Raw genomic sequence first — 56,741 nt, 5'->3', positions numbered from 1 at the left:
GGTGGAACTCCAGTCATCCTGGGCGGACGTGACGCTCGACTTGACCGAAGCGGTGATCACCCAAGACACCCTGCACATCGCCATGGCCATGTGCGGCGGAACCCTGCGCCTGGTGACGGGGCCGGGCGTCGTCGTGAACACCGATGCCCCCTCGGTGAGTTACGGCAAGGTCAAGGTCGCCCCGGCGGCCGAAGTCGGGGTGCCGATCACCCTTCAAGTGGAGCTGGTCGGCAGCATCGCCCATGGCCGGGTCGTGGCCCAGCTCCCGCGGCGGACGTTCCGACAGTGGCTGCACCGCGGGCCCGCTTGAGTGGGGCCTCTTCGATCGGGCGGGGCGTTGCGCCGTCGTGCTGAGGGGGGATCAGATCGGACCGCCGGCGAGCGGGCGGTGTCGGGGCCCCGCTGCCGGTGAGCAACAACCGACGGTCCCTGCGGGGCCGTTCCCTCGGCTCAGGGGTCGAGAAATCTTGCCGATCTGGAAATCTTGCCGCGGCGGCAAGATTTGCCCTACGCTGCTCATATGGCACCTTCAGATGACGGCCCCACGACCAGACAGCCCGGACTCCGCGAGCGCAAGAAGAGGGAGACCCGGGTCGCGCTGAGCCAGGCGGCGATCCGGCTCTGCGTCCTCCATGGTTGGGACGAGGTGACGATCGAGCAGATCGCCGCCGAAGCCAACGTCTCCGTCCGCACCTTCCGCAACTACTTCGCGGGCAAAGCCGAGGCGATCGCAGCCAGTCACCTGGAGCGGATGCACCGGGTCGCCGACGACCTCCTCGCCCGCCCCGCCGGCGAACCACTCTGGGACTCGCTGCTCCACGCCGTCCTGGGTCAGTTCGCACCCACCGACAACTCCCCGCCGCACCATGCGCGTTGGCGCGAGGGGGTGCGGCTGATGCTGGCCGAACCGGCACTGGCCGGTGAGATCGTCAAGGCCAACGCCGCCGCCCAACAGGAGTTGGCCAAGGCCGTCGCGCAGCGCACCGGCACCGACGCCGAACGCGACGTCTACCCGAAGCTGGTCGCGGCCGTGGTCGCGGCCGGCAGCGGAGTGGCCGTCGAGCACAGCCTGCGCGCCGACGAACCCGAACCGCTCGGCGCGGTCCTGGCCCGGGTCTTCGAGCAGCTCGCCGCCGGCCTGCCCGTCCCGTAGCGAAGAGCGGCGATCAACTCGCCGCCGGTGCCGCCCCTTTCCCGTTCGCACCAAGGAGACGTGACTGTGATATCCGACGTGATCATCGTGGGCGGCGGTCCGAACGGGCTGATGCTGGCCTGCGAACTCAGCCTGGCCGGCATCCGCCCGACCGTACTGGAGCAGCTCCCGCAGCCCAGTACCGAACCCAAGGCCAACGGCCTGCTCGGCCAGGTGGTACGCCTGGCCGACCACCGCGGCCTGCACGAACCGCTCAGCGGCAGCCCGGAGCCCCCGCAGCCCAACTCCGCCTACTTCATGTTCGCCGCGATGGGCCTCAACCTCGGCCTACTGGACGCCAGTCCGATCTTCGCCCTGGCCGCCCCGCAGCACCGCATCGTCGAGGTCCTGGAGGAGCGCGCCCGCGCACTCGGCGTCGACCTGCGGCGCGGACACCGGGTCAGCGCCGTCGCCCAGGACGCGGACGCCGTCACCCTCGACGTCACCAGTCCCGACGGCGACCAGCAACTCCGCGCCCGCTACGTGGTCGGCGCGGACGGCGCGCGCAGCGTGATCCGCAAGCTCTCCGGGATCGGGTTCCCCGGCGTCAGCTACGACCGCCGCACCAACCGCACCGCCCACGCCACCGTCCCGGCCGACTGGGTCGACCCGGTCAACGGCGCCCTCACCATTCCCGGCCACGGTCCGGTCCTGCCCTTCCTGCCCCACCGCACCGACCAAGGCGGCTTCTCCTACGCACCGTTCCCCGGCCAGCCGCCGCTGGTCAGCACCACCGAGTGGGACCAGCCCGCGACGGACGAGCCGATGAGCCTGGCCGAGATGGAGTCGAGCATTCGTCGGGTCCTCGGCGTCGACCTGCCGCTCGGCCCACCGGACGGCACGGGCCCGCACGTACTGCGGCGGCTGAACGGAGGCAACACCCGGGTCGCCGACCGGTTCCGCGACCGCCGGGTCTTTCTGGTCGGCGACGCCGCCCACGTCTATGCCTCCGGTGGCGGCCCCGGACTGAACCTCGGCCTCCAGGACGCCGCCAACCTCGGCTGGAAGCTCGCCGCCGCGCTGCGCGACACGGCCCCGCCCGGACTGCTCGACAGCTACGGCGCCGAGCGACGCCAGGCCGCCCGCCGCATGGTGCTCAACGCCGAGGCGCAGTCGGCGCTCACCGCACCGGGGAGCGACACCACCGCCCTGCGCGAACTCTTCACCGAACTGCTCACCCGCAAGGAGGTCGTCCAGCGCCTCGCCGACCTCACCGCGGGCACCGACGTGCGCTACGAGATGGGCCTCACCGACCCGCACCCCGCAGTCGGCTACTTCGCTCCGGAGCTGGAGCTGATCACGGGGGAGGGGAAGGTGCGGATCGCCGAACTTGCCAGAACCGCCCGGCCGTTGCTGATCGACCTGACCGAAGACCGGTCGCTGGCAGCGGCACTCGCGGAAGAACAGAACGCCATCGACGTCGTCATCGCGCGGGGCGACGCGGCCGACCTCACCGGCCTGCTGATCCGTCCCGACGGCTACGTGGCCTGGGCCTGCGGCTCAACCCACCCGGACCCGGGCGAGCTGACCGCCCTGCGGGCCGCCGCGGAGCGCTGGTTCGGAGCCTGAGCGGCCGTCGCGCTATACGGCGATCTCCCCGCGACACAGTCGTCACATAACGGGCATGAGTCGGTGGCGGCGACCGTTGCACGTACACCACGGTTACCCTCCGGCCTCACGACACCGCCCAGCGCCTCCCCGCACCGGCCCCCCTCTGTGACTGGCATCACAGTCATCGGCTGTCACGATTGCTGTACCTGCGTTGTCCTCAAGGCGTGAGAACGATCCGATCGGAGGTGGTGGCGTTGGCGCGGGTGGTGGTTGTCGGCGCGGGCTACGCAGGCGTGATGGCCGCGAATCGACTGGCGGCCGCGGGACGGTCGGAGGTGAGCGTGACGGTGGTCAACCCTCGGCCGGAGTTCGTGGAACGTGTCCGGTTGCACGAGCACGCAGCGGGGGCGTCGAACGCGGTGCGGCCGCTGAGCGGTCTGCTGCACCGCGACGTGCGAGCGCGAATAGCCACGGTGGACGCGATTGCCGAGCGATCGGTGCAGCTCGATGACGGTGGCGCAGTCGACTTCGACTATCTGCTGTACGCGGTGGGGAGCACGTCGGCCCGAGGCTTGGCCGGATCCGAGAACGCGTGGAGTATCGCCGACCTCGATGGTGCCGAGGCGTTGCGCACGCGTCTGCGGCAACTGCCTGCGGGGGCACGCGTCGTGGTGATCGGCGGCGGCCTGACCGGGGTCGAGAGTGCCGCCGAAATCGCGTACCGGTACCCGTCGTTGAAGGTCGAGTTGGTCGCGCAGACGGTCGCCGCGCGGCTGCCCGAGTCGAGCCGAGCGAACATGGCAGGCAAGCTCGCCAACGCTGGTGTCGTACTGCGTATCGGACTGCGGGTCACCGGAATCCGCCCGGACGGCGTCGAGACCGACGCCGGATGGCTGCCCAGCGACTGTACGGTGTGGGCGGGCTCGTTCGACGTGCCGGACCTGGCACTGCGCAGCGGTCTGCCGGTGACCTCCGACGGCCGACTCCGCACCGACGATGCCTTGGTGTGCGTGCACCATCGAAGGATCGTCGGGGCCGGCGACGCTGTCGCACCACCTGGGCATGTCGGGGCCCACCTGCGGATGAGCTGTCAAGCAGCGATGCCCATGGGTGCCCACGGCGCCGACACGGTACTCGCGTTGATACGGGGTGAACGACCGGCGCCAGCGTCGATCGGCATGGCCGGACAGGCAATCAGCCTCGGTCGACGCGACGGGTTCATCCAGGCCACACACAGGGACGACACCCCGCGGGGATTCGCGGTGTCCGGGCGGGTGGCAGCGTTGGTCAAAGAGCGAGTGTGCCGCTACACCGTCACCTCGATGCGCTTCCCGCGCGCCTACCGGTGGCTTCCTGGCCCGACCTCGACCACGACCGCGACCCCGCCCCCGACCCCGCCCCTGACATCGACATCGACATCGACAACGCCCTCGACCTCGACAACGCCCGCGCCGCCCCGGGCCGCGGCCCGATGAGCGAGATGCGTTCCGGTGGGAAGGCGGGCCCGTGGCCCGACCTGACCGGCACCACACCCCCCCCATCATGGAAGTGAAAGGAGCATCATCATGAAGGCCATCATCGTGTGCACCTCGGTGTCTCACGGCAACACCAAGAGGATCGCCGACGTCATGGGCCAGGCGCTGGACGCCCCCGTCGTCGCCCCTGAACAGGTCGACATCGCAGAGCTCTCCACCTGCGACCTGGTGGGATTCGGCTCGGGGATCTTCACAGGGAACTTCCATCCACGGCTGCGCCAATTCGTCCAGTCGCTCCCGAACGGGGAGCAACAAGGGAGGCAACGAAGGGCGTTCGTCTTCGCCACCAGCGGTCTGCCCGAAGTGCGGTTCCGGCCGTTCACCCGCCCCCTTGTGCGGCTCCTCGGCCAGAAGGGCTTCCAGACGGCCGACACCTTCTCGTGCCGTGGGTTCGACACCTGGCTGCCGTTCAAGCTCGTCGGCGGCATCAACAGGGCACGGCCCAACGCCACCGACCTGGAGGCGGCGCGCACGTTCGCCGAAGGGCTACGCGCTCGGCTTGGTGCGGTGTCCTGACCGGACACTGGTTGTCTCGCCTGGTGACACCGCGACACCGCGACGCGTACGGCCCCGATCACGCCCCTCGCAGGCAGCGCCGTGGTGGCCGAGGCGGCCGGCCGGCTTCGAACCGGTGCGACCTCAGAGATCGGCGCGTGCCTCGAAGAGGCGGCGCAGGTGGGCCAGGCTCTGCTCGGCCAACGGGCGAAGTGTCGGGGCAGCGGCGTGGGCAGCGGCTCGAAGTGCGTCCACCGCGTCGGGGCCGAGAGCATCTGCGGCCTCGGTGGCGAAAGCGGGTTCGGCTAGCCAGGCGTCCTGGAGGTCAGGCGTGACTTCCAGGTGGAACTGGAGCCCCCAGGCGGCGGGGCCGGCCCGGAACGCCTGGCACTCGGTCGTCTCGGTACGTGCCAGCACGCGGGTACCCGGGGCGGGGACGATGCGATCGCCGTGCCAGTGGAGCACGGCGGGCGCGTCGGCCAGCGGGCCGACGACCGGATCGTCACGGTCCACGTCGCGCAAGGGAGCCCAACCGATCTCGCTCGTCCGCCCGAGCTCGGCACCGGTCCGTACGGTCAAGCCCTGGGCGCGGGCGAGAAGTTGCGCACCCAGGCACACACCCAACGTCGGAACCCCGTACCGCAACGCGTCGGCCAGGAGGTCACGCTCCACCTTGAGCGCCGGATGGTCCGCCAGGGCGTCGGCATTCATGGGGCCGCCCATCACGACCAGCCCAGCCAAGTCCGAAACCGGCGGCAGATCGTCCGTCGTGGCCCCCGGCGTGGCGATGAGGTTGCGGATCTCCACATCCAGGCCGCTGCCCTGCAGAGCGTCGAGGATCAGGCCAGGCTTTTCCACCTCGACATGCTGAAGGAACAGGACGGTGCGCGCGGACATGACGAGCTCTCCTGGGAGGAAGTGAGGAGTGAGGTGTGAGGAGTGAGGAGTGAGGAGGGGAAGAAGAGTCATTCCACCCTAACGTGCCTGATCAGAGCGGGGCCGGACAGGCAAGGGTCAGCGCAGGACCACACCTGATCCGCCGCCAGGCACCCGGCGCGCCCGGTGGATCAGGGGCGAACGCGACCTAGGGACGCATCACTCCCCACCACAGTGCCCACGGAACGAACCCGACCGTCGCGAGCGCGGCCGGTGCCAGTCGGAGCCACACCGCCTGGCCCCAGTCACGGTGCCGTCGCCGAACGGTGACCACCGTGCCGCCTGCTGACACGAGAACGGCGATCGCGAGCATCTGTACCACCAGCCAGGCCACCGGGCGCCCCCATACGACGGGCGCCGCGGCTGCGTCCCCTGCCGCGAAGACCGCGAGTGGGTACAGTACTGCGCTCGCCACGGTGAGCAGGCCCAGTCCGGATAGCCAGCGAACGGCGGGCACGGCGGGGCCCCGGCGCAGGACGGCACTCAGGGGGTAGGCGGCGAAGCCGGCGAGAAGCAGGGCGGGGGCGAGCCATGCGCCCCAGGCACGGCCCGGGACCGGGACGCTGGATGTGGCTTGCGGTGGGGCGGGGGCGGTGCTGGACGTGGGCGGGTGGCCGGCCCCGACGGCCCGGACCCAGGAGGACACGGTCTGGACGTAGTCGGGTGCCAGCTCTCCCAGTGGTTTGCCGTGGAAGAGGGGGCCGCCGATGCGGTCGAAGCCGTCCGTCGTCAGGTGCCCGTTGTGCGCAGCGTCGGGCAAGAAGCGGATGACGGTGTGCTTGTTGCCTGCCTGATCGAGGGCTTGCCGGAAGATCCGCGCGCTTTCCTGGGGCGGTACCTGGGTGTCGCGTTCGCCCCACAGTGCCAGTACCGGGATGCGGTGCAGGCGGCTCAGTGCCTGCGAGGGGTCGTAGTCCGCCGTAGGGAACAGGCCGGTGGAGTCGACGAGTTGCGCCGCCGGTCCGGAGATGACGCCGGCAAAGGACCCGCCGATGCCCCGGTGCTTCAGATGGGTGGTGAGATCCCATGTCTGGGTGCGCAGCGGGGGATGGCCGGAGGCGGCCATGGTGATCAAGAAGGCGACGTCGGAGGAGCGTGCCGCGGCCAGGGGCGCCACCCAGCCGCCCTCGCTGAATCCCCACAGCCCAACCTGGTGCGGATCGACGCCCTTGTGTCCGCGCAACAGGCGTAACCCGGCGAGTGCATCGTCGGCCAACAACCCGAAGTCGCGGTGGGTCCGGGAGTACTCCACCGTCCGCTTGTCGTAGACGAGGGTGGTGATCCCGGCGCGGGCGAATGCCTCGGCCTCCTGCCGGTACTCCTCCCGGGGGCCGGGTCCCGAGCCGCCGATGAGCACGATGCCTGGGCGAGTGCCCGGCGCGCCTGGGGCGGCCAGAACGGTGCCGTGCAGGATGAGGCCGCCACCGCCACGGAAGGAAACGTCCTGGCGGACCAAGCCCGCGCTCGACGGCTCGGCGCGGGCCCCGGGCGCGGCGAACAGCACGGCAATCGCCATGCAGACGAGAACCAGGCAGAGGCGTATGAGCGGTTTGCCGGAGAGTTGCACGGCGTGCGGTTCCTTCCCTGGAGAGGCGCGCTGAAGCGGTCAGTTGACTTCGGGGATGCCGAGCAGGCGGACGAGTACGGCGCGTGCTTCAGGTGCATCGGGTGCGGTCTCGCCCTCAGGCGGGGAGTAGCGGTAGACGAGCGCGATGTACTCCTCGAAGAACGCCCGGAGTTGGGCGGGGCTGAGCCGCAGCGTGGCCCGCGAGAACAGTGCCGCGTCGGCCCATGGCCCGAGCGTGTCGCGCGCGTCCTCGAACCGGCGGGCCTGCTCGACGAGTTCCGCGAGATTGAGCCGGTGCATCTCCGTCAAGGCTTCCCGCATCTCGGGTGTCTGGCGGCTGTACGGTGGATACCGCCGGTCACCCGGCACCGCCCGCCACCACCGCTCCCGCCCCTTGGCCAGCTCCGGAACCTCTTCCACGAAGCCGTGCTTGGCCATCTGCCTGAGGTGATAACTGACGAGACCGGTGCTCTCGCCGAGCTGGCGCGCGAGCCCGGCCGAGTTGCCCGGCCCCTTGCGCAGACACTGCTCGATCTTCTGCCGCATCGGATGCGCCAGGACGCGCAGCGCCTCGACATCAGTGATCTCCTGCGCGGGCGGTTGTTCAACTGCGGGCGGTTGGTCGGCCATGGGAGGAGGTTAGAAGTTACAAAGGGTCTTTGCAAGGGGATTTTGCAACTCGCCGCCACCAGGGCGGGGCGGGGGAGTCACACTTCCAAGGCCACCAGCCCGAACGCGTCGACCAACCCGAGGCCGACTCCTTACGATTCCCATGAGCCGGGCTACGAACGCACAACGGCCGAATGGGCCGCACGAGACCCCCTCGCGCAGCCCATTGCCTTGGCTACGTCGCCTTGGCTACGGCCTCTTGATCGCCAATCAATGGTGACGTGCCGTCATCTGCGAAAGAACGTCGGCCACTTGGGAATGGCCATGGTGCCGAGCCCACCGTTCCCGTTCGGCAACCACGTCCACGTACTGTTGTCGCAGTGCGCTCAGCGGCACCTTGCCGCGTGCTTCGACGGTGCCTTCCCCCGTATCGGAGAGCTGTTGGGCGCGGTCACAGATCGCCAGGACCTCGACCTCGTCCCGATCGTTCGCGGGGTGGGGAGTCAGCTTCACGTAGTAGGGCCCGTCGAAGAAGTAGACCTCTCCGACCTCGCCCGATGCGGCACTGTCGAGGGCCTCGCGCATCGACCCGAGAACCGATACCGGCGAGTCGGTCCAGTGGGCCCCTGGGAAATCCACTCCCGCGAGCGTGAACCAGATCTCCCCTGAGACCGCCTGCGGCGCTTCCCGCGACACCTCCCATTCCGCTACGGAGATCGTCAGACCGCCCACCTCAATCACTCCAGGGTTGCAGCGGGTAGATGGACCTCATGACGCCGCCGCCTCGGGGGATCTGGAACTGAACCAACTTGCCCTCCACCGTGGCCACCGCCTGGATCATCCCGGTCTGGCGGTCGTATCCGATCACCCTCGGATTGTTCCGCAGCGCCTGCTGGGCGATCTGCTCAAGCCGGGTGTCCGTCACCTTCGCCGGCCACAGGTCCTTCTGGGGCGTCACGCCCTTCCCGCCGGGAACGTGGTTGTTCCGCACGTGAGCGGTGTCCAGGCCCTCGTACTGCCTGGGAATGTTGACTCCCTTCAGGCTCTTGGCGTCGCGCTTCATCGCGCAGTTGTGCACCAAGACCGGAATGTCGCCGGCCAGAACATAGTAGGTGTGGACGCCGTCGACGCTGAGGTTGTACGTGCGGACGGCGGCGCGGTACGCGTGTACCGCCCGAACGGTCGCCACCGCCTGGCCCGTGGTCTGGACGCGGTCGCCGGGCTTGAGGTCGGCCGCCTTGGTCCAGTTCGAGGTGGTGACGTCGTAGAACAGGTGGTGCGCAGTCGAGTGGACCGTTCCGAGGCCCCGTGGGCCGGCGACGGTGAGCTTGACGAAGTCGCGGTCGTCGTCGGTGACCACGACCGCGGTGACGGTGTGCTGCTGAACGGCACTGCTGCCCGGGGTGGAATTGCCGATCCGGTCTCCGACCCGGAGGTTCTGGATGGGCTCCGTGCCGGCGCCGGCCATCAGGACCGGGGTGCCCGCCACGAAGCTGTCCTGTGCGCAGTCCGGGTTGGGACCCGCGTTCTCCTTGGCGGCCTCGACTGCCTTGTTCCGCTGGGCCTGTTGGGCCTTGACCTTCTGGGCGATCTCGGCCTGGGCGATGGCCTGGGCCGTGATCTGGACCTGTGCCTGGAAGTTGAGCGTGTAGGGGATACGGACGGGCCGTCGTGTCGCCCGGGCCTGGGCATCCGCCTCCCGCTGCTTCTCTGCCTTGATCTGCTGGACGACGGGGGCGGTCCCCGCGGCCACGCAACTCATCGTCCCGCTGCCGTTGATGGGCAGCGAGGCGCTCTGTGTGCAACCCCCGCCGGACTGGCCGTTGACGCTCACCTGGGCCGTCATGGAGGCGTTGACCGTCCCGGACAGCTTGGCGCCTGGGGCGGCCGTCGTCGCGGTGACGACGTTCTCCGTGACGGTGCAGGACTCCGAGCAGTTCAGATTGCCGGTCTGGTTGAAGTTGAACCTGATACCGAGGTCAACGGCATTGCCGAGGGTCTTGGTCTGGTCGATGAGATCGTCGTACGCCTTGCCGACGTCCTCGGGAGACATTGGCGTGAAGTCGACGTTGCCCAGGTCGGCCTGTGGGGAGGAAACGGCGTGGGTGAAACCGGCCGGGCGCACGGCGGCGGAAGCCAGAGCCGTACGCGTCGGGCCACCGGACGACGAGCCCCTGGCTCTGGCGTTACCGGACGCCAACCGCACCACCTGGTAGGGCGGGGCGGCCGAGACGGACAGCACGCCTTGCGGTGTCGTGACGGACAACGCCTTCTTCCCGCCACCTCCGGCAGCGTCGGCTTTCGGGAAGTCCGTGGCCTGGTCCAGCCCGGCCCACAACTGTGCCGCGAAGGCTGCGGGCGAGCGCGGTACGCTCGACAACGCGGAGGTCAGGTGCTTCTCACCGGTGACCCACTTGCCCTCCAACGTGGCGGCCGAGACCCCGCTCGGCAGGTCGGTCAACATGTCCTTCGGAGGCTTGACGTACGTCTTGCCGTCGACCGTCAGGACGGCGATGCGGCGTCCGGCGACCGTGATCGTGCCGCGCGCCTCGTTTCCGTCGGTGACGGTCAGATCCCACGTCGTGCCGTCGGGGGCGGAGCCGGTGTAGTGCGCCGCGGGCTCACGGGCCAGGTTGTACACCGCGAGGTAGAACGGGGTGCGGTTCCCATCCGTGTCCTCAGGGTTGGCCGGCCGTATCGAGCGCCACAGCAACGTGCCGGCGACGATCGCGAGCACCAGCCCGCACACCCCGACGGCCAGCACCCAAGGCCGCCTCCACCAGCTCTTCCTCGGCGGCGGGGGCGGTGGACCCACCGCTGCCTGACCCCATCCGAGATATCCCGCCGACGTCATCGGGTCGTGCGGATGCCCTCCGCCTAGCGCCTCACTCATGCCTGGACTCCCCCGTAAATGTCCGACCTGTGGTCGTGAGCGATAGGACGTCAGTTTCATTACGCAATTCCGCCTGTCAACCACCCGAGTTCGGCATGGGCGAGTATCGGACAGCGGCCCGCGCACACGATCGCCCATCGCCCATCGCCCATTGCCCATTGCCCATTGCCCATTGCCCTCGCCTCTCGCTGCGGAGGCATGCCTGGCGCAGCCTGCCGCCGAGGGCCGAAGCGAGGCCGAGGCGGTCAAGGCGCTGCTCGCCCACCGCTGCGAGGCGCTCATCCTGCTCGGCCCCGACGCGGAGCCCACCTACCTCGACGCACTCGGACAGCGCACCGTCCCCGCGTCGGTCGGCCACCGGGTGCCGCAGGCCCGGGTGGACTGCCCGCAGGGTGCCGAGGGCAAGGGCATGCGCCAGGCGATGGACCACCTGGTGGAACTGGGGCACCGTCGGATCGTGCACATCGAAGGCGGCCAGGGCCCCGGGGCATCCGAACGCAGGCGTTCCCACCGGGCAGCGATGCGCCGGTACGGCCTGGAGGCGGAGCTCCGGGTGATCCCCGGCACGCACACCGAGCACTCGGGCATCGAGACCGGCCGGCTGCTCCTGGCCGGGCGGGACCGGGGCCCGCCTCCACCGACGGCCGTCCTCGCCGGCAACAACCGTTGCGCCAGGGGCCTGTTGACGGCCCTCGCGCGAGGGGGCATCGAGGTCCCGCGGGACCGGTACATCATCGGCTACGACGACAGCCGCCTCTCCCCTCTGATGCCAATCGGCCTCACCACGGTGCGCCAGGACGCACTGGCTTCGTGTGCCGTGGACCATCCTGCCGACCCCGACAGTTCGCACGCGCTCGCGACAGCCGCCACTCGCCGCACCGAATGGCTGCACGTCTACCGCGACACCTGGGGCTTCGTCTCCCTGATCCTGGCTCAGACCCCCGACCACGCGTGAACCGACCCCGACCCAGACCCCGACGCCCACCTCCGGCCGACCAGTCGACCGGCCCACACCCGCCGCGCAGCCTGGGCACACGGTCTCATGGGACCGGGCTTCCCAGGCTGCGTGCGCGGCTGGGTCTGCGGCGAGGCGGCCGTGTTCACGCGACAGTGGACGTCGTTGGACGTCGTTGGTGTGGGGGAGGCGTCCTGGGCTACCGGCGTTCAGCGATCAAGTGGAGCAGGGCCGCCACCCGCCGGTAGGGGTCGGTGCGGCCGGCGCGTTCCTCGCAGCGAAGAACGGCGTCGAGCGTCGCTGCGTCCGGCAGCGCCGCATCCGACGCGGCCGTGTCGGTGAACACCCGCACCCCGTACCACTGGCGCACGCTCATCTCACGCCGGGCCAACGCCGTGGTGAGGTCTTCCAGGCGATCGGCACGGGCCTGCACGCCGATCCGATTGAGGTAGGAGTGCCCCTCGAACGCCTTCTCGGCCTTGTCCCAGTCGGCCAGCAGCCCCGGGCGCATGGCCAGGGCATCGCCGTTGCGTACCAACAGGGAGACGATTCCGCGCGGCGCCAGGACCTGCCCGACGGCGTCCAACAGGGGGCCGGGATCCGGGAAATACATCAACACGCCCTGGCACAGCACCACGCCAAAACTCGACGGCGCGAACGTGTCGGCCAACTGCTCGGCGTCGCCTCGGACCAGCCGCACCCGTGTGCCGACCTCCGCCGGTTCCGCGGCCAGCGAGGCGCGAAAGTCGTCAAGAAGCCGGGCCGAGGCGTCCAGCCCGGTGACCATGTGCCCTCGCCGGGCCAAGCGCAGGGCCTGTGTGCCCTGACCGCAACCGACGTCGAGCACCCGTCGGGGCGGCAAGTCCGGCAGGTGGGCCGCGAGTTGGCGCGAGACCACCTCCTGGCGTACGACCTGCCGCAGTGTCCCCAAACGGGCCCGCCACTGCTCCTGCCCTGCCGAGAAGCCCATCTCCACGTTGCCTCCTCCATCGCCCGGTCGATGCGGAGCTTAGAGCTCGCGCGGACAGGCGTGGAAGAACAGGCACAGGTCTCCCGGTGATCGCAGAGCGTCGCGTTGGGCTGGCGGCAGTGGTCGTCTCGACTGGCTGTGTCCGACTGGAGGCTCTTCCCGAACGTCGCCGCATCGTGGTCGTACTCCAGAGAGTTGACCATCCCGCCGCAGCATTGTCATCATTGATGACAGTGCTGATGAATTCGAGGGTGGGGCGGATATGGCTATGGGCAAGACCCGGGCGGTGCGGTTGTCACCGGAGCTGATCGTGGAGGCGGCCGTGCGGATCGCGGCGCGGGCGGAGCCGGACGGGCTGACCGGACGGGCTCTGGGAGAGGAACTGGGCGTGGATCGGTCGGCGGTGTGGCGGCATTTCGCGGACCGGGACGCGCTGCTACTGGCTGTGGGTGACCGGCTGTTGGCCATGGCCGTGGAGCGGGTGCCCGACGATCTGGGGCCACGGGAGACGCTGCAGGAGCTGGCCCGCTCCCTGGTGGAGGTCTTCGAGGCGCACCCGTACGTCGGTGCGGCCGTCGCGTGCCGGACCACCCGCGGCCCGGGGGAGTTCGCCGCGATCGAGTCGATGCTCGCGGCGCTGGGGAAGATCGGTCTGGACCAGGGCAGTGCGGCCCGGTACCAACGGATGCTTGCCGACACCGTGCTGGCATACGCCGGCATGCGTGCCGGGTATGCGGCGCTCCCGCAGGAGGTTCGGGCCGCTGACGAGCGTGCCTGGGCCGGGGCGTACGCCACCATCTCCCCCGAGCGCTATCCGGCCATCACCACGCACCTGCCGCAACTGGCCGCGCAGGACGACGAGGCCGTCTTCCAGACACTGATGGAGGCGTTCTGGCTGGCCGTCGACGCAACCGCCCGCACTCCCAAGGGCGACGCCGATGCCTGACCAACTCCCTGCCGAGGAGGCCGCCGACGAGGCTGTCGATGCGGACCGGTCCGCCCCGCAGGGCGGCGGCCCCGAGCCAGTCACTCATCCCCGGCCTGCTTCCTCCGCCGATCCCGCCACCCGGGCAGCCGCGCCGACCGACCGCACCCCTGCCACCTCGCGGTCCGGGAGACCGCGGGCACGGCGCGCACTACGACGCACCCTGATCGCGCTGCCGGTGGTGCTGGGCGTGCTGGTGGCCGGCTCCTACACGGCCACCGAGCTGCTCGACATTCCCTCCCCGCCCACGCTGGCCAAACTGCTGACCACCGAGCCCTCGCAGCAGGGCAACCTGTTCGCCACCCGCACCATCCCCGCCGCGTCCACACCGGCGCCCCTGGCCGTCCACGACGAGCCGCTTCCCGCCACCGTGCCGTGGAAGGGTGAGCGGGTGCCGACCGGGCAGTTCCTGGCCACCACACACACCAACGCCTTCCTCGTCCTCAAGAACGGCCGACTGACCCACCAGTGGTACCGCGACGGGGTGGGCCCCACCACCCGCCTGTCCTCCTGGTCGGCCGCCAAGTCGGTGGTGTCCCTGCTCGCCGGCCAGGCCATCGAGCAGGGCAGACTCCGGGAGGACGACCGACTGATCGACATCCTGCCCCAGCTCAGGAACGGCGGAGCCTACGACACCATCACGGTGCGCGACCTTCTGGACATGACCTCGGGTGTGGACGTCCCGGAGAACTACAACGAGTACTACCCGTTGACAGGCACCGCCCGGATGTACCTCACCCGCGACCTGCCCGCCTTCGCACACGACCATCGCGACCTGCAGTTCCCGCCGGGCAGCCAAGGCGCCTACCGCAGCATCGACACCGAACTCCTCGGACAGGTCCTGGCCAAGGTCCAAGGCCGACCGCTGGCCGACCTCCTGGCGGACAACATCTGGGCACCGATGGGAGCCCAGGACAGCGCCACCTGGAACCTCGACCACGACAACGGCAGCGAGAAAGCGTTCTGCTGCATCAACGCCAGTCCCCGCGACTACGCCAAGCTCGGCCAGCTCGTCCTGAACAACGGCCATGCCCAGGGCAAACAGATCGTCCCCCTGGCATGGATCAAACGCATCGCCACCCCGGCACCCCACAAAGTCGACGGCTGGGGCTACTCCGCGCAGTGGTGGCATCCCCCCGGCGGCAACGGCAAGGACTACTCCGCCCTCGGCGTATACGGGCAGTACATCTACATCGACCCCGTAAGCCGGACCGTCGTGGTGAAACTCAGCGACTACGGGGACCAGCAAGACGAACAGGAGACCTTCGACGCCCTACGCGCCATCGCCCAAACCAGCTGACCTGCGCCTGCCTTGCCACCACGGGCACCCCCGCACCCCTCTGCGCGAGTTCTTGGACGAACGGCCCCTCCCGGCCGGTTGGCCCGGCCCTGTTGCGGGCTGACGCACCTGGCCGTGCGCCGGGGGCAGCGATCGCTCGTCCGCATGACCGATCCGGCCCTCGAAGCGTCCCTGACCTGCCCGCCAGGAGTCTTCAGCAGCCCGCTCTAACTGATCGTTTCAGAATGAGGTTCGCAGACGGCGGAGGCAGATGAGGCCGCAGGCCGGCTCGGCGTCGAGGCTTACGAGCCTGCTGCCTCGCATCCCGGCGCTTCGCCGGGCTCACGTTCCAGGTGTTCCGAGCGACCCCGCAGGACGCGCCGCATCTGCCCGTGGCGCGGCTGGTCGGTTCCGATCGCGCATCCGAAGGCTGATCAGCGCGGTGACGGTGAAGACGGCGGCCTCGTAGATCATGGCGTGCCGAAACGCGGCGCCCGGGCCGGCGGCGGGTGCGAAGTAGACGAGCCCCGCCGCAGCCACTCCGATCGACCCGCCCAGCTGCTGAGCCGTGGGCAACAGCCCGGACACAGAACCGGCCGCGGAGCCGTCCACCCTCGCCAGCACCAGAGCGAACACCGAGGCGGTGAACGAGCCGAACGCGGCGCCGCCGAGAGCCAGGACCGGCAACGCCGCCCAGCGTCCGGCCGCCGTGCCGATGAGCGGCGCGAGAGCCAGGGCCGTCCCCGCCAATACCAGCGCCGAGACCGTGAGCACGGCCGACTCGTGTCGGCGGGCCAGCGCGGGTGCGCTACGGCTGCCCAACACGGCCGCGGCCGCGAAGGGAGCCGACGTCAGCGCGGCCGTGAGGGCGGGATACCCGATGGCCGACTGCAGATGCAGGAACAGCAGATACGTGAAGGACGGCACCCCGGAGTTGAACACAAACACCAGCAGCACCCCCGCACGCGCCCTCCGGTCGCGGAACAGCGACGGATGCACCAAGGGATCCGGCCGGTGCGGGAGAGTCAGGGCGAAGCAGCCGAGAACGGCCGCGGAAACGGCCAGAGTGGCCCATGTCCACCAGGGCCAGCCGGCTTCCCCGCCCAGCGCGAGCGGCAGCACCAGCGCACCGAAGCCCACGGTGGTCAGTAACACGCCCACCCCGTCCACGCGCTGTCCGGCCGCGCCTCGCGTGCGAGGCAGTACGGTCGCGCCCGCGAGCGAGACGAGTGCCACCGGCACCGTGACCAGGAACACCGAGCGCCAGCCGAGACCGAAGAGGTCGGCGCCGACGAGGAGTCCGCCGATCAGCGGCCCGGCCAGCGACGCCACTCCCATCGTGGCACCGAACAGGCCGAGAGCCCGTGGGCGCCGGGCAGCGGGGACGGCGACCTGGATGATCGACAGAACCTGCGGGGCGACCAAGCCGCTGCCCGCGCCCTGGACCAGCCGGGCCGCGATGAGGAACGTGGCATCGGGAGCACACGCGGCGGCTACTGAACCGGCCATGAAGACGACGGTGCCCAGCACGAACAGCCGGTGGTAGCCGTACCGGTCGCCGAGGCGCGCGGCCGTGATGAGCAAGCAGGCGTAGGTCAGGGTGTACCCGGCCAGTATCAGCTGCACGGCACCTGAGCCGGCACCCAGGTCGGCCCGGATCGCCGGGGCGGCGATCTGCGCGACGGTGACGTTGAGCAACTGCACGAATGTCGCGCACAGCACGACCGGCAGTACGAGCCGCCCGCCGCCACCGGCCGCGAGCCGTCCCGCGCTCAGGAACGGGGAACCCCTCACGGGCCGATGCCGGCTCACGAGGCGAGGACCGCGGCGAGCTCGCCCGGCCGGGCTGCGAACGGGCTGTGGCTGCCGGGCAGGGTATGCACAGTGAACGGGTTACCGGGGAAGGCCCGGTCGGCTTCCGCGATCATCAGGTCCTGCGCGGCCGGTGCCAGCGCCCGGTCCTCGGCGCAGCGCAGGAAAGTTCGTGGGATTCGTCCCCACCGTGCCGCGGTCAGGGTGACCGGAGCCGTAGGGATCGCCAGGGGCAGATCAGGGCTCAGCGCGGACCGCCACCGGTCAAAGCGGTCCAGCGGGGTGTCGTGGTAGTGGGTTTCCCGCAGTTCGTCGAGGTAGGCGGGATCCGGTGAGAGCGGATTGATCCGTACGGCGCCCAGGGCCTCGGGGTCGCCGAGGTTCAGGTTCTGGCCCAGCGCGGTGGCGTTCTCGGGTGAGCCCAGGTAGTCGAAGAACCGCGGCCGCCCGCCCGGGACGAACGCGGACAGGTAGACGATCCGGTCCACCAGCTCGGGCGCCCGCTCCGCGGCCAGGGACGCGGGACCGCCGCCCGCGCTGTGCGCGACGAGCACGACAGTGCGATGGTGACGCACCTGGCGCAGGACGCTCAGTACTGCCTCGGCGCAGTCGTCCATCGTCAGGGGGGCGAGCCGTGACTTCTCGGTCAGCAGGCCCGGCTGGCCGGGCAGCAGGTATCCGGTGGGCAGGGGTGCGTCGAAGCCGTGCCCCGGCATGTCGACGGCCACGCTCGCAGCGCCCAGTCCGGCCAGCGCGCGCTGCGTCGCTGCCCACTGTCCGGAGCTGTGCCAGGCGCCGTGCACGAAAACGAAGACGGTGTCGGTCAGAGATACGTTCTTCATAGCTCCATTCCAGACAGGAACCACAGCGCCATCCATTCATAGATCTGGTAAGTGGCATGGCAATATCTTTGAGGTCTTGTCGGCAGCCGATGGGATCGATGGGATGGAGGGCGAGCCATGGAAGCGCGACACCTGCGGTACGCGGTTGCTCTCGCCGAGCACGAACACTTCGGCCGGGCGGCCGGCGAGCTGGGCATCGCGCAGCCGCCGCTGTCCAAGCAGATCGCCGACCTGGAGCGCGAGGTCGGGGCCCGGCTGTTCGACCGCACACGTCAGGGGGTGTTCCCGACCGCCGCCGGTGAGGCGTTCCTCGCGCGGGCACGCCGGGCGCTCGACGAGATCGCGGCGGCCACGGTCGATGCGGGCCGGGCCGCGCGCGGCGAGACGGGACGTCTGCGCCTCGGCTTCATCGCCTCGGCACTGCTCGACCCGCTGCCGGGCGTCCTGAGCCGGTTCGGCCGTGAACGGCCCGACGTGAGACTGGAACTGCACGAGATGGCGACCAGCCGCAGCAGCTCAGCTCTCGTCGCCGGGGAGCTGGACGTGGCCCTCACCCTCGGTCCGCCACGGGGTGGCGGAGCCGAGCATCTCGTGTCCGTCCCGATCGGACGCGACCACGTGATTGCTGTGGTAAGTACGGCGCACCCGTACGCGGGTCAACAGTCGGTAAGTGCCGACCAGTTGCGGCGACAGTCACTTATCGTGTCGGCCGGCGAGGACGAGCCCGCTGTAGTCGCCGGACTGCGCACCCTGCTGGGCACGGACTCATCGGCTCTCGGCGGCGCGACCGTCGCGAGGGACGTGCACACGATCATCGGCCTCGCCGCCTCGGGCGTGGGCGTCGGCCTGGGGCCGTCCCGCATGAGGGCGGTCCCGCGTCCGGGAGTGCGGTTCTGTGAAGTGACCCCGCGCACGCCCCTGCCCGATCTCGTCCTGTCCTTCGCGGGCCGCGACCACTCCCCGGTGCTGCGCGCCTTCCTCGACACCATCCGGAAGAACTGCCCCGACGTCGGTGCCGCACTCAACGGCCGGCTCCGGCACCACACTTGATTCGGGCCGGTCATCCCTTCGCATGCGCGTGTCCGGCCTTCCGGCACGGGTCGGCCTCGGCGTGAGGCGCACGGCGTACACGAGCGAGTCTCAGAACGTTGCGTCGCCCCGCAGGCCCAGGACCTGTCACCGCTCGCCGCAGTCACCGAAGAGGCTGAGCGCAGACCTGACGGGGCATCCAGGCGTCGGGGCTTGCGCCGGGGGCGTCCGCGAAGTCCCCGGATCGGTGCGACCGCGTCCAGCAGTGCCAGGAGTTGGGTGCTGTCGTCGCGGTTTCCGCCGGTGAGCGTGACGGCGAGCGGTGTTCCCTGGCGGTCGGCGGCGTAGTTCGCCCAGCATGCGTCACCGGTCCGCAGCACGCGGCCCTTTACTGATCAGTACAGAATGAAGTTCGTAGGCGGCGGAGGCATATGAGGCTGCAGGCCAGTTCGAGCAGGCCCTGATGGAGATCCGCGCGTCGCTCGTAGCGGATGCGGAGCCGCTTGAACTGGTGCAGCCAGGCGAAGGCGCGCTCGACCACCCAGCGGACCTTGCCCAGTCCGGAACCGTGGGCGACGCCGCGTCGATCAGTAAGGCAATTCTCACCAGTTCCTCATTCGGTGAATATGGTGGGCGCTCCTCAACCACAGGCACCCTGGCTGCTTGTGTACCTCTCTGCCCCCTCGCACGGAAACGCGCCCGCACCTGTCTGGCACGCCGGCATCTCGCTGCTGGACGGCTGGTTGCCGCTGACGATCCAGATCGTCGTTGGAGTACTGCTCGTCGTGGTCGTCGGTTGGCGAACCCGGCGCTGGAGATTGCTGTGGTTGCCCGTCGCCGCCGGTGTCGGGCTGCTCGTGGCGCTGCTGGCGATGTGGTACGTGGACGCCAACGCGCTCGCCACCGACCCGGCGCCGACGTCGCTGTGGTTGTGGATCGGGATCACCGCGGCGGCGCTGGCCGTCGCCGTGTTGGGCTGGCGGGGCGCACGCTGGTGGCGGCGGGTGTTGTCGGTGCCGGTGATCCCACTGGGCCTGTTGTGCACGGGACTGGTGCTGAACCAGTGGGTGGGCTACTTCCCGACCGTGCAGGAAGCCTGGGCGCAGATCACCGCCGGTCCACTGCCCGACCAGGTCGACGCCGCGCAACTGAGTGCGTTGCAGGGCAAGGGGAGCACGATGACCACCGGCCGCCTGGTGGGGGTGAACATCCCCGACACGGCCAGTCACTTCGTCCACCGCGAGGAGTACGTGTACCTCCCGCCCGCCTGGTTCACCGGGGCTCACCATCCGCAACTGCCCGTGCTGATGATGATCGGGGGCGAGTTCAACACGCCCGCCGACTGGATCCGCACCGGTGGTGCGCTCACCACCGTCGACTCCTACGCCAAGTCCCACCACGGCCAGGCACCGATCCTGGTGTTCGCGGACTCGGGGGGAAGTTTCAACAACGACACCGAGTGCGTCAACGGCCCGCGGGGCAACGCCGCCGACCACCTCACCAAAGACCTTCGGCCCTACGTCATTTCACACTTCGGTGCCTCGTCCGCCGCGGCTGACTGGGGGGTCGTCGGATTTTCCATGGGCGGTACCTGTGCGGTCGATCTCGCCGTCATGCATCCGGAGCTGTTCAGTAGCTTCGAGGACATCGCAGGGGACGAAGGACCGATCGTCGGCACCAAGCAACTGACCATCAAGGAGCTCTACGGGGGCAGCGCGGCAGCGTGGGCGAAGTTCGACCCGATGACCGTGATGGCGGAGCACGCCCGTTACACCGGCACCGCGGGCTGGTTCGTCAACAGCAGCCCCGGCAGCGGGCCCGGCGGACCCGGCACATGGGGCGGCCCGCACACCAACGGCCAGGGGGGAACCGGCGGTCGGCCGGGCGGGCACCGGGGCCAGCACCGGCACGGCGGCACCATGACCCGCCCGGGCCCCACGGGTTTCGGCGGACGTGACATCCCCGGCGACGGAATGGGCGGCCAGGCGGCCGACGCACAGAAGCTCTGCGCCGCCGGCGGCAAGAAGGGAATCTCCTGCACCCTGCACTACCAACCCGACGGCCACACCTGGCAGTTGGCTGCCGCCGCCTTCTCTGACGCGTTTCCCTGGCTGGCCGGCCACGTCCACACGCCGACCGCCCCGGCCGGTACCTAGTGCCGACCGGAAGTCCGTACGGCACCGCCCCCGATCCGCGAAAGCGCGGTCGGGGGCGGTGTCTGCGTAGGGTGTCCGGTCAACGAGCCGGATCGCACCGGTAGAGGGTTTGGGCGGTGTCGCCCTCCCCGGTGGGTGCGGTCGCCGGGGACCGCGTGCCGCCGTAGGCCGACGCCGGGACGCGAGTGCAGCTGGACCGTACCCAGTCGGTGATCCGGGTGGCGGACGTCGTGCCACCGCCGCCGCCACCGAACATGGCGCCCATACCGCGGCCGCCGCCCAGCAGGACGTAACGGACCTTGCCCGAGTTCACCAGCTGACGGAATCGGGCCTTGGTGGGGAAGGGGACTTGGCCGCTGAAGCCGCCCAGGGGGAGGACGTGGGCGCCGGTGGCGAGGATGTACGGGGACGCGTTGTTCCAGCCGTTGGTGGCGAAGACGTACCCGGCGGAGCCTCGGTGGGCGGTGGTGTAGGCCAGCAACTTCCTTTGAGCAACGGTGAGTTGGCCGTCGGAGTCGCCGAAGCCGCCCTTGTTGTGCCCGCCGCCCGGCGCCTTCGCCGTGCCGTGGCCGCTGTGGCCGCCATGGCCGCCGCGCGTGCTGGACGGACCGACGGCGCCCATGGTGGAGCTGCCGTACGTCGGGTTGAAGACCTGCACCGCCCAGGCGCTCGGCGCGAGGAGCAGGGCGGCGAGCGACGCGGCGAGACCGGCCAGGGCCAGCCGGCCGCCGTGCCGGGCGCCGCCCGGGCGGGCGAGGGCCAGCAGGGCGACGGCGGCCAGCCCCAGCACGCCGACCGCCGGCGCCAACCACGGCAGGAAGGACGGGAACTCGCCGGCGAGGTACGCACCCCACGCCACCGTCGCGGCGACCGCACCGGGCAGCGCCCAGGCGCGGCGTCCACCGGTCCGGTACGCGCGCCACAGCAGGGTGAGGCCGCCGCCGGTCAGCGCGGCGAGCGGTACCGCGATCACGCCCATGTAGTACGTGTGGCCGCCGACGCTGCCTGCGCTGAAGACCAGGAAGTACGTGGTCAGCCAGGTGCCCCAGAGGACGTAGCCGGCGCGGATCCGGTCCGTACGCGGCTTGCCCCGGCGCCAGAGAAGGCCGCAGACGAGGGCGACGGCGGCGAACGGGTAGAGCCAGCCGGTCTGCGACGCGAGCGACGAGCCGAACATCTTGGACCAGCCGTCCTGACCACTGTTGCCGAAGCCGCCGCCTGCGCCGCGATGGGTCTGGTCGGACAGTGGGGCGGACCCCGTCCGCTGTCCGCCTTGCCTGCCGGGCGTGCCGCCGCCATCGGCGTTCCGCAGGTGTGGGGCGTCGCCGCGACGGGCGCCCGCACCGTCACTCGACCCGGCACCGTACGACGCGCCGCCGTCATGGCCCCCGTTGAGACTGCCGTCACGACTCGCGCCGTGACCCGTGTTGTGTCCGCCACCGCCCCGCGTCGCACTGATGCTGCCGGTGGAGGCGGCGCTGATGCCCAGGGACGAGAAGCGGTTGAGGAAGTTGTAACCGACCACCATGCTGAACGCGGAGTTGTTCGTGGTGCCGTCGACGTACGGCCGGTCCTTGGCCGGGGTGAGGGCGACGGCCACCATCCACGAGGCGGAGACGGCGGTCATCACCACCGCGGAGAGCCCGAGGCGCACCAGCCGCTTCCGCAGCGGGATCGGTGCCGAAATCAGGTACACGACGGCGAGCGCGGGAAGGACCGCCCACGCCTCCAGCATCTTCGACTGGAAGCCGATGCCGACCCAGACACCGGCCATCACCAGCGGCCGCAACCGGCCTGCCTCCGCGGCGCGTTGGGTGGCCTCGGCCGCGAGCAGCACGCACAGGGTGAACAACGGGTCCTCGACGGCGGTACGGAACAGCCCCACCGACACCGGCGTCAGCAGGAACGCGCCGCTCGCGATCAGCGCCGCGTTGTCGCCTGCCCAGCGGCGCACCACCCGGTACAGGACCAGCAGGCTCGCCACCCCTTCCAATACCTGAGGAAGCGTCAGCGCCCAGGGATGGAAGCCGAAAATGCGGGCAGAAATCGCCTGTGGCCAGAGGAATCCCGGCAATTTATCGAGGGTGATGGAATTACCGGGGTCAAAGGAACCGTAGAAGAACGCCTTCCAGCTCTCCGTCATACTGCGCGCGGCGTTCGCGTAGAAGGTGTGGTAATGGCTGTGATTGATCCCCCACGCGTAGAGCACGGCGGCAAGCACGGCGATGACCAGCAGCGCAGGTCGCGCGTAGGCAGGCTGCCCCACCGGCGATCGCCATGGTGCGCGCCGGATGGCGGCGCTGGTGGGGGAGGTTCTATCGAGGACTGTCGTGGCCATGCGCAGCAGTCTTGGGCATGTTCGAGGCACGTCGAGCCGCAGCCGGCTGTTCCAAGGAATTTCTCATCGGTTGCGGGGGAACCTTTTACCGACCTGATGCCGCCTTTAATCCGCGCAGTGTGATTCATTACCCGTGCCGGGGCGACCCGCGGGAATGGCGCTCAACTTGTCATTTGACGTCCGCTTTCACCCACGTTCGGCCGCGACGATCAAGAAGTTGGGCAGGTGGACATAGCTTTCGATACCGGGTGTGGTGTGCTGCGCCTCTTGGGCGATGCCGGGGTCGAGACCGGGCTCGGCGCATTCGCGCAGTCGGCATCCCAGGGCGGAGAGCTCGTTGAGGTAGGCCGAGATCGGGCGGTGGAAGTCGGGGGCGTAGGTCTGGGGGATCTCGTACTCCTCCAGGTACCGGCTCAAGCGGTACGCGCCGTGGGTGCGCCAGGTCGTCAGCAACTGCTCGAAGGCCGGGTGGTTGACGGAGAAGACGAACAGTCCACCGCGCCGTAGGGCCTGTACGCAGGCTCGCATGGCCGGTTTCCAATCGGGGACGGCCGGGAGCACCATGCTGCACACCACGGCGTCGAATTCGCCGCCCAGGTCGGGCAGTCTGGCGAGGTCGGCCTGGACGTACTGGATGCCCTGCCCCAGGGCGTCTTCCTTCTGTCGGGCGTAGGCCAGCATTCCGTCGGTGGGTTCGACGGCGGTGACGTGGGCTCCGCGGGCGGCGAGCATGCGGCTGAAGTAGCCGTGGCCGCATCCGGCGTCCAGGACGCGTCGGCCGCGCACGTCGCCGAGCATGCGCAGCAGCACCGGGTTGATCAGATGGCGTTTCGCGAAGTCGCCGTCCGGCTCCATCGCTTCCATTGCCTCACGGGGAAGGGTGTTCCACTGCTGGATGGCGGCTTCGTTCGTCGGTTGCGTGGTCACCGTCGGGAGCGTAGGGCACGGTCTTTGCGGCCGGCGCGAGGTCTCTTGGGCGAGTCGGACGTTCCGGTCACGGGGAAGTGCTTGGACAGAATTGCTGGTGGGCCCGCCGTCCTGCGAGAATTTCATGATCGAACCATTGAATCGTGAAGACCTTGTGCATGGATGAAATGTTTGCGTCGATACCGTAAATAGCGGCCCGGACGTGGGTCGCATCATGGCCGAAATTGTGGCGGTATTTGGCTGGATTAACGCGGACGTTATCCAAGGGAAGAGTGTTGCCCGTGCGGGGAGTTGGTCAAACCGAGATGAGTGACACAGTAGGGCGGTGGTGATCGCTATAAGGTGCGTGGGTCGGAGTGACGAGAAATGGGGGCATCTTGCGGACAGCTGGATCTGTTTTTAAGGCATTACGTGAGCAAATAGTTGACGATATTGCTGATGGCCGGACGGCTTCTTTCGATTTCTCATGGCCGGAGCTGACGGAATTCAACTGGGCGAGTGACTGGTTCGACAGTGCTGCTCGTGGAGATGCGGCTCCGGCGGTCGTCTGGAGTGGCGTCGACGGGGTGTCGCAGCAGATCACCTTCGAAGAACTCCGCGCCTGCTCGGACCGGGTTGCCGGGTGGTTGGTGCGACAAGGAGTGGGGCGCGGTACGCGCATCCTGATCTCGCTGTGCGAGGTCGCCGCGCTGTGGGAAATACAGCTGGCCGCACTGAAGTTGGGAGCCATCGTCGTCCCGGCCCCGCCCATGGCCGCCGGTGCGGAACTGATGAACGTGCTGGCCTTCAGCGGTGCCACCGTGGTGATCACCGATCCGGACTCCGCGCAGGATGTGCGACCGGCGTCGACGTGGACGGGTATCACTGTCGGCGGGCAGGTACCTGGCTGGTCGTCGTACGAGGAATCCTATTCGCATGCGGTCCGGTACCGCCCGCGGGCAATCCATCAATCCCGCGCACCCTTCCTGCTGGAGTACTCCGGTGGGAGCGAGGAAGGGAGCCAATTACGTGGCTGGCTCCATTCCCATTACGCCTGTGCGGTCGGCCGGTTGACGGATTTGTATTTCACCCGTCTTCGGCCCGGTCAGCGGTACGTCGCCGCAGCGCCCCCGGGCTCTATGGAACACCTGTGTTTCAGTTTTCTCGGGCCGCTGACGGCGGGTGCGACCACGGTCGTAATGGGGCAGAAGGAAAAACGATCCGCGGTGGATGTGGCAGCCCAGGCGCATAAAGAGGGGGCGCGCAGCGCGTACGTTTCCATGGCGATAATGACCGACCCGGACGCCGCCACCAGCGTTCAGCACACGCCGTTATCCGAGGTCGAGCTGCTCAGCTCGCTCACGGTGGAATCGCTGGCCCGGACGGATCCTGGACCGTGCGCACCCGTAGTGAGGGGAGGGGGGGCCGCAAGGCGAGCGTGGCCCGCAACACGAGGGTGGCCCGCGACGCCGGGCAACGTCCGCTGGGGAATGCGCCACCACCAGACCTCGACCGGCCTGATGGTGCGGTCATCGGGAACGGCCGGCGACGAGGACATTCGCACGACCGCCCTGCCCGGTCACCGGGTGAGCGTCGTGTCGCCCACGACCGGGGCGCCGGCGGAGGCCGGGGACCTGTGGCTCGGCTTGTCCGGCTGGTCGGACGGAAGCACACCGACAACCTCCCTCTACGGCGACGCGCACCGGCTTCCCGGCGTCGGGGCTCTCCGCACCGGCTTACAGGGCCGCCGAATGCCCGATGGTTCCGTCCGGCTGACCGCTGACCGCTGACCGCTGACCGCCGACGCGATACGTGGGCCAGCTGATCCGGCAACTACTGGTCCGGGAGTTCGCGGCCGAAGTGGCCGTAGGCGGCGGTCTGGGCGTAGATCGGGCGCAGCAGGTCGAGGTCGCGGATGATCGCGGCCGGGCGCAGGCCGAAGACGTCGGCGACCATGTTCTACAGGGCGTCCGGCCGCAGGGCGCGGCAGGTGCAGGATGGGTGTTCCGGGAGGGTGCGCAGGGTGGCGACCAGCACCTCGCGCAGCCGCTCGACGTTCTTGCCGAAGGTTTCCATCACCTCTTCCTGGGTCACCCCGAGCCCGGCCTCGATCCCGGCATCCAGGTCGGTGACCAGGCACAACGGCACGTAGCACAGGCCGAGTTCACGGGCCAGGACCACCTCGGGATGTGCGGTCATGCCGACCAGGGTCCAGCCCTGAGTCGCGTACCACCGGGACTCGGCGCGGGTGGAGAAACGCGGACCTTGGATGACGACCTGGGTGCCGCCGTCGATCGCGGTCCACCCGCTGAGGTCGGCCGCCTTGAGGGCGGCGGCGCGCCCTTCGGGGCAGTACGGGTCGGCGAAGGAAGCGTGCGCTACGTCGGGACCGTCGAAGTACGTCTGGGTACGGCCGCCGGTGCGGTCGACCAACTGGTCCGGGACCACCAGGCTGCCGGGCGGCACTGCGGCGGTGAGGCTGCCCACGGCTCCGGTGCCCACCACGCGGGTCACGCCCAGCTGTTGGAGTGCCCACAGGTTGGCGCGGTAGTTGACGGTGTGCGGTGCGTGCTGATGGTTGCGGCCGTGGCGGGCGAGGAACGCCACCGAGCGGCTCCCCAGCTTCCCCACGGTGATCGGGTCGCTCACCGGGCCGAAGGGGGTGTCCGGCAGCACGTCGTCGCCGTGGTCGAGCAGGGTGTACAGGCCGGATCCGCCGATGACGGCGATGTCCGCGGAGGGAAGGGGCATGGAGATTCCTTACGGGAAGAGCCGGTTGGGCGGGAGTGCGCGGCGATGGTCCGGTAGGAGGCGGCCGCCGTCTTCGGCCCGGCGTTCGAGGTGTCGAAGTAGTGCGTCAGGCGGCCCCGGAGATCGCCGTACGGGCTGTGTCGGAACCACTGCTGCTGTGCCTGGACGGACCCGGAGGAGTAGATGTGGATGCCTGTGCTGCGCTCGCGCCAGGCATCCAACGCTTCCACGGTGTCGGGGTAGACGTGCCCGGTCAGCTCGTTCCGCTGGTAGCCCTCGCTCCAGATCATCCCCTGGAGCTTCTTGAGCGGGCCGGCCTTGCGGTCCTCGTCGGACCACTTCTGCAGAGTGCGGACGGCCGCCGTCTCGTCGGCAACGGTGTCCGAACCCAGATACCGGCCGACCTCGGTGAGAGTCCGCTGTACTTCGGGATCGGCCCGGTGTGCGGCGATCCATCCGGCCAGCCGCGCCCGGGCGTAGGGGAAGAGCACCTCGTGGACGTGTGCCGCGGAACTGGTGGTGCCTTCGATGTCCAGGACGACGGCGCCGGTCATGCCGGGGCCAGGAGGTCGTCGAGAGTGGGGAAGCGGGAGGCGATGCTGTCCGGCAAGAACCTGCCGATCCACCCGTCTTCCTCTTGGAAGAAGCGGATCGCGGTGAAGGAAGGGGACCGCCCCATGTCGAACCAGTGGACCGTCCGGCTGGGTACGGCCAGCAGGTCACCGGCCGTGCACACCATGGCGTGCACCTTGCCCCCGGCATGGAGGTAGAAGCAGCCGGCTCCCTCGACGAAGAAGCGCACCTCGTCCTCGTCGTGGAAGTGCTCCGCCAGGAACTTTTCACGGGCCGCGCGGGCGCGTTCGGGCCACTCGGGGTCGGTCGGCGCGGGACTCATCCGCGCGATGTCGACGAGCCGGTAGCCGCCCTCGGAGCTGATGCGGTCGATGTGGCTCCGGTACGCCTTCATGACCCGGGCGTCGTCGGCGCCCGCGGGCAGCCAGTGGGTGGCGTGCCACCGCTCGAACCGCACGCCGATCTTGATGAGTTCCTTGTGGATGACGTCTAGGTCGCCGGTGCGCAGCAGCACCGTCTCGGGCGCGTCCGCGGGCATGATCTGCAGCAGCGTCACTGCGCCACCCCCTTCGCGACTCCGGCCCCGTGAGTGCCGACCAGCAGGGTCAGCCGACTCAGTTCCTCGATGCACTCCAGCCGGTTGCGGGCCTCTTCGAGGGCGCGCCCCCAAGTGGTCACGCCGTGCCGGTCGATGAACAGCGCGGGCGGAGCATCAGCCCCCGACCCATCGAGATACGCCGTCACGTCCTCGGCGATGCGGGGAACTTCGGGCCAGTTGGCAAAGACGGGAACCGTGACGAGAAGCGGATCGACCACACCCAGACCCTTGGCCAACTCCCAATCGGAGAAGGTCACTTGACCGATGGAGCCGGCCGCGCCGGCCAGGGTGGCGAGGGTCGTGGAATACGGTGCGTGGGCGTGGACGACCGCTCCGCATGGGGGCAGCTGGCGGTAGACGGCCAGGTGGATGGAGGTCTCGGCCGAGGGCCATTCGCTCTCGCCGAGCAGCGGGAGCCCCTTGTCGGGCTCGACGAGGACGGTGTCGTGGCGGGACATCGTGCCCTTGCTTCGGCCGCTGGCCGTGATCACGACGGCATCGCCGCTCCGTACCGAGATGTTTCCCGACGTTCCTGGCATCCAGCCGCGCTGGTAGAGGGCGCGGCAGGCCGCGGCGAGGTGTGCTCGCCGCAGTTCGACGTCTTCACCGATGGTTACAGGCTTCATGGGTGCTCGCCTCCTGGGGCGGTGGGTTGGTGTGCGGGGATGGACCGCAGCGCGTCGACGGGTATCGGGGCGATGCGCGCGGCCCCGTTCAAGGCGGCGATTTCGATGAGGACCGCGCAGCGGGCGACGGTGGCTCCGCACGCCTCCACCAGGGACCGGGCGGCGGACAGCGTGCCTCCGGTCGCGAGCACGTCATCGACGAGGAGCACGGTGTGTTGGGCGCCCAGCGCGTCGACCGGCATTTCCAGTGCGTCACTGGAGTATTCGCTGCGATACCGCGCGGACTGGGTCTTGCCCGGTGTCCTGCCCGGCTTCCGCGCCAGAACGAGCGGCACGGCGGCCTCGGCGGCGATGACGGAGGCCAGGACGAAACCGCGGGCCTCGATACCGACCACCGCGTCGAACCGCCCCCGGGCACGGTGGACGATCTCGCGTGCCGCGGCCTGGAGCAGGCCGGGCTGGCGGTAGACCCCCGCGAGGTCCTGGAAGTCGACGCCGGGGGAGGGGAAGTCCTTCACCACAGTGGTGTGGGAGGCCAGTCGCTCCGCCAGTCCGGGGGTGCCGACAGTCGGTTCGCGTACCCCGTGTTCGGAGACGACGGCGCTGATCACGTCATGCGGTGTCACATCGAAGGCGGGGTTGTAGACGGCCGTGCCGGGCGGCGCGGTCCGTACCCCACCGAGCGAGGTGACCTCGTCCGGTCCGCGGTGCTCGATGGGGATGCTGGCGCCGGTGGGGGTGGTCTCGTCCACGGTGGACTGCGGAGCCACCACGACGAAGGGCACGTGGTGCCGGGCGGCGGCCAGCGCCAGGGGATACGTACTGACCTTGTTGGCCACGTCCCCGTTGCGTGTGACGCGGTCGGCGCCGACGACGACGCAGTCGATGTCTCCTGCCTGTAGCGCCGACGCTGCGGCCCCGTCGGGACACAGCCGTACGGGTATCCCGTCGCGTTGCAGTTCCCATACGGTCAGGCGGGCGCCCTGGAGGAGGGGGCGGGTCTCGGTGGCCAGCACGGTCTCGATCAGCCCGCGGGCGTGGAGGTCACGAATGGCGCCCAGGGCCGTGCCCCATGCACCGGTCGCCAGACTGCCGGTGTTGCAGTGGGTCAGGACCCTCAGCGGCCGGCGGGTGGTGCTCGCCAGCAGGTATTCGGCGGTGTGCCGCGCGGCGGCGCGGTTGATCTGTTCGTCCTCCTCCAGCAGGGACCGCGCCTCGGCGAGGACCGCGTCGGCTCCGCGGGGGAGCGCTGACAGGGCCCGCGCCACGCCTTTGGAGAGGTTCACCGCGGTCGGCCGGGACTGGGCGATGCGGTCCGCGTCGGTCCGGACGGCTTCGGCGTCGGTGCGCCCGGAGACGGTGTGCCGGGCGGCGGACAGGGCGACGCCGAGCGCTCCGGCGATGCCGAGGGCCGGTGCACCGCGTACGGCGAGCGCGGTGATGGCGTCGATGAGTTCGTCGACGGTGGTGATGTCGAGCTGACGGTGGTGAGCGGGCAGCTTCCGCTGGTCGATCAGGCGGATGTGTCCTTCGTACCAGTCAAGTGATCGCGACACGTGGGTGCTCCCGGTAGGGGCCGGCTCCGGGTGGCGCCCGGAGCCGGCCCGGAAGGACAGGCGGTCAGAGTTTCTGCGTCAGCTGGAAGACGACGGAGCCGTCGGCCGTGGTGCGTTGTGCGTTGTGCGAGCACCTTCAGCCGGCCCGACTCCTCCCGCAGGTGCCGGTACTCGTCGAGAGCGAACTTCAGGCAGTAGTTGGTGACGAAGATGCTGTCGGCTCCGGACTGGGACTCGCGTATGCGTTCCGCGGTCACGGCGGCCATGGTGGGCGCACCGTCCGTACCGAGCGACAACGGGACCAGGTAGACGCCGTATTCGGAGTCGACGTGCGGCTGGCTACGCTCCAGAGCGATCTTGGAGAACCGGCGCATGAGGTCGTTCTGGTAGAAGTTGAAAATCGGGTGCCAGCCACCGTCGGAAAGGATCTGCATCTCCGACAGGAAGAGGTCGCCGGGCTCCAGGATGTTGTCCAGCATCGTGTTGATGGCCGCCGGGTGCTCGTTGCCCTCCTCGAAGCCGAGCATGGTCACCAGGTTGCGGACACCGGGCACCCGGTAGTCCCGGTCCCCCAACTGCTCGAAGAGGGTCTGCTGTGTTGTCTGCATATGCCCCCGAAACAGCGTGCTGCGCACCGAGTCCGGCGAAGGCCAGGTGGAGGACGGCCGCGCGCATCTCAGTCCCCAGGCCCTGGCGGTGATGAGCCCTGCCGAGCCAGGAGCCAGTGCCTACTTCACGACGGACCCCAAAATCCCGGGCGCCGATGCCCTGCGTACCCACGACAATGCCGTCTCTCACGACCGCCAGGTTCAGCTCCCAGTTCTCCGGCTGCCACTCGCCCCAACTGCGCCAGTGGTACTGCAGGACACTCCGAGCACGCTGCTCGGGTTCGACATCGGTCCATGCCACGGTGAACGGCTGCACCGCCGGGTCATGCACCCCATCGGCGGCCAGCGAAGCCAAGGCGGCGAGATCATCCAGGTTCGGCAGTCGCAGCTCCAGCCGCGGTGTGGTCAACCGCAGGCCCGCAAGCGGCCAGTGCGGTAGCAGGGTCATGACCAGGCATCCTCCTCGCTCCCAACCATCGCGACCACTGGATTTTCGAGGGCGGGCGTGATGGGAGACCCTTCCTGGGCACCAACCCGGTGAACCTATTCGGTCACGGCACTAGTGCGATGCGCCAGAAATCCTGAGCTTAAGTCTGTAGCCTGTTTTTATGTCTCGAGGACCTCGTGCTGTCGAAGTTGCGCTGTCCGGTAGGGAACGTGCGGAGTTGCTGCGTTGGGCGGGCGGAGCGGTCGTGCCGCGTCTTGCTGAACGAGCGCGCATCGTCCTTGCCTGTGCGGACGGGATGCCCAATGCGCGCGTAGCAGCAAAGTTCAAGGTCACCACAGACACCGTGAGGAAGTGGCGTTCACGGTTTGCCGCCCAGCGGATGGCAGGACTTGCAGATGAGTCGCGGCCAGGTCGACGCAAGGCGGAGTTGGTGCTCAGCGAGGCCGAGCGGGCCCAGCTGACGCGCTGGTCGCGGCGGGCGAAGACCGCTCAATTCCTGGCTCTGCGGGCGAAGATCGTGCTGCGGTGTGCGGAGGGCGGGACCAACAAGCAGGTCGCTGCCGAACTCGGCGTCGGCCACCAGACGGTGAACCGATGGCGAGCCCGCTTTATCGCCCATCGGCTGGACGGGCTGGTCGATGAGCCCAGGGTGGGCCGGCCACCGTCGATCCTGCTCGACCAGGTCGAAGACGTCGTCGTGGCGACCCTGGAGTCCACGCCAGGCAAGGACACGCACTGGTCACGTGCCTCCATGGCCGCCCACACCGGACTGTCAAAGTCCACCATCGGTCGGATCTGGAAGAGGTTCGACCTCAAACCTCACCTGCAGGACTCCTTCAAGCTCTCCACCGACCCGCAGTTCGTCGCGAAGGTCGTCGATGTCGTCGGCCTGTATCACAACCCGCCCGAGAAAGCCGTGGTGTTATGCGTGGACGAGAAGGCCCAGATTCAGGCACTGGACCGGTCCCAGCCGGTCCTGCCGATGATGCCTGGGATGCCCGAACGCCGCACACACGACTACCTGCGGCACGGCATTACCAGCCTGTTCGCCGCGTTCAACATCGCCGACGGCACCATCATTGGCGAACTCCACCGCCGTCACCGGGCCATTGAGTTCAAGAAGTTCCTGATCACGATAGACAAGGCGGTCCCCGCCGGACTCGACGTGCACCTCGTATGTGACAACTACGCAACCCACAACACCCCCGAGATCAAGGCATGGTTGGGAAGGCATCCGCGCTTCCATATCCACTTCACCCCGACCGGTTCCTCCTGGATCAACCAGGTTGAGCGCTGGTTTGCACTGCTGACCGACAAGCTCATCCGCCGCGGCGTCCACACCTCCGTCAAAGCCCTTGAAGCCGACATCAGGGCCTGGATCGACACCTGGAACGAGAACCCCAGATCCTTCAAGTGGACCAAAACCGCCGACGAGATCCTCAAATCCCTCGCCGACTACCTCACCAGGATCACTCCTCCAGACACCAACAACCAACAAGAAACTTAAGCTCGGGATTTCTGGCGCATCGCACTAGTGCGATGCGCCAGAAATCCTGAGCTTAAGTCTGTAGCCTGTTTTTATGTCTCGAGGACCTCGTGCTGTCGAAGTTGCGCTGTCCGGTAGGGAACGCGCGGAGTTGCTGCGTTGGGCGGGCGGAGCGGTCGTGCCGCGTCTTGCTGAACGAGCGCGCATCGTCCTTGCCTGTGCGGACGGGATGCCCAATGCGCGCGTAGCAGCAAAGTTCAAGGTCACCACAGACACCGTGAGGAAGTGGCGTTCACGGTTTGCCGCCCAGCGGATGGCAGGACTTGCAGATGAGTCGCGGCCAGGTCGACGCAAGGCGGAGTTGGTGCTCAGCGAGGCCGAGCGGGCCCAGCTGACGCGCTGGTCGCGGCGGGCGAAGACCGCTCAATTCCTGGCTCTGCGGGCGAAGATCGTGCTGCGGTGTGCGGAGGGCGGGACCAACAAGCGGGTCGCTGCCGAACTCGGCGTCGGCCACCAGACGGTGAACCGATGGCGAGCCCGCTTTATCGCCCATCGGCTGGACGGGCTGGTCGATGAGCCCAGGGTGGGCCGGCCACCGTCGATCCTGCTCGACCAGGTCGAAGACGTCGTCGTGGCGACCCTGGAGTCCACGCCAGGCAAGGACACGCACTGGTCACGTGCCTCCATGGCCGCCCACACCGGACTGTCAAAGTCCACCATCGGTCGGATCTGGAAGAGGTTCGACCTCAAACCTCACCTGCAGGACTCCTTCAAGCTCTCCACCGACCCGCAGTTCGTCGCGAAGGTCGTCGATGTCGTCGGCCTGTATCACAACCCGCCCGAGAAAGCCGTGGTGTTATGCGTGGACGAGAAGGCCCAGATTCAGGCACTGGACCGGTCCCAGCCGGTCCTGCCGATGATGCCTGGGATGCCCGAACGCCGCACACACGACTACCTGCGGCACGGCATTACCAGCCTCTTCGCCGCGTTCAACATCGCCGACGGCACCATCATTGGCGAACTCCACCGCCGTCACCGGGCCATTGAGTTCAAGAAGTTCCTGATCACGATAGACAAGGCGGTCCCCGCCGGACTCGACGTGCACCTCGTATGTGACAACTACGCAACCCACAACACCCCCGAGATCAAGGCATGGTTGGGAAGGCATCCGCGCTTCCATATCCACTTCACCCCGACCGGTTCCTCCTGGATCAACCAGGTTGAGCGCTGGTTTGCACTGCTGACCGACAAGCTCATCCGCCGCGGCGTCCACACCTCCGTGAAGGCCCTGGAGGACGACATCACCGCGTGGATCGATACCTGGAATGAAAACCCACGGCCCTTCACCTGGACCAAGACCGCCGACGAGATTCTCAACTCCCTCGCCGACTACCTCACCAAGGTCGCAACCGACAGCCAGAAAACAGAGCAGAACTAACCATCAAAATTTCTGGCGCATCACACTAGCCAGACATGACCATGTTGGTGTTGGTGTCGTAGAGCCTGGGGTTGAAGAACGCGGAGTCGTACGATCCCGTTACCGAGGGGCCGTCGTGGGGCGCGGCGCTTGCCGGAGTGGTGAAGACGCACAGTGCTGCGAGAGTTCCGAAAATGATGGCTGCGACGCGGTGCATTGAATGCGCCTCTCAGGGGAGTTTCTTAGGTCGCGCCCAATTTGCCCGGAATTCTATTCTGGTATTCCCCGTATCCCTCGTCTGGCGGTTGTTGCACTGCTGCCTCGCACACGGCGCCCTCGCGTGCCGTGTGGTCGTACGGCGATGATTGCTGGGCATTTCCCTTTGCCGCGCGGGGAGTTGGTGGCGCGAAGGGGTGCGGATCCCCTGAGTACGGCCGGGGCGACCTTCGCCCATCCCGCCAGCTGCTCTTCGCCGTGGAAGCGTGGTATGCGGTCGCTGGATCCGGCTGATTCGTGGTTGACGTAGGTGCCTTCGGTGATGATCAGGCCGACGCCCGCGGCGGTGAGTGCTCCGGCAGTCGGCCGGTGGCAGCGGGGCTCGACGCGAACCGGACCGGCATCCGGTCGAGGTGACCGGCCGGTGAGCGACGCGCCGCACAGCACGGCGAGGGCCGCGGCCGGCCCGGGCCATGTCCTGTCCCGGCTCGTCCGCACCCAGGGCGAAGCCGGTTGGTACCCGGGCTCCGATCAGGTGATTCGGCGTCCCGTACCGGACCCCCGCCGGTGCAGGTGGACAGGCTTCCACTGTCATGGTTGACGACGAAGGGAATGTCTCGTGTTGAACCCGTCTCGCATCGCTGCGGCTGCGCTGCTGGCCGCGCTTCCCGTGGTGGGGCTCGCCGCCACGGCTGCCCCGGCCCAGGCCGCCGCACCGGTTACCGCACAGCAGCCGGCGGACGGCCCCAATGACGATCTGTTCGGGGGCGCAGGAAACAACGGCGTTCCCTCCGGCATCGGGGATCGACTCCTCGGGGGGTTCAGCGACCGCGGTTCCATGGGCCTCGCTGACCGTGGCTCAACGGGGTTGAGTAACCGCGGCTCATCGGGGTTCGGCGACCGCGGCTCCCTGCTGGGCGGCCTTCGCTGACGTGCGGGCCGCATTCCCGGCGCCCTGAGCTGGTGCTCCGTCGGGCGTGACCAGCTCGGGTCGTACCGGACCGGAAGGGCCGGCCGGCGGCACCCGCCGGCCGGCCCTTCCCGCCACGGTGGCAACCCGGTGGGGCTATTGCGGCGGCTTCCGGCCCCACGCGGAGATCAACGGCGCTGTCGCGGTGTCGAGGTGGCCGGCACCGATGTTCGCCAGATGCTCCTCGATCTCCTCGGCCGTCGCCAACCCGCCCTGGACCAACCGATCGCGGATCTGCCGTACGGTCGCGGCCTCCAACACACTCCCGGCCGGAGAGGTGATGGGGAAGTACGCATCGGCCTCGACATCAGCCAGCCCGGCCGTCCGCAGTAGCCGGGGGAGCGTCCGCCCGAAGGCGAGTTGCGCGCCCCGCTCCGCGAGCAGCGCTCGGAAGCCGCGTCGGATGCGGTTCGCGAGCTCCTGCTCAGGGCCGTACTCGTCTGGGCAGGCCAGCGGCTGTAGCGCCGGATCGGCATCTTCCACCAGCAGCCATCCGCCGGGTCGCAGGGCCCGCACCATGGACCGCAGCGCGGCCTCGCGCTGCGGCACATGCACCAGGACGAGCCGCGCGTGCACCAGGTCGAACGACCCCTCCGGCGCCTCGTCGACGCCCACATCGTGCTGTACCACCTCGTACGGCGCCCCGACCTGCGGCATCCATGACGTATCGAGATCGGTGGCCAGCACCCGGCCCTTCTCCCCGACCCGTTCGGCCAGCCACCGGGGCACGCTCGGGCCGCCCGCCCCGATCTCCCAGCAATTCCACCCGTCCGCAATGCCCAGCGCCCGCAGCCGCCGGAACGTCACCGGATCGAACAACTCGGCCAACGCCGTGAACCGCTCGCCGGCCTCGGCCTGTTGATTGTCGAGCAGATACCCCTTGCCGGGCTCCCCGGCCACTTCATAGTCCGTCACCGCCCGAAAATAACAGGGGGGTGATCCACGATCCGGGGATGGGGAATGGCGAACGGAGACCGGCGCACGGTTCGACGTTGGTCGTGGTCGTGGTCGTGGTCGTGGTCGTGGTCGTGGTCGTGGGCGTGGCCCGGGGCCAGGCGCCGGGGGTTGTGGCGCCCGGTCGGTAATTGATGGCGTCGTCGTCCCAGGCGTTCGGGCAAGTCGGCGTAGGGCCGTGATCCGTATGTGATCGGCAGCCCGTAATGTCCATCTGAGTAATGGTCATGAGAAATGCGGCAAAGGTGGGGGACAGTAGATGACATACCGACGCGCGGCGATACCGGCATTGGCCGGCGGGTTGCTGCTCATGGCGCTTCTGTGGTGGGCGGGGGCGAGTGCGCACGCGCTGTACTTGCCTGGCACCCCCAACGTGATCGGCAGCGTGGATGCCGCCGAGCTCCAGCGTTGGTTCACGCCCTGGTCGCACGACCTGCCGGCCTCGGTTCAGTTCGGCAACGAGGTGTCCGGCGGGAACGGGGATGCGGCCTCGGCCGACGGCGTCCCCTACCTCGCGTTGTTCGCCACCGCGGTGCAGATCCGGTTCGGTGCGGTCTTCGTCTTCTTCGGGCTGGGGGCGCTGTTCCTGCTCCGCAGGCTGCCGCCGGTGCACGGTCGGATGCCGGCGGCGCTGCTCGCGGTGTGGGCCTGGGGCCTGGTGGCCGGGACCCTGGCGGTCACCGTCTCCGCGCCGTGGCTGATGGCGTCGCGGGGACACGGTGGTTTCCGCTTGCTGCCCCAGCTGGCGGGCGTGATCTCCTCCGGGCGGCAAGTTCTGGTGTTGACGGCGCTGGTTGCGGCGGTGGTGACCGTGTGCCTGGCGCGGGTCACCGCCAAGGGCGCCGGTCCGCTGCCGCAGGCGGTCGTCCCGGCGCGCGCCGCCCGCCTGGCCGCCACCGTCGGGACCGCGGTGATCGCACTGTCCCTGGTGGTCCTTTCGTACCAGTCGGTCGCCGCCGCCCTCCAGATGGTCTCCCCGAGCGTTGGGCTGCTCTCCGAACCGGGCGACCTCCTGCGGCAGTGGCTGCTGCTCGGTGGTTGGGACGGACCGGGGGGCGCACCGCTCGGTGACTGGCTCCTGTACCGCGCCGCCGATGGGCTGCTGCTCGTCGTGGTGTGGTGGGCGTTGCGGCGGCTGCCCGGACTGTTCACCCGGGCCACTGTCCCGGCGATGGCCGTGGGCGCGGTCTGTGCGACCGTCCTCGGGCTGTTGGCGAGCCAGTTGCTGCGGATGGCGCTGAACGGAGCGGGCCTGGACTGGGACCTGCTGCGCCTGGCCGCCGGCATCGGTGAGGGGGTGCCGGCCGCCCTGACGTGCGGACTGGTGGCGGGGGTCGCGGCTGCCGTGACACTGCGGGTGGCGGGCGGCCGGGCGGGGAACGCCGACGCCGCGCCCTCCGTCCAGGGCCCGGCTCGTTCCTGACTGGGCGCCGGGTTTGCGTGGGGAACGGCGGTGTCCAAGATGCGCGCGCAGTCGGGACCGCCCGGCCGGGGCGACGTCACGGCGTTCCGGGGAATCCCCGGGTGTGCCAGGTCCCGCCGTTCCGGGTGACGGCGAACGCCTCGTGACCGTCGAGCCCCTCCAGCCAGTCCCGGGCGCCCGGGCCCATCGCGAAGGCGGCCGTGGCGTAGGCGTCGGTGGTGGTGAGGTCGGGGCCGACGACGGTGAGCGAGGCGAGGCTGGTCACGGGGGTGCCGGTGTGGGGGTTGAGGATGTGGGCACCGCGTTCGGCGGTGCCTGAGGTGGCGACGGCCAGGTCGTGTCCGGTGACGACGGTGCACAGTTCGCCCGGGCGGTGCGGGTGGGCGATTCCGACGCGCCAGGGTACGCCGGGTGCGGCCGAACCGCCGAGTTGGAGGTCGCCGCCGCCGTTCACACAGGTGTGGTGGGCGCCGGCGGCCCGCAGGATCCGTGCGGCGCGTTCGACCGCCCACCCTTTGACCAGTCCGGTCGGGTCGAGGCTGCCGTCGGCGGTGAGGCTGAACCAGCCGTCGGTGGCGTGCCCCACCTGTTCGCAGAGGTTGAGGACTTCGCGCACCTCTGCGGGGCAGTCGTCGAGTGTCGTCTCGCCGCGGGCGAGTCGGCTGACGGCGCTGTCGGGACGGTAGGTGGAGAAGACCGCGTCGACGTGGTGGAGCCAGGCGACGGCGTTGACCAGCGCGGACTCGATGGCGGGGGTACGAGCGTCGCGGATGTCGAACGAGAAGACCGTGCCCATGGCCCGCTCGACGTGACGCAGCCCGCGGCGGGGTTCAGGCACCGGCCTGGTCCAGGGCGCTCTGGAGCGAACGGATGTAGCCGGCGCTGGTGTAGCTGGCGCCGGACACCGCGTCGATGCCGGCGCCGTGCGCGCTCAGTGCCTCCTGCGTCAGGCGCGGCAGGGCGTAGGTCGCGATCTCACGGTCACGGCCGTTGTCGGACGGGGCCTGGAGCACCTTGACGGCAGTCAGTCGGCCGGCGTCGACGGTGGCGGTGACCTGCACGGTGCCGTAGCGGGTGCTGACCGGGGCGCCGGTGTACGTGCCGTTGGCCGGGTGTGTGCCGTGCGGCGGACGGCCGGTGGGCGCCGGGGACGGTGCGGTGCCTCCCTGGGCCAGGTCGGCGGTCAGGCCGGCGGGTTGGTGCGGCTTGAGGGCGAGCAGGACGACGACCAGTGCGCTGGTCGACGCTGCGGTCAGAACGGCTCGGCGCACGGCGGCTCCTCAGAACTCGAACGATTCGTGGTGGATGTGGTGTGGGGGCACCCCGGCCCCGCGCAGGGCGCGTCGGGCGGCGCTGGTCATACCGGGCGGACCGCACAGGTACACCTCGTGGGCGGCCAGCTCCGGGATCAGGTGCTTGAGTGCCCGGGCGGTCAACGGCGCGGAGTGGGTGACCGGCTCGTCGACGAAGTAGTGGACGGCGCTGCCGCGAGCCGCCGCGATGGCATCGAGTTCGGCGCGCAGGGCGAGGTCTTCCGGGCGCCGTGCCCGGTAGATGAGTGTGACGTCGCCGGGGAGGGTTTCGAAGAGCGTGCGCAGGGGGGTGATGCCGACGCCGCCCGCGAGCAGCAGCACTTTGGCCGACCGGCGCCGCGCCCCGGTGAAGGCGCCGTAGGGACCTTCGGCCCAGACCCGGGTGCCGGGCCGTAGCCGCGCCAGGGCCGCGCTGTGCCCGCCGGCCTCCTTCACGGTGATGCGCAGGTGGTGGGGGAGTGGCGGGGCGGACAGCGAGTAGGGGTTGGCGGTCCACCACAGGCCCGGTGCCAGGAAGCGCCAGCGGAAGAACTGGCCCGGTCGGGCGCCGAGTTCGGTCAGCCGCTCCCCGGTGAGGTGTATTGACACCACGCCCGGGGCCTCCGGGCGGATGTCGGCGACCCGGAGCCGGTGGCGTAGCGACCGCCGTACCGGGACCACGAAGCGGTACCAGAGGATCAGCATCGCCACGGCTCCGTACAGGGCGTACCAGCCGAGTTGGGCGGGTCGCCGGCCCACGAAGTCGGCACCGTTGGAGAGCTGGTGGCCGAAGGTGAGGAAGAGGGCCAGGTACGTGGCGAAGTGGAGGTAGTGCCAGGTTTCGTAGCTCATCCGGCGTCGGGCGGCGCGCGCCGAGAGGACGCCGGTGCCGACCAGCAGGAGGAAGCCGGCGGTGGCCTTGAGCATGTCCGGGTAGTCGAGGACGAGCGTGGTCGTCTCGTGCAGGACGTCGCTCTGCGAGGTGAGGGTGTAGCCCCAGATGATCAACAGGACGTGGGCCAGCACCAGCGAGAGGGTGTAGCGCCCGCTCGTGGCGTGCCAGCGGGCGAGGCGGTCGGTGCCCAGGGTGTGGTCGAGCAGCGGGACGCGGGCCATCAGCGCGACGAGCACCGCGCAGGCGTAGCCGGCCAGCAGACCGGTGATCCGGCCGGCGCCCGTGAGCCAGCCCGCCGGACCCACCACGGACGCCGTGCCGGTCCACCACAGGGCCAGCACACCGACCGCCCCCGCCCCGATGACGCCCTGCGCCAGCAACGGAGCCGCGGATGCCAGCCGGCGCGGCGAGGCCCGGCCGCCGGCGCTGCGGCGGGTGTGCGAGATGGTGCTCATGGGGCGTTCCTTCCGTGGTCGGCGCCAGCGTCGCAGTGCAACCTCTGAAGACCCTCTGAGCGACGCCCCGCCGCGCGATTCACAGGAAACTCAGAGCCGGCTCATACCCGCGCACACCCTCACGGGAGGGATGCTGGAGTGACCATGCACACTCACCGCGCCCCTTCCCCGTTGCACAGCGCCGACGGCTCGCCGGTACGCGTCCTCGTGATCGACGACGAGCCGGACCTCACCGAAGTGCTCTCCGGCGCCCTGGCGGGCGAGGGCTGGGAGGTCCGCAGCGCGGCCGACGGCGCCTCCGCGCTCGCGGTGGCCCGGACCTTCCGCCCGCACGCCGTCGTCCTGGACTGGATGCTGCCCGACATCGACGGACTGCAGGTGCTGCGCCTGCTGCGCAAGGAACTGAAGACGGTCTGTGTCCTATTCCTCACCGCACGTGACGCCGTCGAGGACCGGATCGCGGGCATCACCGCAGGTGGCGACGACTACGTGACCAAGCCGTTCAGCCTGGAAGAAGTGCTGGCACGGCTGCGCGGACTGTTGCGCCGGGCCGGTATGGCGCACGAGCCGGAGGGCGACGGCGACCAACTGGTCGTCGGGGACCTCGTCATGGACGAGGAGGCCCGGGAGGTCGTCCGCGACGGCGAACTGATCGAACTCTCCCGCACCGAGTTCGAGCTGCTCCGGTTCCTGATGCGGAACCCCCGGCGGGTGCTGTCCAAGACACAGATCCTCGACCGGGTCTGGTCCTACGACTTCGGCGGTCGGTCACACATCGTCGAGCTCTACATCAGCTACCTGCGCAAGAAGATCGACGCCGGTCGGACCCCGATGATCCACACGGTCCGCGGCGTTGGGTACGTCCTCAAACCGGAGCACTCGTGAAGCGGCTGTGCCCCCGCACCCTGCGCAGCCAGCTCACCGCCGGTCTGGTCGCGCTCCTGGCGCTGGCCTGCCTGGCGGTCGGCGTCACCACGGTCCTCGCGCTCGAAGGGTTCCTGGTGGGGCGCCTGGACCAGCAGCTCTCCGCCTCCGCCGGCCGGTTCGCGGCGAGCCTGGAACACGAGGCCAGGCCGGACGCCGACAACCAGCCGGACACCCGCGGCCAGTCCGAGGGCACCTTCGGCGCGCGGCTGCTGCGCGGCACCCCGACCCAGGCGGCCGTCGTACGGGACCGGACGGATGCCGCGGTGCCGCTGTCCGCCGACGACCGCCGGGCGCTGGCCGCCCTCCCGACCGACGGCTCCGGACACGGCATCCGACTCTCCGCACTGGGCCGGTACCGCGTCAACGCGGTCGTGGGCGACGACCGCGACGTCCTGATCACGGGTCTGCCCCTGCGCCCGGTCGAGGAGACGGTGCACCGGCTGGAGGCGGTCGAGGCGGCGGTGTTCGGCGGGGCCCTCGTGGTGACCGGGGTTCTGGGGGCACTGTGGGTGCGGCTGTCGCTGCGTCCGTTGCGCCGGGTCACGACCACCGCGGCGAGCGTGGCCGAACTGCCGCTGGCCAGCGGCGAGGTCGCCATGCCGGCGCCGGTGCCGGTGGCCGACCCGCGTACCGAGGTCGGGCAGGTCGGCACGGCACTCAACCGGATGCTCGGTCATGTCGGCAACGCCCTGGAGCGCCGGCACGCGAGCGAGGAACGACTGCGGCACTTCGCCGCCGATGCCAGTCACGAGCTGCGGACCCCGGTGGCCAACGTCCGCGGCCATGCGGAACTCGCCCTCCGACACAAAGAGCCGGTGCCCGGCGAGGTCCGGCGCTCCCTGGAACGGATCCAGGCGGAGTCCGTGCGGATGAGCCGCCTCGTGGACGATCTGCTGCTGCTCGCCCGCCTCGACGCCGGCCGCGCCCTGGAGCGCAAACCGGTGGACCTGACGCGACTCGTGCTCGATGCGGCCGACGATGCGCGGGCGGCCGGTCCACGCCACCAGTGGCTGCTCGACCTCCCCGAGACGGTGGTGACCACGACCGGGGACGAACACCGCCTGCACCAGGTCGTCGGCAACCTCCTCGCCAACGCCCGGATGCACACCCCGCCGGGGACCGCCGTGACGGTGCGGTTGGCGGCCGACGACCAGGGGACCCGGCTGACGGTCTCCGACGACGGCCCCGGCGTGCCCGAGGAGGTCCAACCCGACATCTTCGGCCGCTTCGTACGGGTCGACCACAGCCGCTCGCGGGCGGCGGGCGGCACCGGACTGGGACTGGCCATCGTCGAGGCCGTGGTCACCGCGCACGGCGGACGCGTGGTGATGAACAGCCGCCCCGGGCACACCGAATTCACCGTGACCTTCCCTCGGACGACGTACGGCGCCGACGGCCGTTGAGGCGGTGAGTTCCGTCGATCATGGCCGACCGTCACGGCTGTCCGTCCGTCACGGCCGTCCGTCCGCCACGGCCGTCCGCGGAGGAATTCCGCGAGCACCTTCACGGTCTGGTCGGGTGCCTCTTCCGGCAGGTCGACGGCCGTGCGGCGTCGCCGCGCGTCAGTAGATGTCGCGGACGTAGCGTTTGTCCGTTGAGAGGCGCCTGACGTAGGCGGCGGCTTCGTCGTGGTCCATGCCGCCGTGGGTGGCGGCGATGTCCTTGAGTGCCTGGTCGACGTCTTTGGCCATGCGTCCGGCGTCGCCGCAGACGTAGAAGTGGGCGCCGTCCTGGAGCCACTGCCACAGGCGGGCACCGTTCTCGCGCATCCGGTCCTGGACGTAGATCTTGTTGCGCTGGTCGCGCGAGAAGGCGAGGTCGAGGCGGTCGAGGTGGCCCGATGCCTGGTACGTCTCCAGGTCCTGGCGGTAGTAGAAGTCGGTGGACTGGCGCTGTTCACCGAAGAAGAGCCAGTTGGGGCCGGTGTGACCGCGGGCCCGGCGGTCTTCGAGGAAGCCCACGAAGGGCGCCACACCGGTTCCGGGACCGACCATGATCATGGGGGTGGTGGGGTCGGTGGGCGGGCGGAAGTGCGGTGAGCGCTGCACGAACACCCGTACCGGGCCGTCGTCCGCACAGTCGGCGAGGTAGGTCGAGCAGGTGCCGGTGCGGTCGCGGCCGAGGTCGTTGGTGTAGCGGACGACGGAGACGGTGAGACGGACCTCGCTGGGGTGCGCCAGCGGGCTGGAGGAGATGGAGTACAGGCGGGGCTGGAGGGGCTTGAGTACAGACGTCCATTCCGCGGCGGACGCACGTACCGGGAACGCGGCGGCGACGTCGGCGGCCTGACGGCCCCAACTCCACTTCGCGAGCGCGTCCTTGTTGTCCGGCCGCAGCAGTCGCTTCAGATCGTGGCTGCCGCTGCGGTCCGCCACCAATTTGAGCAGGCCGGTGGTGATGCGGGCGATGTCCAGGTGGGTGCGCAGTGCGTCTTCGAAGGGGAGGCGCGTGCCGTCACCGAGGCCGACGGGTGTGTTGGGGTCCAGTCCGGTGAGGGCGAGCCATTCGGCGACGAGACCGGAGCCGTTGACCGGCCATACACCGAGGGCGTCCCCCGCCTCGTAGCCGAGTTCGCCGTCGCGGGTGTCGAAGGAGAACTGCCGCACCTCCTTCTGGGAACCGGGCAGGCTCAGCAGCCTGTTGCCGATGAGTAGGGTGGCGAACGGTGACGCCTTGGTGAAGCCGGCCGGTGCGGGAGCCGGCGGCACGGAGACGACGGTGGGTGCGGGCGCGACGGCCGCGGTGACGACGGGATCGGGGGCGGCCGCCGCGACTTTGCCGGTGGCCCCGGCCGGTCGGTCGTCGGCCGTGGCCAGGGCGGTGACCACCTGGCCGAGCCACTGCGCGGCGGCCTCCTCGAAGTCGGGCTCGCAGTCGGTGCGGGCGACGAGCCGAGTGGCCCCGAGGGCGTCGAACCGTTCGTCGAGCCGGCGGCCGTGACCGCAGAAGTCGTCGTAGGTGGAGTCGCCGAAGGCGAGCACCGCGTACCGGATTCCCTCCAGCGGTCCGGTGTCCGGGGCGGACAACGCCTGCCAGAAGTCGGCGCCGTTGTCGGGGGCGTCACCGTCGCCGAAGGTGCTGGTGACGACCAGCAGGTCGGTATCGGTGCCGGTGGCGAGCTGGCCCGGAGCGAGGTCCGTCATGGCGAGCAGTTCGGGGGTGCGGCCCGCCTGGGTGAGGTGTGCGGCGGCGGTGGCGGCGAACTCCTCGGCGTTGCCGGTCTGCGAGGCCCACAGGATGACCAGGCGACGGGTCGGTACGGCTGCGCCGGCCGCCGGTGCGGTGGTCCGGGCGGGCCCGGGGGCAGGCACGGCGGTGGTCGGCGCGGCGGGGGCGGGCGCGGCGGTGCGGGAGAACATGCCGGCGAGGACACCGTCGACCCACAGTGCGGAGGCGGGGGCGAAGGGCGCGTCGGGCGGCAGTACGGGGACACGCCCGTCGGGCGGGGCCAGGGCGAGACCGGAGAGATAGCCGGAGAGGTAACGGCGCTCCGATTCGGCTAGGGGCGCGGGGGCGAGGTCGGTGATGCCGAAGAGGGTGGCGAGCGCCTGGACGGGGGAGTCCGCGGGGGCGGGTAGGGCGGCCGCGGGCGCCGGTTGCTGTGCGGTGGCCGTCGGGGTGGCTTCGGGCCGTGTGCTGGGGTGGGCCGCCGGGTCGGGCGCGGCTGTCTTGGTGAGGGCGACGGCGCAGACCTTGAACTCGGGTTGGAAGGAGATCGGGTCGATGGCGTCGTTGGTGACGGCGTTGATGCTGAGGTATTCGCCGAACAGGTCGTTCCAGTGGAAGGGGGCGAAGCACGTGCCCGGCCGGACCCGGTCGGTGACCACGGCGGGAAGGACGGCCCGCCCGCGGCGGGAGGCGATCTCCACCTGATCACCCTCCGCGATCCCCATGGCGTCGGCGTCCTCGGGATGGACTTCCACGAACGGGCCGGGGTTGAGCTTGGCGAGTCTGGCGACCTTGCCGGTCTTGGTCATCGTGTGCCATTGGTGGGGGAGGCGGCCGGTGTTGAGGACGAACGGGTAGTCGTCGTCGGGGAGTTCGGCCGGAGGTAGGTGCGGGCGGGCGAAGAACTGAGCGCGTCCGCTCGCGGTCGGGAAGGCCAGGCGGGGGCGCGTGCCGTCCGCGCGCTCCAGCAGGGTCTGGCTGACGCCGTCGTTGAGGTAGCGGATCGGGTTGCGGTCCGGGCCGTCGACGTCCGGTGCCGGCCACTGGACCGGTGTGGTGCGCAGCCGCTCGTAGGTGACGCCGCGTAGGTCCCAGCCGGTCTTGGGGTTCCACGCCTGCTTGAGCTCCTCGAACACCTCCTCGGCGGAGGCGTAGGTGAACGCGTCGGCGAAGCCCATCTCGCAGGCCACCCGGGCGATCAGTAGCCAGTCGGGCAGTGCCTGTCCTGGCGGGTCGACGATCCCTGGTACGAGGGTGAGGTTCCGCTCGGAGTTGATCATGATGCCGTCGGACTCCGCCCACAATGTCGCGGGCAGGACGACATCGGCGTACGCGTTGGTCTCCGTGTCGGCGAAGACGTCCTGCGTGATGACGAGTTCGGCGGACTCCAGACCGGCGATGACGGTCTTGCGGTTGGCGACCGAGGCGACCGGGTTGGTGCAGATGATCCAGCATGCCTTGATGTCGCCGGCGGCCATCTGCTCGAACATCTCGACGGCGCCGCGCCCGGCCTCGGGGCGCAGGGAGTCCTCGGGGATGTTCCACAGGCTCTCGACGAAGGCGCGCTCGGCGGCGACCAGCACGGAGCGCTGTCCGGGCAGGCCGGGGCCCATGTAGCCCATCTCCCGGCCACCCATGGCGTTGGGCTGGCCGGTCAGCGAGAAGGGGCCGGATCCCGGGCGGCAGATGGCGCCGGTGGCGAGGTGCAGATTGACCAGGGCGTTGGTGTTCCAGGTGCCGTGGGTGGACTGGTTCAGGCCCATGGTCCAGCAGCTCATCCACGCACCGGCCTCGCCGATCCACCGTGCGGCCTGCCGGATGTCGTTCTCGGCCAGGCCGGTGAGCTCCGCGACCCGCGCGGGCGGATAGTCCGCGAGAAAGGCAGGTATCTCCTCCCAGCCGTCGGTGAACTCGGCGATGAACTCCTGGTCGGTATGGCCGTTCGCGACCAGCAGGTGCAACAGGCCGTTCAGCAGGGCGAGGTCGGTACCGGGCTTGATCTGGAGGAAGAGGTCGGCCTTGTCGGCGGTGGCGTTGCGGCGGGGATCGACGACGATGAGCTTGGCGCCGGCCTTGACCCGGTCCCTCATGCGCAGGAACAGGATCGGGTGGCAGTCGGCCATGTTGGCGCCGATGACGAAGAACACGTCCGCGCTGTCGAAGTCCTGGTAGGAGCCGGGCGGGCCGTCCGCGCCCAGCGACAGCTTGTAACCGGACCCGGCCGAGGCCATGCACAGTCGCGAGTTCGACTCGATCTGGTGGGTCCGCACGAAGCCCTTGGCCAGCTTGTTCGCCAGGTACTGCGCCTCCAGGGACATCTGCCCGGACACGTAGAAGGACACCGCGTCCGGCCCGTGCTCGTCCAGGACCGCCCGCAGTCGCCCGGCGACCGACGCGATGGCCTCGTCCACATCCGTCTCGACCGTCTGCGCGCCGCGCTCGGCTCGCACCAGTGCCCGCTCCGCCCGCCCGGGCGCGGCCATCATGTCCGCGCTCGTCGCCCCCTTCGTACACAGGCGGCCGAAGTTGGTGGGGTGCGCCTTGTCCCCGGACGCCTTCGCCGCGCGGCGGCGGCCGTCAGCAGGGTCCCGCGCCACGTCCAGCACGATCCCGCAGCCGACCCCGCAGTACGAGCAGACCGTGCGGACACTGCCGTCCTTCGAGCCAGATGCCACCGAAACCCCACCCCACGGTGCGTGTGCCTTCCCGAGCCGGACCGTCCCGCCGGTGGCGAGCAGCCCCATGACCAGCACCGTAGAAAGATCGAATTTCCGGCCCGTCACGCGACAGGAGTGTGCGAGGTTACGCCCCACGCACACGCCACAACAGGGCCGTGTGAGGCGAGCGGCCCCGCGCGGCATTTCCCCCGAGCCGCAACCAACCCCTCGACCCGCCACACTGTCCGTCACATCCGTGCGCCACGCCGACCTGGTGCCGACTGTCACTACCTCCAATATCCCATGAGCACCTACGTCGCAATTTGGGTGATTGGCCAAGCAATTGGCAGGTGATTGTTGAATCCGCACCGCAGATGCAGGATGGGCATGCACAGGCACCGGTGTGAAGGAGGTGGGTCGGGTGGCCGACAGCGGATACGAAGGTGAGGTCCGCACGTCATTGTCGGGCATCGACGTCCGCACGTCGCCATTGCGCATCGACGCGTTCGCGCCGCCGCACCCTGAGTTCGTGCCCGCGCAGACTCCGGCCGATCCCGCCCGGCTCTCCCGCGGCCGGCTGTCCGCGGCGAAGCGGCCGGCCTCCGCGATCCGCACGCCGCGCCCCGCGGCACGGGCCCGGCCCTGGGAGGAGTCCTTGCCCCTCATCCAACAGGCGCCCGCACGCGTCGACTTCGCCTGGACCGCACACCCCCGCACCGGCCGACGTCGCGTTCCGGCGGAGCGCAGAGCCGCGCCCACACCCGGCTGCGAACGATCCGATGGCGGCTGGGAACGGCTCCCACGCCGCTCATAGCACCGCCACGGGCCCGTGCGCGCCGATCGGCACACAACCGAGAGCGCGCGGGCTCTTCTTCCCCTGATCCTGCTCACGAGGCGAGGTAAGGCCCCATGACCACACGAACCCAGGACGGCAGCGCCGGCGACGTCGACTACGGCGCGATCGGCTCCGGATACTCCTCCTTCCGCCGGCCGGACGCGCGGATCGCCCGCTTCATCGCCGAGACCCTGGGCGGCTCCCGGACGGTGCTCAACGTCGGCGCCGGCGCCGGCTCCTACGAGAGCGCGGCGCGTGAAGTGACGGCGGTCGAGCCCTCGGAGTCGATGCGCGCCCAGCGGCCCACGCAGCTCGCCCTGGCGATCGACGCCGTCGCGGAGGACCTGCCCTTCGCCGACGGGGAGTTCGACGGCGCGATGACGCTGTTCAGCGTGCACCAGTGGTCCGACACCGAGGCCGGCCTGCGCGAGATGCGGCGCGTGACCCGCGGGCCGGTCGTCCTCCTCACCTGCGATCCCGGCCTGGTACGGGAATTCTGGCTGTACCGGTACGCGCCCGAGGTCCTCGACACCGAGGCCCGCCGCTACCCGCCCGTCGAGCAACTGACCGCCGCCCTGGGCGGCACCAGCACGATCCGGACCGTGCCCATCCCCCTGGACTGCACGGACGGCTTCAACGAGGCGTACTACGGCCGCCCCGAGATGCTGCTCGACCCGGCGGCCCGCCAGGCGTGTTCGGCCTGGAGCTTCGTCGACGACCGCGTTCGCGAACACTTCGACGCCACCCTGCGCCACGACCTGAACTCCGGCGCCTGGGACGAAGAATTCGGCCACCTGCGCAAGCAGCCGACGTACGAGGGATCGCTCGTCATCGTACGTGCGACCCCGTGAGCGGAGGAGGAACAGCACCACGGCAGCACCGGGCGGCACGGACGAGAACGCCGCCGACCACGGGCGAGTGCACGATCACCGGACCGGCCCTTGCCGGGGGCGGCCCTAGAGGAGGGAGCGGACCCAGCGGGGGAGTTCGGGCCGGATTCACCCTTTCACTTGGCTGGCCCGGGACTCCAGGTAGCGCCGCTCGGCGATGCTGGCGGTGGACTTCGCGGCGCGCCGGTAGAGCTCGTACGCCCCGGCCGTGTCGCCGGTCTTCTCCAGCAGATGCGCCCGTACGGACAGCAGCCGGTGGTGCCCGGCCATCCGCCCGTCACTGTCCAAGGTGGCCAGCAGGGCCAGGCCGGCCGGCGGGCCCTCGGTCTCGGCGAGTGCGATCGCCCGGTTGAGGGTGACCATCGGATTGGGCGCGATCCGTTCCAGGATCAGGTAAAGGGCGTGCACCTGCGGCCAGTTGGTCTCCCCGGCCGTGGCCGCGTCGGCGTGCGTGGCGGCGATCGCAGCCTGGAGCTGGTAGGGCCCCAGCTCCGGACCGGCCAGCGACGCCTTGACCAACTCCAGCCCCTCGTCGATCAGCCCCCGGTCCCACTGCGTACGGTCCTGCTCGTCGAGCGGCACCAGATCGCCGGCCGTTGTCGTCCGTGCCTCCCGGCGGGCGTGGGTCAGCAGCATCAGCGCGAGCAGCCCGGTCACCTCGCCGTCCTCGGGCAGCTCCGCGCGGACCATCCTGGCCAGCCGGATCGCCTCGTTCGCGAGGTCGGCGCGGTGCAGTTCGCTGCCCGACGAGGCGGTGTAGCCCTCGTTGAAGATCAGGTAGAGCACGTGCAGGACGACTCGTAGCCGCTCCTCGCGCTCCGCGCCGTCCGGCAGGCCGAACGAGCTGCCGGCGGCCCTGATGCGCTGCTTGGCCCGGCTGATCCTGGCCGCCATCGTGGCCTCCGGCACCAGGAACGCGCGGGCGATCTCGGCCGTGGTCAGGCCGCCGACCGCCCGTAGCGTCAGGGCGGTCTGGGAGGCCGCGGTCAGCGTCGGATGGCAGCACAGGAACAGCAGGACGAGTGTGTCGTCGGTGTCCGGTACGTCCTCGGGCACCACCTCGGTGGCCGTCGCCCACTCCCGCTCGCGGCGTGCGTGGTCACTGCGCAGCTGGTCGATGAGCCGCCGGGAGGCGACGGTCACCAGCCAGCCGCGCGGGTTGTTCGGCACTCCCTCGGCAGGCCATTGCACGGTGGCGGCGAGGACGGCCTCCTGTACCGCGTCCTCACACCCTTCGAACTGGCCGTGCCGACGGACCAACGTGCCGAGGACCTGCGGCGCGAGCTCACGCAGCAGGTCCTCGACGACTCCTGGCGCTGTCATGCCTCCAAGTGTCCCTCGGCGCACATCACCTGCCGCACCTCGACGCCCAGACCCTCGATCGCGGTGTCCGGGATCTGCGCCGCGAGCTCGATCGCCCGCTCCTTGTTCTCGCAGTCGATCAGGTAGAAGCCGCCCAGGTACTCCTTGGACTCCAGGAAGGGCCCGTCGGTCACCACCGGCTGGCCGTTGCGTACGGACACCACAGCGGCCTGTGACGGGTCGATCAGCGCCTGCGTGGTGATCAGCTCGCCGGACTTCTTCAGCGCCTCCATGAACGCGCCGTGGCCGTCGCCGAGCGCCGCCTTCTCCTCGTCGGTCAGCGCGTCCAGCACGGCCGGGTTGATGTGCAGGCTGATCAGGAACTTCATTGCGTACTCCTCGTGGATCGCGAGCCCCGGCGGGGGCCTTCGACCAGTTGGTCGGAGCCGCCGTCGCCGTCTTGACGTCCCCACCAGAACTTTCGCATGAGCTTTTGCCGTCGCGTTCGCCGCGTTCGTCGGGCCCGCGCGTTCGTCGGGTCCGGGCGTTCGTCGGGTCCGGGCGTTCGTCGGGTCCGGGCGTTCGTCGGGTCCGGGCGTTCGTCGGGTCCGCGCGTCCGTCGGGTCCGCGCGTCCGTCCGGACCGTATTGAGGGCCCCGGCCTCATTCTCAAGTTCACACACCTGAGGGCAACTCCTCGGTGTCCGCGGGACTGTGTCGGTATCCGCCGGGGCCGTGCGTTCATGCGCGCGCGACGGTCACAGGTACCGGGCCAGGAACTGGACCGCCAAGCTGGTGGCGGACACCACCAGCCACAGGCAGCCCCCGAGCAACAGGGGTGCGACGCCGGCTCGGCGCAGCCTGGCGGGTTCGGTGGACAGGCCGATCGCGGACAGGGCGACGGTGATCAGGAAGCCTGCGAGCGTGTTGAGCGGGCCGTGGGCGGCGGACGGGACGAGACCGGCGGTGTTCACGGCCGCCAGGACGAGGAAGCCGGCGAGGAACCACGGCACCAGCCGGCCGACGCGCACCGGGCCGGGAAGCCCTTGCCCTGTACCAGCCGAGCCGGCGTCGGCCGTCCGCGCGCGGCGGCGGGCGAGGGCGGCGAGGCCGAGGCAGATCGGGATGATCAGCAGCGTGCGGGCGAGCTTGACCACCACCGCGTAGTCGGCCGCCGGGCCGCCGTAGGTGGTGGCGGCGGCAACGACCGACGACATGTCGTTGACCGCGGTGCCGGCGAACAGGCCGAAGGCATGCTGGCCCATTCCCAGCAGATGCCCGAGCACGGGGAACGTCAGCACCGCGGCGATGTTGAAGACGAAGATCGTGGAGACGGCGTAGGCCACCTCTGCCTCGGCCGCGCCGATCACCGGCGTGACCGCGGCGATCGCGGAGGCACCGCAGATGCCGGTGCCCACACCGATCAGGGTGCGCAGGTCACGGACGACACCAAGGCGGCGTCCGATGCCGTACGCCGCCGCCAGGCAGGCTGCCAGGGTCACGATCATCACCGGCAGCGAGCTGACACCGACCCGCAACACCTGGCCCAGGGACAGTTGCGCGCCCAGTACCACCACCGCGGTCTGGAGCACTCCGCGTCCGGCGAAGGCGATGCCGGGCCGCATCCGGTCGCTGGGCCGCACCAAGACCGCCACCAGCACCCCGAGCACGATTCCGCTCACCGGCCCGCCCACGACGGGGACCAGCCGGCCCAGGGCGGTCGCGACGAGGGCGACCGCGACGGCGAGGGCGAGCCCGGGCAGCCGGGCGGCGAGGGCGGCGCCGGGCTTTCGGGCGGTGGCGGCAAGGCGGGGCGGGCGGGTGGTCCTTGACCGGGAGAGGCTGGTGTCCTTCATGATCACCACTCTGGGCGGCCACCCGCTCGCCCTGTAGCCCCTGATCGAGTAGGAGCTCATAGCCCCAGCGCATGACTGAGTCATACGCTGGGGCTGTGACAGACTCCTCCGTGCCGGATCGCCGTACCGTTCGCCTCGCCCTGCGCACGCCTGACCTGGAGTCGCTGCGGCTCCTCGTCCTCGTGGCCGACCTGGGGAGCCTGGGCCGTGCGGCCGAGCGGCTGCGGATCTCCCAACCGTCCGCCAGCCGCAGGCTGTCGACGCTGGAACGCGGGCTGGGACTGGTACTGGTCGACCGGACCCGACGCGGCTCCCGGTTGACGCTGGCCGGCCAGGTCGTCACGGGACACGCCCGGTGTGTCCTGGACGAGCTGGACGAACTGCTTGCCGGCGCCGGCAAGCTGCGCGACCGGCGGGAGGCCGAACTGCGCGTCGCGGCGAGCCTGACCATCGCGGAGTACCTGCTGCCGGCCTGGATCAGCGAGCTGCGAGGCCGCCGGCCGGAGCTGTACATCGGGCTGCAGGTGACCAACAGCGAGCACGTGCCCGAGCTGGTCGAATCAGGCGAGGCCGACATCGGGTTCATCGAGGGACCACACCTGCCCCGCGTGATGTCCACGCGGCAGGTGGCCGAGGACCGGCTCGTCGTCGTGGTCGACCCCGGCCACCCGTGGGCGCGGCGACGCGAACCGCTGTCGGCGCGGGAACTGTCCCGTACGCCGCTGGTGCTGCGGGAAAGCGGGTCCGGCACGCGGCAGACCCTGGACCGCGCCCTGCACCTGGCCGGCTGTGAACGTGCCCGACCCTTGGTCGAGCTCGGTTCGACGGCCGCCGTCCGCGGTGCGGTGATCGCCGGCACCGGGCCATCCGTCCTGAGCGAGCTGGCCGTCCGCGGGGACATCGCCGAGGGCCGGCTGACCGGCGTCGACGTGGCGGGCGTCGACCTCACCCGCGACCTGCGCGCGATCTGGCCCACCGGGCGGCGCCTGGTGGGACCGGCGGCCGAACTGGTCACGGTGGCCCGGCGGGAGACCACCGTCTGACGGCCTGCCCACGCAACGGCCCGACGAGCGACGGAGCCCGCCTCGCCGTGCCGCCGCAGGCTCCCCGTATGCCCTGACTGTTGGCCGGCAGGTTGCCGGGGACGCGAACCAGGCATCCCGGCAGAGAGGCGGCGACAGCACTGCGGTGGTGACTGGCTCGGATTCGACGCCCCCGAGGCCGACGGCAGCATGACCACGACCGGGCGCGCTGACGCCGCCGCCGGCGAAGGTCGTTCCGCCCAGGCAGTGTCCGAGCCCGCTGGTAGCGTGCCGCATCCGGCCAAGAAGATCATGAGAGGGCAGCAGCTGTGCAGGAAGTGACGCGCCACGAGGTCGACGGACGGCGCATATCCCAGGCGCTCGACGACATCGGCCAACGGACCAGGCAGCGGTGGCACGGGGTGCGCTACGACGACCCGTCCCCGGAGAAGCTGCAGGAGATGTGCGACGAGCTCCTCGACCACATCGCCGCCCGCACCGTGGAGGACCTCGCGCTCGACGAGCCAGCGCACACGGCCCTGCGAACCGCGGCGGAATGTTCCCTGGGGGCTCTGAGCATCGGCTGCTTCCCCGACGGCGACCAGGAGATCGGCTTCCCGCTCATCGGAGAGAAGCTCAGCAGCGAGGACATCGCCTTCGGAGATGTCCTAGAGCAGGCTCCCACGGCCAGGGCCTGGGCCGACACGTTCGCGATATGCCTGGTCAGCGACCTGGTGCGGGACTGGCAGCGAGTGATCGGTCTGCTGTTGCGGGAGTTCGCGGAGGAGATCCGCGACGGCGTGCCGTGCTCGAACCTCAACGCGACGTCGGATCCGGCGGACCTGGCGGCGATGGACGCACTGTGCGGCTACTTGACCGAGGGGCCCGGGCACCTGCCCCACGACTGGCCCACCATGACCCTGTGCAAGCCGGATGCCGATGAGCGCGCCGAGGCGGCCCGGCGACTGGACGCAGCCGGCCCCCTGACACCGGACCAGCGCCTCCTGCGCGTGCTCCTCGACGATGACCAGGGCGCTTTCGAGCAGGATCTCGTGGCGCGGCTCCGCGAGCACCGGGAGAGCGTGGGATCCGATCCCGCCCCCAGGAGTCTGCTGCCGCTCGGTGCTCTCGCTCTGGCCGCTCTTGCGGTTCAGGTGCACGGGTGGGAGTTGGGCGTCCAGTCCGGCTATCTGCCGCACGACTTGTTGGGTTCCCCGGAGGCCCTGCGGTGAGCGGCGGACACCGGCCTGAATGACCTGGGCTAGGGCACCGCTAAGGGGGGCGGACTGGCCGGTCTCGAATACTCCACGGGTCGGGGAGGCCGAGACCGCTGGCGGTGAACTGTGACTGGGCCCGATTTTCGCGCTGCTCTCTTGCCGTGTCCCACATTCCCCAACTCCCATTGAACCGACATGGGGTTAGCAACTGGTGAGGTCGTGTCGCGGACCTACCGTCCCCGTACATGGTGGTGCGCTTCTTCTCTGCCGAGGGCGAGGGCGAGGGCGAGGGCGAGGGCGAGGGCGGTCCGCGGGCGACGCGGGCGGTGAACGCCTGGCTTCGTACGTTCGCCGGTACGCACGCCGCCCCTGCCCACGACAACGGTCAGGGGGATTTTCCGGGCGTCCGGCGGTGCCGGACTACTGCCGCTGCACGCCGGCTGACATGGTGCCTTTCTTGAGGAAGCCCGTCTCATCGCTGACGAGTACACCGTCGGGCTCGCCCAGGCGCTCGGCGACGTATGCCTGGAGGTCGTCACGGACCTCGTTCGCATCCCACTTGGCTCGGTTGAGAAGGTTCTGCAGTCCGTGAGGTGCGCTGTGACCTACGTATTCGGCCAGCTGCCAGCCGTATTTGCGTCCGACCGGTCCCAACAGCCCCTGCACGTAGTCACGCATCCGCCGCCGCAGATCCGCACGACTGAACCAGTGGCCGATCCGCAGCAGCACCTCCTCAAGCTCGGCCGCCCAAGTATCGGGGCCCACATCATCCTGCATGCCCAGAACAACAGTGAGCAGATGCCGTCGGTCACGAACTTCCTCCACATGGCGGCCCATCAGTTCGCTACTCTCAGAAACAGGCTCCTGACCAGCAGGAATAGCGAACTGCAACTGGAGTACTAGACCGCGGGCTGGCTCGCGCGGCGGCTGGATGCGGGTGTCTGGTTGATCTCGTTCATGCGGCGACCGGCTCGGGGCGACAGTTACTCGCTAATTCTGACGATGCGGCCTGCCAGGCCGTCGAGAACCCTTTGAAGCCCGTACGCGAACTTGTCGTCGCGCATCTCGCGCGGGTCCTTTCCCCGTAGCGAGGCGTATTGCTCCCGCAGTTGGGGGTGGTCCTGCGCGGCTTCCTCGGCAGCCGGCCACAGGTGCTCCATCCAGTCCTGCTCGTCCTTTCCACTGCGGGCGAGCATCGTCAGCCAGGCGGCCTCGCCCAGGTTGCGCATGCTCAGGGCGTCGATCCCCTCCTCGTCCAGCAGCCGGACGGCCGCGGAGACGATCTGCTCCGGGCTCAGCGCGGGCTGTTCCCGCTTGCGGCGTTGGGAGCGGGTCCACGCCGACGGAATGGGCTGCTTCTTGTCGACCGGCATGCGTGCGGCCTCCTCTCTCTGCGGCTCAGGATATCTCTTGCTCCGCACGCCGTACGTACTTGCGAACACTGTTCGGATCGCCGTACGATGTTCGAAGAAGCTGTGGACCGTTCATCGCCGTTCGTCACAACGAGGGAGACGTCATGTCGAAAAGCCTGAGCCGCGAGGTATCCGAGCTCGTGAACCGGGAAGTGACACGGGCCGTCGGCCGGGCCGACCGGGCGGTCGCGAGGGCGATGCGCCGCGAACTGAGCCTGGAGGGCTCGGCGTTCACTCGGGATGGTCTGCGCAGGTTGCGCGACACCCTGGCCGGGCCTGTGGACTCCGGCGCGATCCCCGGCTTTGTCGCCCTGGTCGACCGGCACGGGCAGACCCATGTCGAGACGATGGGGACACTGCACACGGGCGGCGCCGAGCTGATGCGCCGGGACACGATCTTCCGGATGGCCTCGTCGACCAAGCCGGTCACCGCGGCGGCCGTCATGACCCTCGTGGACGACTGCCGACTGCGCCTGGACGACCCGGTCGTCCCCTGGCTGCCCGAGCTCGCCGACCGACAGGTGCTCAAGCGGATCGACGGCCCGCTGGACGATACCGTGCCGGCCCGCCGCGCGATCACCGTGCGGGACCTGCTGACCTTCACGTTCGGGTTCGGAGCGGTCGTGGCAGCGCCGGACACGTACCCTATCCAGGTCGCGATGCGCGAGTCGGGGCTCTATAGCGACGGCGCCTTCCCGTCCGGCGAGCCCGATGAATGGATGCGCCGCCTCGGCGCGCTTCCCCTGATGTACCAGCCCGGAGAGCGGTGGCTGTACAACACGGGGGCCGATGTGCTCGGCATACTCATCGCCAGGGTTACAGGACAGTCGTTCGGGTCGTATCTGCAGGAGCGCGTCTTCGCGCCGCTCGGGATGACGGACTCCGGATTCTGGGTTCCGCAGGAGAAGATCCACCGACTGCCGACCAGTTACGCCCACGACCCGGAGACCGGCGCCCTCGCGGTGTACGACGAGGCGGCCGGCGGCCGGTTCAGCGAGCCGCAAGCGTTCGAAGTCGGCGGCAGCGGCCTCGCCTCGACCGCCGACGACTACCGTGCGTTCTGTCGGATGCTCCTCAACAAGGGCATGGGGGACGGAGTGCGTGTCCTGTCCCGGCAGTCGGTTGAGCTGATGACCGC

Annotated in this window: 47 protein-coding genes and 6 pseudogenes (2 of these 53 running past the window's edge); 22 read left to right on the top strand and 31 right to left on the bottom strand. The window is 69.8% G+C overall.

What is annotated here, in order from left to right:
* The 5 genes from ACO0M4_RS31515 to ACO0M4_RS31495 all read left to right on the top strand — a co-directional run.
* On the top strand, positions 1–310 hold the 3' portion of the coding sequence (locus tag ACO0M4_RS31515) for a DUF1707 SHOCT-like domain-containing protein (protein WP_430374481.1). The gene continues 332 nt to the left of window position 1, outside the view; 310 of the gene's 642 nt are visible here — the last part of the coding sequence; its start codon lies off the left edge, out of view; it ends in the stop codon at positions 308–310.
* A 210-nt stretch (positions 311–520) separates the two neighbouring features.
* Positions 521–1,153: a TetR family transcriptional regulator gene (locus ACO0M4_RS31510; protein ID WP_430374480.1), complete on the top strand. Its 633-nt coding sequence runs from the start codon at positions 521–523 to the stop codon at positions 1,151–1,153.
* A 60-nt stretch (positions 1,154–1,213) separates the two neighbouring features.
* Positions 1,214–2,761: an FAD-dependent monooxygenase gene (locus ACO0M4_RS31505; RefSeq protein WP_430374479.1), complete on the top strand. Its 1,548-nt coding sequence runs from the start codon at positions 1,214–1,216 to the stop codon at positions 2,759–2,761.
* 206 nt (positions 2,762–2,967) lie between these two features.
* Positions 2,968–4,218, top strand: coding sequence for an NAD(P)/FAD-dependent oxidoreductase (locus tag ACO0M4_RS31500; protein ID WP_430374478.1), 1,251 nt, complete (start codon positions 2,968–2,970; stop codon positions 4,216–4,218).
* A 90-nt stretch (positions 4,219–4,308) separates the two neighbouring features.
* Positions 4,309–4,794 (top strand): flavodoxin family protein, encoded by a 486-nt coding sequence (locus ACO0M4_RS31495; RefSeq protein WP_430374477.1) that lies wholly within the window; start codon positions 4,309–4,311, stop codon positions 4,792–4,794.
* 123 nt (positions 4,795–4,917) lie between these two features.
* Here the strand turns inward: ACO0M4_RS31495 and ACO0M4_RS31490 are convergent, their stop codons facing one another.
* The 5 genes from ACO0M4_RS31490 to ACO0M4_RS31470 form a co-directional block, all read right to left on the bottom strand.
* On the bottom strand, positions 4,918–5,670 hold the full coding sequence (locus tag ACO0M4_RS31490) for a type 1 glutamine amidotransferase (RefSeq protein WP_430374476.1): 753 nt from the start codon (positions 5,668–5,670) through the stop codon (positions 4,918–4,920).
* 187 nt (positions 5,671–5,857) lie between these two features.
* On the bottom strand, positions 5,858–7,276 hold the full coding sequence (locus tag ACO0M4_RS31485) for an alpha/beta hydrolase family protein (protein ID WP_430374475.1): 1,419 nt from the start codon (positions 7,274–7,276) through the stop codon (positions 5,858–5,860).
* Positions 7,277–7,315: 39 nt separating this feature from the next.
* A complete protein-coding gene (locus tag ACO0M4_RS31480; RefSeq protein WP_430374474.1) occupies positions 7,316–7,906 on the bottom strand; it encodes a helix-turn-helix domain-containing protein in 591 nt (196 codons plus the stop codon).
* Positions 7,907–8,155: 249 nt separating this feature from the next.
* The gene (locus ACO0M4_RS31475) at positions 8,156–8,617 is read right to left on the bottom strand and encodes a hypothetical protein (RefSeq protein ID WP_430374473.1); all 462 of its coding nucleotides are present in this window, start codon (positions 8,615–8,617) and stop codon (positions 8,156–8,158) included.
* A gap of 1 nt (position 8,618) precedes the next feature.
* Complete coding sequence (locus tag ACO0M4_RS31470; protein ID WP_430374472.1) at positions 8,619–10,649, bottom strand: polymorphic toxin-type HINT domain-containing protein; 2,031 nt, start codon at positions 10,647–10,649, stop codon at positions 8,619–8,621.
* A 301-nt stretch (positions 10,650–10,950) separates the two neighbouring features.
* On the opposite strand from ACO0M4_RS31470, the gene ACO0M4_RS31465 reads away from it, so the two are divergent.
* Positions 10,951–11,733: a substrate-binding domain-containing protein gene (locus tag ACO0M4_RS31465; RefSeq protein WP_430374471.1), complete on the top strand. Its 783-nt coding sequence runs from the start codon at positions 10,951–10,953 to the stop codon at positions 11,731–11,733.
* A 199-nt stretch (positions 11,734–11,932) separates the two neighbouring features.
* Here the strand turns inward: ACO0M4_RS31465 and ACO0M4_RS31460 are convergent, their stop codons facing one another.
* Complete coding sequence (locus tag ACO0M4_RS31460) at positions 11,933–12,703, bottom strand: class I SAM-dependent methyltransferase (protein WP_430374470.1); 771 nt, start codon at positions 12,701–12,703, stop codon at positions 11,933–11,935.
* A gap of 262 nt (positions 12,704–12,965) precedes the next feature.
* Here ACO0M4_RS31460 and ACO0M4_RS31455 point away from each other — a divergent pair, with 262 nt between their 5' ends.
* Positions 12,966–13,649, top strand: coding sequence for a TetR/AcrR family transcriptional regulator (locus tag ACO0M4_RS31455; protein ID WP_430374469.1), 684 nt, complete (start codon positions 12,966–12,968; stop codon positions 13,647–13,649).
* Positions 13,642–14,988: a serine hydrolase gene (locus ACO0M4_RS31450; protein ID WP_430374468.1), complete on the top strand. Its 1,347-nt coding sequence runs from the start codon at positions 13,642–13,644 to the stop codon at positions 14,986–14,988. Before ACO0M4_RS31455 ends, ACO0M4_RS31450 begins: the two co-directional genes overlap by 8 nt.
* Before the next feature lie 321 nt (positions 14,989–15,309).
* Here ACO0M4_RS31450 and ACO0M4_RS31445 read toward each other — a convergent pair whose 3' ends face one another.
* Positions 15,310–16,761, bottom strand: a complete 1,452-nt coding sequence (locus ACO0M4_RS31445; protein WP_430374466.1) for an MFS transporter — start codon at positions 16,759–16,761, stop codon at positions 15,310–15,312.
* Between the two features lie 14 nt (positions 16,762–16,775).
* On the bottom strand, positions 16,776–17,621 hold the full coding sequence (locus ACO0M4_RS31440) for an alpha/beta hydrolase (RefSeq protein WP_366338374.1): 846 nt from the start codon (positions 17,619–17,621) through the stop codon (positions 16,776–16,778).
* 117 nt (positions 17,622–17,738) lie between these two features.
* On the opposite strand from ACO0M4_RS31440, the gene ACO0M4_RS31435 reads away from it, so the two are divergent.
* Positions 17,739–18,671, top strand: a complete 933-nt coding sequence (locus tag ACO0M4_RS31435) for a LysR family transcriptional regulator (RefSeq protein WP_430374465.1) — start codon at positions 17,739–17,741, stop codon at positions 18,669–18,671.
* 164 nt (positions 18,672–18,835) lie between these two features.
* Here ACO0M4_RS31435 and ACO0M4_RS31430 read toward each other — a convergent pair.
* Both ACO0M4_RS31430 and ACO0M4_RS31425 read right to left on the bottom strand, forming a co-directional pair.
* Positions 18,836–18,988: pseudogene (locus ACO0M4_RS31430) on the bottom strand (IS5/IS1182 family transposase); the annotation flags it as partial.
* A gap of 50 nt (positions 18,989–19,038) precedes the next feature.
* Positions 19,039–19,236, bottom strand: a pseudogene (locus ACO0M4_RS31425) (transposase); the annotation flags it as partial.
* Between the two features lie 79 nt (positions 19,237–19,315).
* Here ACO0M4_RS31425 and ACO0M4_RS31420 point away from each other — a divergent pair.
* Complete coding sequence (locus ACO0M4_RS31420; protein ID WP_430374464.1) at positions 19,316–20,806, top strand: alpha/beta hydrolase; 1,491 nt, start codon at positions 19,316–19,318, stop codon at positions 20,804–20,806.
* Positions 20,807–20,885: 79 nt separating this feature from the next.
* Here ACO0M4_RS31420 and ACO0M4_RS31415 read toward each other — a convergent pair whose 3' ends face one another.
* Both ACO0M4_RS31415 and ACO0M4_RS31410 read right to left on the bottom strand, forming a co-directional pair.
* Positions 20,886–23,144: an ArnT family glycosyltransferase gene (locus ACO0M4_RS31415; protein WP_430374463.1), complete on the bottom strand. Its 2,259-nt coding sequence runs from the start codon at positions 23,142–23,144 to the stop codon at positions 20,886–20,888.
* A 186-nt stretch (positions 23,145–23,330) separates the two neighbouring features.
* Complete coding sequence (locus ACO0M4_RS31410) at positions 23,331–24,071, bottom strand: class I SAM-dependent methyltransferase (RefSeq protein ID WP_430374462.1); 741 nt, start codon at positions 24,069–24,071, stop codon at positions 23,331–23,333.
* A gap of 377 nt (positions 24,072–24,448) precedes the next feature.
* On the opposite strand from ACO0M4_RS31410, the gene ACO0M4_RS31405 reads away from it, so the two are divergent.
* On the top strand, positions 24,449–25,840 hold the full coding sequence (locus ACO0M4_RS31405; protein ID WP_430374460.1) for an AMP-binding protein: 1,392 nt from the start codon (positions 24,449–24,451) through the stop codon (positions 25,838–25,840).
* Between the two features lie 43 nt (positions 25,841–25,883).
* Here ACO0M4_RS31405 and ACO0M4_RS31400 read toward each other — a convergent pair.
* The 8 genes and pseudogenes from ACO0M4_RS31400 to ACO0M4_RS31365 form a co-directional block, all read right to left on the bottom strand.
* Positions 25,884–26,003: pseudogene (locus ACO0M4_RS31400) on the bottom strand (methionine adenosyltransferase domain-containing protein); the annotation flags it as partial.
* Between the two features lie 6 nt (positions 26,004–26,009).
* Positions 26,010–26,801, bottom strand: a complete 792-nt coding sequence (locus ACO0M4_RS31395; RefSeq protein WP_430374459.1) for an S-methyl-5'-thioadenosine phosphorylase — start codon at positions 26,799–26,801, stop codon at positions 26,010–26,012.
* Positions 26,696–27,355 carry an acireductone synthase gene (mtnC, locus tag ACO0M4_RS31390; RefSeq protein WP_430374457.1) on the bottom strand — a complete coding sequence of 220 codons (660 nt, stop codon included), beginning with the start codon at positions 27,353–27,355 and terminating at the stop codon, positions 26,696–26,698. Before mtnC ends, ACO0M4_RS31395 begins: the two co-directional genes overlap by 106 nt.
* Complete coding sequence (locus ACO0M4_RS31385; protein WP_430374456.1) at positions 27,352–27,930, bottom strand: 1,2-dihydroxy-3-keto-5-methylthiopentene dioxygenase; 579 nt, start codon at positions 27,928–27,930, stop codon at positions 27,352–27,354. The genes mtnC and ACO0M4_RS31385 overlap by 4 nt, the downstream gene beginning before the upstream one ends.
* Complete coding sequence (mtnB, locus tag ACO0M4_RS31380; protein ID WP_430374454.1) at positions 27,927–28,598, bottom strand: methylthioribulose 1-phosphate dehydratase; 672 nt, start codon at positions 28,596–28,598, stop codon at positions 27,927–27,929. Before mtnB ends, ACO0M4_RS31385 begins: the two co-directional genes overlap by 4 nt.
* Positions 28,595–30,154: an S-methyl-5-thioribose-1-phosphate isomerase gene (gene mtnA / locus ACO0M4_RS31375; RefSeq protein WP_430374453.1), complete on the bottom strand. Its 1,560-nt coding sequence runs from the start codon at positions 30,152–30,154 to the stop codon at positions 28,595–28,597. Before mtnA ends, mtnB begins: the two co-directional genes overlap by 4 nt.
* Positions 30,112–30,762, bottom strand: a complete 651-nt coding sequence (locus ACO0M4_RS31370) for a hypothetical protein (RefSeq protein ID WP_430375380.1) — start codon at positions 30,760–30,762, stop codon at positions 30,112–30,114. Before ACO0M4_RS31370 ends, mtnA begins: the two co-directional genes overlap by 43 nt.
* Positions 30,763–30,805: 43 nt before the next feature.
* Positions 30,806–31,210, bottom strand: a pseudogene (locus ACO0M4_RS31365) (GNAT family N-acetyltransferase); the annotation flags it as partial.
* Positions 31,211–31,370: 160 nt separating this feature from the next.
* On the opposite strand from ACO0M4_RS31365, the gene ACO0M4_RS31360 reads away from it, so the two are divergent.
* Together ACO0M4_RS31360 and ACO0M4_RS31355 are read left to right on the top strand one after the other, a co-directional pair.
* Positions 31,371–32,717 (top strand): IS630 family transposase, encoded by a 1,347-nt coding sequence (locus ACO0M4_RS31360; protein WP_430369505.1) that lies wholly within the window; start codon positions 31,371–31,373, stop codon positions 32,715–32,717.
* Between the two features lie 73 nt (positions 32,718–32,790).
* Complete coding sequence (locus ACO0M4_RS31355) at positions 32,791–34,134, top strand: IS630 family transposase (protein WP_430374452.1); 1,344 nt, start codon at positions 32,791–32,793, stop codon at positions 34,132–34,134.
* Between the two features lie 408 nt (positions 34,135–34,542).
* On the opposite strand, the pseudogene ACO0M4_RS31350 reads toward ACO0M4_RS31355, so the two are convergent.
* A pseudogene (locus ACO0M4_RS31350) lies at positions 34,543–34,674 on the bottom strand (12-oxophytodienoate reductase); the annotation flags it as partial.
* A 274-nt stretch (positions 34,675–34,948) separates the two neighbouring features.
* Here ACO0M4_RS31350 and ACO0M4_RS31345 point away from each other — a divergent pair.
* Positions 34,949–35,260, top strand: a complete 312-nt coding sequence (locus ACO0M4_RS31345; RefSeq protein WP_430374451.1) for a hypothetical protein — start codon at positions 34,949–34,951, stop codon at positions 35,258–35,260.
* Positions 35,261–35,395: 135 nt separating this feature from the next.
* Here the strand turns inward: ACO0M4_RS31345 and ACO0M4_RS31340 are convergent, their stop codons facing one another.
* A complete protein-coding gene (locus ACO0M4_RS31340; protein WP_430374450.1) occupies positions 35,396–36,214 on the bottom strand; it encodes a methyltransferase domain-containing protein in 819 nt (272 codons plus the stop codon).
* Positions 36,215–36,512: 298 nt separating this feature from the next.
* Between ACO0M4_RS31340 and ACO0M4_RS31335 the strand changes: the two genes are divergently transcribed.
* The gene (locus tag ACO0M4_RS31335; RefSeq protein ID WP_430374448.1) at positions 36,513–37,676 is read left to right on the top strand and encodes a hypothetical protein; all 1,164 of its coding nucleotides are present in this window, start codon (positions 36,513–36,515) and stop codon (positions 37,674–37,676) included.
* 76 nt (positions 37,677–37,752) lie between these two features.
* On the opposite strand, the gene ACO0M4_RS31330 is transcribed toward ACO0M4_RS31335, so the two are convergent.
* Genes ACO0M4_RS31330 through ACO0M4_RS31320 form a run of 3 tightly spaced genes read right to left on the bottom strand, consistent with a single transcriptional unit; the run spans position 37,753 to position 40,318 of the window.
* Positions 37,753–38,472, bottom strand: a complete 720-nt coding sequence (locus tag ACO0M4_RS31330) for an FAD:protein FMN transferase (protein WP_430375334.1) — start codon at positions 38,470–38,472, stop codon at positions 37,753–37,755.
* Positions 38,473–38,506: 34 nt separating this feature from the next.
* Entirely contained in the window at positions 38,507–38,947 is a 441-nt protein-coding gene (locus ACO0M4_RS31325) for an FMN-binding protein (RefSeq protein WP_430374446.1), read from the bottom strand.
* Between the two features lie 9 nt (positions 38,948–38,956).
* On the bottom strand, positions 38,957–40,318 hold the full coding sequence (locus tag ACO0M4_RS31320) for a ferredoxin reductase family protein (protein ID WP_430374444.1): 1,362 nt from the start codon (positions 40,316–40,318) through the stop codon (positions 38,957–38,959).
* A gap of 144 nt (positions 40,319–40,462) precedes the next feature.
* Here ACO0M4_RS31320 and ACO0M4_RS31315 point away from each other — a divergent pair, with 144 nt between their 5' ends.
* Together ACO0M4_RS31315 and ACO0M4_RS31310 are read left to right on the top strand one after the other, a co-directional pair.
* Positions 40,463–41,203, top strand: coding sequence for a response regulator transcription factor (locus tag ACO0M4_RS31315; protein ID WP_430375333.1), 741 nt, complete (start codon positions 40,463–40,465; stop codon positions 41,201–41,203).
* Complete coding sequence (locus tag ACO0M4_RS31310; protein WP_430374442.1) at positions 41,200–42,648, top strand: sensor histidine kinase; 1,449 nt, start codon at positions 41,200–41,202, stop codon at positions 42,646–42,648. Before ACO0M4_RS31315 ends, ACO0M4_RS31310 begins: the two co-directional genes overlap by 4 nt.
* Before the next feature lie 159 nt (positions 42,649–42,807).
* On the opposite strand, the gene ACO0M4_RS31305 is transcribed toward ACO0M4_RS31310, so the two are convergent.
* A complete protein-coding gene (locus ACO0M4_RS31305) occupies positions 42,808–47,088 on the bottom strand; it encodes a molybdopterin-dependent oxidoreductase (RefSeq protein WP_430375332.1) in 4,281 nt (1,426 codons plus the stop codon).
* Between the two features lie 403 nt (positions 47,089–47,491).
* On the opposite strand from ACO0M4_RS31305, the gene ACO0M4_RS31300 reads away from it, so the two are divergent.
* Together ACO0M4_RS31300 and ACO0M4_RS31295 are read left to right on the top strand one after the other, a co-directional pair.
* Entirely contained in the window at positions 47,492–47,884 is a 393-nt protein-coding gene (locus tag ACO0M4_RS31300) for a hypothetical protein (RefSeq protein WP_430374440.1), read from the top strand.
* Positions 47,885–47,979: 95 nt separating this feature from the next.
* On the top strand, positions 47,980–48,756 hold the full coding sequence (locus ACO0M4_RS31295) for a class I SAM-dependent methyltransferase (RefSeq protein WP_430374438.1): 777 nt from the start codon (positions 47,980–47,982) through the stop codon (positions 48,754–48,756).
* 147 nt (positions 48,757–48,903) lie between these two features.
* Here the strand turns inward: ACO0M4_RS31295 and ACO0M4_RS31290 are convergent, their stop codons facing one another.
* From ACO0M4_RS31290 to ACO0M4_RS31280, 3 genes are all read right to left on the bottom strand, one after another.
* Complete coding sequence (locus ACO0M4_RS31290; RefSeq protein ID WP_430374436.1) at positions 48,904–50,118, bottom strand: RNA polymerase sigma factor; 1,215 nt, start codon at positions 50,116–50,118, stop codon at positions 48,904–48,906.
* Complete coding sequence (locus ACO0M4_RS31285) at positions 50,115–50,486, bottom strand: YciI family protein (RefSeq protein ID WP_430374435.1); 372 nt, start codon at positions 50,484–50,486, stop codon at positions 50,115–50,117. The genes ACO0M4_RS31290 and ACO0M4_RS31285 overlap by 4 nt, the downstream gene beginning before the upstream one ends.
* 368 nt (positions 50,487–50,854) lie before the next feature.
* Positions 50,855–51,952 carry a YeiH family protein gene (locus ACO0M4_RS31280; RefSeq protein WP_430374433.1) on the bottom strand — a complete coding sequence of 366 codons (1,098 nt, stop codon included), beginning with the start codon at positions 51,950–51,952 and terminating at the stop codon, positions 50,855–50,857.
* 95 nt (positions 51,953–52,047) lie between these two features.
* Between ACO0M4_RS31280 and ACO0M4_RS31275 the strand changes: the two genes are divergently transcribed.
* On the top strand, positions 52,048–52,995 hold the full coding sequence (locus ACO0M4_RS31275) for a LysR substrate-binding domain-containing protein (protein ID WP_430374432.1): 948 nt from the start codon (positions 52,048–52,050) through the stop codon (positions 52,993–52,995).
* Positions 52,996–53,303: 308 nt separating this feature from the next.
* Positions 53,304–54,206, top strand: a complete 903-nt coding sequence (locus ACO0M4_RS31270) for an immunity 49 family protein (protein WP_430374430.1) — start codon at positions 53,304–53,306, stop codon at positions 54,204–54,206.
* A gap of 408 nt (positions 54,207–54,614) precedes the next feature.
* Here the strand turns inward: ACO0M4_RS31270 and ACO0M4_RS31265 are convergent.
* Positions 54,615–54,968 (bottom strand): annotated as a pseudogene (locus ACO0M4_RS31265) (transposase); the annotation flags it as partial.
* 206 nt (positions 54,969–55,174) lie between these two features.
* A complete protein-coding gene (locus ACO0M4_RS31260; RefSeq protein WP_430374429.1) occupies positions 55,175–55,564 on the bottom strand; it encodes a hypothetical protein in 390 nt (129 codons plus the stop codon).
* Between the two features lie 59 nt (positions 55,565–55,623).
* Between ACO0M4_RS31260 and ACO0M4_RS31255 the strand changes: the two genes are divergently transcribed.
* On the top strand, positions 55,624–56,741 hold the 5' portion of the coding sequence (locus ACO0M4_RS31255; protein ID WP_430374428.1) for a serine hydrolase domain-containing protein. The gene runs 307 nt beyond the window's last position; 1,118 of the gene's 1,425 nt are visible here — the first part of the coding sequence; it begins with the start codon at positions 55,624–55,626; the stop codon falls past the right edge of the window.

This window comes from Streptomyces sp. RGM 3693, assembly GCF_050471125.1.
Classification (GTDB): domain Bacteria; phylum Actinomycetota; class Actinomycetes; order Streptomycetales; family Streptomycetaceae; genus Streptomyces.
This window is presented reverse-complemented; position numbering and strand designations above follow the sequence as displayed.

Excerpts from the sequence above, each read along its gene's own strand:
- ACO0M4_RS31480 (WP_430374474.1), bottom strand. The coding sequence starts at position 7,906 with ATGGCCGACCAACCGCCCGCAGTTGAACAACCGCCCGCGCAGGAGATC.
- ACO0M4_RS31360 (WP_430369505.1), top strand. The coding sequence starts at position 31,371 with ATGTCTCGAGGACCTCGTGCTGTCGAAGTTGCGCTGTCCGGTAGGGAA.
- ACO0M4_RS31490 (WP_430374476.1), bottom strand. The coding sequence starts at position 5,670 with ATGTCCGCGCGCACCGTCCTGTTCCTTCAGCATGTCGAGGTGGAAAAG.
- ACO0M4_RS31290 (WP_430374436.1), bottom strand. The coding sequence starts at position 50,118 with ATGACAGCGCCAGGAGTCGTCGAGGACCTGCTGCGTGAGCTCGCGCCG.
- mtnC (WP_430374457.1), bottom strand. The coding sequence starts at position 27,355 with ATGACCGGCGCCGTCGTCCTGGACATCGAAGGCACCACCAGTTCCGCG.
- ACO0M4_RS31315 (WP_430375333.1), top strand. The coding sequence starts at position 40,463 with ATGCACACTCACCGCGCCCCTTCCCCGTTGCACAGCGCCGACGGCTCG.
- ACO0M4_RS31370 (WP_430375380.1), bottom strand. The coding sequence starts at position 30,762 with ATGCAGACAACACAGCAGACCCTCTTCGAGCAGTTGGGGGACCGGGAC.
- ACO0M4_RS31435 (WP_430374465.1), top strand. The coding sequence starts at position 17,739 with ATGGAAGCGCGACACCTGCGGTACGCGGTTGCTCTCGCCGAGCACGAA.
- ACO0M4_RS31335 (WP_430374448.1), top strand. The coding sequence starts at position 36,513 with ATGACATACCGACGCGCGGCGATACCGGCATTGGCCGGCGGGTTGCTG.
- ACO0M4_RS31450 (WP_430374468.1), top strand. The coding sequence starts at position 13,642 with ATGCCTGACCAACTCCCTGCCGAGGAGGCCGCCGACGAGGCTGTCGAT.
- ACO0M4_RS31460 (WP_430374470.1), bottom strand. The coding sequence starts at position 12,703 with ATGGGCTTCTCGGCAGGGCAGGAGCAGTGGCGGGCCCGTTTGGGGACA.
- ACO0M4_RS31455 (WP_430374469.1), top strand. The coding sequence starts at position 12,966 with ATGGCTATGGGCAAGACCCGGGCGGTGCGGTTGTCACCGGAGCTGATC.
- ACO0M4_RS31440 (WP_366338374.1), bottom strand. The coding sequence starts at position 17,621 with ATGAAGAACGTATCTCTGACCGACACCGTCTTCGTTTTCGTGCACGGC.
- ACO0M4_RS31495 (WP_430374477.1), top strand. The coding sequence starts at position 4,309 with ATGAAGGCCATCATCGTGTGCACCTCGGTGTCTCACGGCAACACCAAG.
- ACO0M4_RS31320 (WP_430374444.1), bottom strand. The coding sequence starts at position 40,318 with ATGAGCACCATCTCGCACACCCGCCGCAGCGCCGGCGGCCGGGCCTCG.
- ACO0M4_RS31510 (WP_430374480.1), top strand. The coding sequence starts at position 521 with ATGGCACCTTCAGATGACGGCCCCACGACCAGACAGCCCGGACTCCGC.
- ACO0M4_RS31355 (WP_430374452.1), top strand. The coding sequence starts at position 32,791 with ATGTCTCGAGGACCTCGTGCTGTCGAAGTTGCGCTGTCCGGTAGGGAA.
- ACO0M4_RS31280 (WP_430374433.1), bottom strand. The coding sequence starts at position 51,952 with ATGAAGGACACCAGCCTCTCCCGGTCAAGGACCACCCGCCCGCCCCGC.
- ACO0M4_RS31285 (WP_430374435.1), bottom strand. The coding sequence starts at position 50,486 with ATGAAGTTCCTGATCAGCCTGCACATCAACCCGGCCGTGCTGGACGCG.
- ACO0M4_RS31295 (WP_430374438.1), top strand. The coding sequence starts at position 47,980 with ATGACCACACGAACCCAGGACGGCAGCGCCGGCGACGTCGACTACGGC.
- ACO0M4_RS31260 (WP_430374429.1), bottom strand. The coding sequence starts at position 55,564 with ATGCCGGTCGACAAGAAGCAGCCCATTCCGTCGGCGTGGACCCGCTCC.
- ACO0M4_RS31330 (WP_430375334.1), bottom strand. The coding sequence starts at position 38,472 with ATGGGCACGGTCTTCTCGTTCGACATCCGCGACGCTCGTACCCCCGCC.
- ACO0M4_RS31395 (WP_430374459.1), bottom strand. The coding sequence starts at position 26,801 with ATGCCCCTTCCCTCCGCGGACATCGCCGTCATCGGCGGATCCGGCCTG.
- mtnB (WP_430374454.1), bottom strand. The coding sequence starts at position 28,598 with ATGAAGCCTGTAACCATCGGTGAAGACGTCGAACTGCGGCGAGCACAC.
- ACO0M4_RS31415 (WP_430374463.1), bottom strand. The coding sequence starts at position 23,144 with ATGGCCACGACAGTCCTCGATAGAACCTCCCCCACCAGCGCCGCCATC.